Source organism: Kiloniella sp., assembly GCF_048270245.1.
Lineage (GTDB): Bacteria > Pseudomonadota > Alphaproteobacteria > Kiloniellales > Kiloniellaceae > Kiloniella.
The window spans coordinates 342,000-385,030 of record NZ_JBLWTH010000005.1 but is presented as its reverse complement, the minus strand read 5'-3'; the positions used below and the strand labels follow the sequence as shown (position 1 = coordinate 385,030).

Annotated in this window: 36 protein-coding genes (1 of these 36 only partly in view); 18 read left to right on the top strand and 18 right to left on the bottom strand. The window is 47.0% G+C overall.

Going from position 1 to position 43,031, the window contains the following annotated elements; translation table 11 throughout:
• From ACN0W5_RS14090 to ACN0W5_RS14080, 3 genes are all read left to right on the top strand, one after another.
• The coding region (locus tag ACN0W5_RS14090) for a DUF5801 repeats-in-toxin domain-containing protein (protein ID WP_417454731.1) at positions 1–6,102 on the top strand (6,102 nt) is incomplete at its 5' end.
• A 598-nt stretch (positions 6,103–6,700) separates the two neighbouring features.
• Positions 6,701–9,004: a di-heme-cytochrome C peroxidase gene (locus tag ACN0W5_RS14085; RefSeq protein WP_417454730.1), complete on the top strand. Its 2,304-nt coding sequence runs from the start codon at positions 6,701–6,703 to the stop codon at positions 9,002–9,004.
• Between the two features lie 128 nt (positions 9,005–9,132).
• Positions 9,133–10,494 (top strand): cytochrome P450, encoded by a 1,362-nt coding sequence (locus tag ACN0W5_RS14080; protein WP_417454729.1) that lies wholly within the window; start codon positions 9,133–9,135, stop codon positions 10,492–10,494.
• A 66-nt stretch (positions 10,495–10,560) separates the two neighbouring features.
• Here ACN0W5_RS14080 and ACN0W5_RS14075 read toward each other — a convergent pair whose 3' ends face one another.
• The 5 genes from ACN0W5_RS14075 to ACN0W5_RS14055 all read right to left on the bottom strand — a co-directional run bounded on the left by ACN0W5_RS14075 (position 10,561) and on the right by ACN0W5_RS14055 (position 15,828).
• Positions 10,561–10,806: a MoaD/ThiS family protein gene (locus ACN0W5_RS14075; RefSeq protein ID WP_085899558.1), complete on the bottom strand. Its 246-nt coding sequence runs from the start codon at positions 10,804–10,806 to the stop codon at positions 10,561–10,563.
• Between the two features lie 104 nt (positions 10,807–10,910).
• Positions 10,911–13,226, bottom strand: coding sequence for a xanthine dehydrogenase family protein molybdopterin-binding subunit (locus ACN0W5_RS14070; protein ID WP_417454728.1), 2,316 nt, complete (start codon positions 13,224–13,226; stop codon positions 10,911–10,913).
• A gap of 1 nt (position 13,227) precedes the next feature.
• Complete coding sequence (locus ACN0W5_RS14065) at positions 13,228–13,704, bottom strand: (2Fe-2S)-binding protein (RefSeq protein ID WP_417454727.1); 477 nt, start codon at positions 13,702–13,704, stop codon at positions 13,228–13,230.
• A 2-nt stretch (positions 13,705–13,706) separates the two neighbouring features.
• Complete coding sequence (locus ACN0W5_RS14060; protein ID WP_417454726.1) at positions 13,707–14,588, bottom strand: FAD binding domain-containing protein; 882 nt, start codon at positions 14,586–14,588, stop codon at positions 13,707–13,709.
• Between the two features lie 367 nt (positions 14,589–14,955).
• Complete coding sequence (locus ACN0W5_RS14055; protein WP_417454725.1) at positions 14,956–15,828, bottom strand: LysR family transcriptional regulator; 873 nt, start codon at positions 15,826–15,828, stop codon at positions 14,956–14,958.
• A 211-nt stretch (positions 15,829–16,039) separates the two neighbouring features.
• Here ACN0W5_RS14055 and ACN0W5_RS14050 point away from each other — a divergent pair, with 211 nt between their 5' ends.
• From ACN0W5_RS14050 to ACN0W5_RS14030, 5 genes are all read left to right on the top strand, one after another.
• On the top strand, positions 16,040–16,720 hold the full coding sequence (locus tag ACN0W5_RS14050; RefSeq protein ID WP_417454724.1) for a type 1 glutamine amidotransferase domain-containing protein: 681 nt from the start codon (positions 16,040–16,042) through the stop codon (positions 16,718–16,720).
• A gap of 130 nt (positions 16,721–16,850) precedes the next feature.
• Positions 16,851–17,927, top strand: a complete 1,077-nt coding sequence (locus ACN0W5_RS14045) for an NADH:flavin oxidoreductase (protein ID WP_417454723.1) — start codon at positions 16,851–16,853, stop codon at positions 17,925–17,927.
• A 338-nt stretch (positions 17,928–18,265) separates the two neighbouring features.
• Positions 18,266–19,078, top strand: coding sequence for a substrate-binding periplasmic protein (locus tag ACN0W5_RS14040; protein ID WP_417454722.1), 813 nt, complete (start codon positions 18,266–18,268; stop codon positions 19,076–19,078).
• A 104-nt stretch (positions 19,079–19,182) separates the two neighbouring features.
• Entirely contained in the window at positions 19,183–19,758 is a 576-nt protein-coding gene (locus ACN0W5_RS14035) for a Crp/Fnr family transcriptional regulator (RefSeq protein WP_417454721.1), read from the top strand.
• Between the two features lie 194 nt (positions 19,759–19,952).
• Positions 19,953–20,399, top strand: coding sequence for a methyltransferase family protein (locus tag ACN0W5_RS14030; RefSeq protein ID WP_417454720.1), 447 nt, complete (start codon positions 19,953–19,955; stop codon positions 20,397–20,399).
• A 15-nt stretch (positions 20,400–20,414) separates the two neighbouring features.
• Here ACN0W5_RS14030 and ACN0W5_RS14025 read toward each other — a convergent pair whose 3' ends face one another.
• On the bottom strand, positions 20,415–22,049 hold the full coding sequence (locus ACN0W5_RS14025) for a hypothetical protein (protein ID WP_417454719.1): 1,635 nt from the start codon (positions 22,047–22,049) through the stop codon (positions 20,415–20,417).
• A 389-nt stretch (positions 22,050–22,438) separates the two neighbouring features.
• On the bottom strand, positions 22,439–23,245 hold the full coding sequence (locus ACN0W5_RS14020; RefSeq protein ID WP_417454718.1) for a class II aldolase/adducin family protein: 807 nt from the start codon (positions 23,243–23,245) through the stop codon (positions 22,439–22,441).
• 237 nt (positions 23,246–23,482) lie between these two features.
• Between ACN0W5_RS14020 and ACN0W5_RS14015 the strand changes: the two genes are divergently transcribed.
• From ACN0W5_RS14015 to ACN0W5_RS14005, 3 genes are all read left to right on the top strand, one after another.
• The gene (locus ACN0W5_RS14015; protein WP_417454717.1) at positions 23,483–24,070 is read left to right on the top strand and encodes a hypothetical protein; all 588 of its coding nucleotides are present in this window, start codon (positions 23,483–23,485) and stop codon (positions 24,068–24,070) included.
• Positions 24,071–24,461: 391 nt separating this feature from the next.
• On the top strand, positions 24,462–25,754 hold the full coding sequence (locus ACN0W5_RS14010) for a hypothetical protein (RefSeq protein ID WP_417454716.1): 1,293 nt from the start codon (positions 24,462–24,464) through the stop codon (positions 25,752–25,754).
• Complete coding sequence (locus ACN0W5_RS14005; RefSeq protein WP_417454715.1) at positions 25,739–26,836, top strand: hypothetical protein; 1,098 nt, start codon at positions 25,739–25,741, stop codon at positions 26,834–26,836. The genes ACN0W5_RS14010 and ACN0W5_RS14005 overlap by 16 nt, the downstream gene beginning before the upstream one ends.
• A gap of 84 nt (positions 26,837–26,920) precedes the next feature.
• Here ACN0W5_RS14005 and ACN0W5_RS14000 read toward each other — a convergent pair whose 3' ends face one another.
• The 9 genes from ACN0W5_RS14000 to ACN0W5_RS13960 all read right to left on the bottom strand — a co-directional run bounded on the left by ACN0W5_RS14000 (position 26,921) and on the right by ACN0W5_RS13960 (position 35,281).
• Positions 26,921–27,277 carry a hypothetical protein gene (locus tag ACN0W5_RS14000; RefSeq protein ID WP_417454714.1) on the bottom strand — a complete coding sequence of 119 codons (357 nt, stop codon included), beginning with the start codon at positions 27,275–27,277 and terminating at the stop codon, positions 26,921–26,923.
• Positions 27,278–27,374: 97 nt separating this feature from the next.
• Positions 27,375–27,530 (bottom strand): hypothetical protein, encoded by a 156-nt coding sequence (locus ACN0W5_RS13995; protein WP_417454713.1) that lies wholly within the window; start codon positions 27,528–27,530, stop codon positions 27,375–27,377.
• Positions 27,531–27,886: 356 nt separating this feature from the next.
• Entirely contained in the window at positions 27,887–29,854 is a 1,968-nt protein-coding gene (locus ACN0W5_RS13990) for a methyl-accepting chemotaxis protein (protein WP_417454712.1), read from the bottom strand.
• Between the two features lie 192 nt (positions 29,855–30,046).
• The gene (locus ACN0W5_RS13985; protein WP_417454711.1) at positions 30,047–30,820 is read right to left on the bottom strand and encodes a substrate-binding periplasmic protein; all 774 of its coding nucleotides are present in this window, start codon (positions 30,818–30,820) and stop codon (positions 30,047–30,049) included.
• Positions 30,821–30,928: 108 nt separating this feature from the next.
• A complete protein-coding gene (locus ACN0W5_RS13980; RefSeq protein ID WP_417454710.1) occupies positions 30,929–31,492 on the bottom strand; it encodes a hypothetical protein in 564 nt (187 codons plus the stop codon).
• A gap of 664 nt (positions 31,493–32,156) precedes the next feature.
• Positions 32,157–33,260, bottom strand: a complete 1,104-nt coding sequence (locus ACN0W5_RS13975) for a hypothetical protein (RefSeq protein WP_417454709.1) — start codon at positions 33,258–33,260, stop codon at positions 32,157–32,159.
• 28 nt (positions 33,261–33,288) lie between these two features.
• Positions 33,289–33,762: a hypothetical protein gene (locus tag ACN0W5_RS13970; protein WP_417454708.1), complete on the bottom strand. Its 474-nt coding sequence runs from the start codon at positions 33,760–33,762 to the stop codon at positions 33,289–33,291.
• A 30-nt stretch (positions 33,763–33,792) separates the two neighbouring features.
• Positions 33,793–34,326, bottom strand: coding sequence for a hypothetical protein (locus ACN0W5_RS13965; protein WP_417454707.1), 534 nt, complete (start codon positions 34,324–34,326; stop codon positions 33,793–33,795).
• Between the two features lie 172 nt (positions 34,327–34,498).
• Entirely contained in the window at positions 34,499–35,281 is a 783-nt protein-coding gene (locus ACN0W5_RS13960; RefSeq protein ID WP_417454706.1) for an XRE family transcriptional regulator, read from the bottom strand.
• Positions 35,282–35,766: 485 nt separating this feature from the next.
• Here ACN0W5_RS13960 and ACN0W5_RS13955 point away from each other — a divergent pair, with 485 nt between their 5' ends.
• Positions 35,767–36,099: a hypothetical protein gene (locus tag ACN0W5_RS13955; protein ID WP_417454705.1), complete on the top strand. Its 333-nt coding sequence runs from the start codon at positions 35,767–35,769 to the stop codon at positions 36,097–36,099.
• A gap of 15 nt (positions 36,100–36,114) precedes the next feature.
• Positions 36,115–36,726: a hypothetical protein gene (locus tag ACN0W5_RS13950; RefSeq protein ID WP_417454704.1), complete on the top strand. Its 612-nt coding sequence runs from the start codon at positions 36,115–36,117 to the stop codon at positions 36,724–36,726.
• Between the two features lie 35 nt (positions 36,727–36,761).
• Here ACN0W5_RS13950 and ACN0W5_RS13945 read toward each other — a convergent pair whose 3' ends face one another.
• Positions 36,762–37,118, bottom strand: coding sequence for a Rap1a/Tai family immunity protein (locus tag ACN0W5_RS13945; protein WP_417454703.1), 357 nt, complete (start codon positions 37,116–37,118; stop codon positions 36,762–36,764).
• A gap of 24 nt (positions 37,119–37,142) precedes the next feature.
• Positions 37,143–37,523: a Rap1a/Tai family immunity protein gene (locus ACN0W5_RS13940; RefSeq protein WP_417454702.1), complete on the bottom strand. Its 381-nt coding sequence runs from the start codon at positions 37,521–37,523 to the stop codon at positions 37,143–37,145.
• Between the two features lie 113 nt (positions 37,524–37,636).
• Between ACN0W5_RS13940 and ACN0W5_RS13935 the strand changes: the two genes are divergently transcribed.
• From ACN0W5_RS13935 to ACN0W5_RS13915, 5 genes are all read left to right on the top strand, one after another.
• Complete coding sequence (locus ACN0W5_RS13935) at positions 37,637–38,791, top strand: hypothetical protein (RefSeq protein WP_417454701.1); 1,155 nt, start codon at positions 37,637–37,639, stop codon at positions 38,789–38,791.
• A gap of 52 nt (positions 38,792–38,843) precedes the next feature.
• Positions 38,844–39,203: a hypothetical protein gene (locus ACN0W5_RS13930; protein WP_417454700.1), complete on the top strand. Its 360-nt coding sequence runs from the start codon at positions 38,844–38,846 to the stop codon at positions 39,201–39,203.
• 109 nt (positions 39,204–39,312) lie between these two features.
• Entirely contained in the window at positions 39,313–39,852 is a 540-nt protein-coding gene (locus ACN0W5_RS13925; RefSeq protein WP_417454699.1) for a hypothetical protein, read from the top strand.
• Between the two features lie 262 nt (positions 39,853–40,114).
• Positions 40,115–41,083 (top strand): SEL1-like repeat protein, encoded by a 969-nt coding sequence (locus ACN0W5_RS13920; RefSeq protein ID WP_417454698.1) that lies wholly within the window; start codon positions 40,115–40,117, stop codon positions 41,081–41,083.
• Positions 41,084–41,198: 115 nt separating this feature from the next.
• On the top strand, positions 41,199–43,031 hold the 5' portion of the coding sequence (locus ACN0W5_RS13915) for a tetratricopeptide repeat protein (protein ID WP_417454697.1). It continues 2,106 nt past the right edge of the window; the window shows 1,833 of its 3,939 coding nt (coding positions 1–1,833); its start codon is at positions 41,199–41,201; its stop codon lies beyond the right edge, outside the window.

Here is a 43,031-nt window from a genome sequence, read left to right as displayed (position 1 = left end):
CCGGTACTGGAAGGCAATGACTTTGTTCTGACCTTTGACAGTAACGGTGACGGTAGCGCCGATAGTCGTATCGTTTTCCAGAATTTAGTTGAAGATGCTCAGGGTGCAGATGCACCTGTACTTGTTATTGGCGGTATCGAACTTTCCGCAGGACTTTTAATCGGTCAGGCACAGGCCCTTGTCGATGGCGAAACCCTTGAAACTGCGGCTGGTGCAGGCGCTGGCCCACAAGGCGGTGGCGGTAGTGTCTATAGTGATGATTTCGGTGAAACGCTTGGTGGCCTGAATGCACAGGGTACGCTTGAAGGTACGCTTGCCGAGTTGGCTGGGGCTGCTCTTGCTTCGGACAATCCAGATCCTGCCGAAGGTACTTTTAGCTTTACCTTTGCAACAACCGTTGTTGATGGCGCAGATGTAAACGGTGCTTTTGTAGGTGGCTTCGAAGACTGGCAGGCAAACCAGCATCTTGGGGATGAGACAGAATCTCCGATGCAAATCGCCTTTACCTTTACGCCTGCGGACAATGAGGTTGTTGATTCTATCGACATCACGTCTTTGCCAGTTGGTGTGACATTGTATGTTGGTGGTTTTGCTCCTGAAAATATCGTTTTCAGCAGTGTGCCAGGCGAAGAAGTCGGTATTTTACCGATCAATATTCTTGGATCAGACCTTGATGAAGTTTATCTGCAGGGCGATGAGCACAGTGATGCAGATATTCCGGTTACGATCACAGCAAATATTTCTGATCCTGACAGCGGCGAAACAGCATCTATTACAGCATCTGGCACAGCCATTATTGATGCGGCGGCTGATAAACCTGATGTGGATATTGTGGCCAAAGAAGGCACTGTCATTGAAAACGCTTTTTCTGATCTATCTGACTGGACGGTTCTAACGTCAGCTGGAAAGTTGGTTGAAGTCAATGGTGGCAATGATGCATTATTTGCATTTGGCGGGAACCCTGGAGATGTAAATGTTTCTGATATCGAAACGTCTCTGGGACTTGCTGATGGTACATTTGAAGATTTGCGTACCGTACAGAACGATAACGACGAAGGTTTCTTCGATGGCGTTGCAATGTCTGGTACATTCCAGGTTGCTGCGGGGCAAACCTTGACACTCGATTATGAGTTTTTGGTCAACGAAATTGGTGACAATTTTAATGATGCTCTGTTCATTGTGATCAATGGCACAGCCTATAAATTGAGTGATAATCTGGAAGCACCTAACGGTGCGGCCCAAAGCTTTGATGGCGAAAGCTGGGATGAAAGTTCTGGCGCGAAAAGCTTTACCCATACGTTTGATGAAACTGGTGATGCGACAATCAGCTTTGTTCTCTTTAACGAAGGCGATAGTATCAATGGAAGCTTTGATCCTGCTGTCATTCTGGACAATCTTTCCACCGAAGGAAAAATCATCAGTCAGGATGAAGAAACACCTGAATTGACGACGATACCCGTTTCTTTGACTTTTGATGATTTCGCGGATGGGTCAGAAACTCACGAGGTTAAACTCGAAGGTGTTCCGGCTGACTGGGTTCTTGATCTTGAAGAAACCTTTGGTGAAAACGCTGGTCTGGTCACTGTCACAACCGAAACATCCGGTGGTTTTGTGACCTATACATTCGATATCACAGACTATGTCGACAGACTGAACGGCATTGATCCGGTTACGGATACGCCAGATGGTGTTGTTGGCGATGGTAGCGTAACTATCGACTTTACTTTTGATCCTCTGGATTGGACGTCACAGCGTCTGAACGATGGTTCCGAGCACGAAGACGGTCCAGCTGAAATCACAGTGACTGCTACGGCAACTGAAACAGATCTAAGCGGTGATGAACTTACTGAGAAAAATGATGTGGCAACAACAGTGGACTCTGTTGTTGTTGATATTAAAGAAGATGTGCCCGAAGTACAGGACGCGACACTGGTTCACGATGAAAGCCCGTTCCCTCAGGGGGATGCGAATGATGTCTGGTGGATTGAAAGTTCTGCTGGTATCGCGATTGCATCAAGCGGTTTTAACTTCGGTGAAGTTGATTCTGTGCCGGGGTTACTTGGTTTTGCGCAGAGTGAAGTTGCAGTTAACTTCTTCTCTGATGGGCCAAACACAGGGGATGCTGCTACAGATTCAACCGTTGATGATAATAATGTTGGCGCAGAAAGTTTTGAGTTCCAGTCTTATGACGGAACCACAGCTAGCGTCTTGCAGACAACAGGGGGCGAAGCGATCTTCCTGCATACAGATCCAGCGAACACAAATATCGTTTGGGGTCTGACAGCTGATGGCGACGCGGTCTTTGCTGTTCATTTGGAACAGCCATCTGCGGGCGAAAGCAGCAGTCTGACAGCATCATTTGTTCAGTTCCAATCAGTTAAGAACCCTGATCCAGATTCACATGATGAAGTTACAGCGGCGCTTAACCTGCAAATTCGTGCGATTGATGACGAAGGCGATGCCAGCGAATACGCAAATCTGGCTGTGACTATTCAGGATGACGGCCCAAGCATTGGCTATATCCGTAACAACAATGATGATCTTGAAGAATCTGATCTGACACGAGGCGATCACAAAGATACTGTCTCTGGCCGCATTTTTGCTGATTTCGGTGTTGATGGTGGCAAGTTCACAGGTCTTGAGCTGAAATCTGTGACTGACCCAGATGGTACATGGGGTGATGCGGTTGCACCTGGCTTTGATGGTAACTTGACGTCAAATGGCGTGGCTGTTGTCTTTGGGCCTGCTGTTGTGATTGGTGGCAAGCTGACATTGATCGGTAAAGCGGGTGATGATGAAGTCATCAAGGTGACACTGGATGAAGATTCCGGATCATTCAAAGCAACGCTGCTTGGCCCAATTGATCACCCCGATCAGAATGGTGACCAACAGGTTGGATCTCGTGATCAGCTCAAACTAACCTTCACCGCGACAGTAACAGACGGTGATGGCGACACGGCATCGAAAGACTTCTCTGTCCGTGTGAAAGATGATGGTCCGGATGCGGACAATGAATATAGAACGCATAAAAGCTCTTGGGTTTCAGAACACGATATGTTGCACGGTGGTGCGGCTGTCGCGGGTACACTGGATGTTGATTTCGGTGCTGATGGTGGTGCGATCACAGGTGTTGAATTCATTCGTTGGTCAGATACGGAAGACAACAATCCCAATGGCACAACACTGACATCTGGTGGCGAGAACGTTACCTTTGGTCCTGCTGAAATGGTTGGTGGCCAGTTGGTTATGGTTGGTACTGTTCCTGATGGCAATGGCGGCACAGCACCTGTTGTTACCGTGACGATCAACCCGACATCAGGCGCGTACACTGTGGATGTGACCAAGGGCATTGATCATCCTGATCTAAGCCTGGAAGACGATGCGAATGACAAAGATCCGCTAAGCTTACAGTTCAAATATACGATCACTGACAATGATGGTGATACAGATACCGCAAACCTTGTTGTTGTTATCGAAGATGACGAAGCGGATGCGCATGATACCTATGCGTCTGAAGATATCAGTGAAGCAAACCTGCTGGACAACGACGATACAAATGATGTCGTGTCCGGTACGCTTGATATTGATCACAATGCGGATGGTATTGCCGTTGTTGATCTCTGGTTTGAAGGCTGGGAAGACAGCGAAGATGGCAACCCGGATGGGGCGGTTCTGAAATCAGGTGGTAAGGATGTTGATTTTGGTACCGTTGGTACTGATATTGATGGCAATCTTGTTCTTGTGGGAACAATCGACGGTGGCGCAACTGATGTCGTGACGCTCAAGGTTGATCCCGAGACGGGTGAATACACTGTTACCCTACACGGGCCAGTAGATCACCCTGACCGGTCAATAGACGGTAGCAACCCAACTGACCCACTGACGCTTGATTTCGGCTTTAAAGTTCGTGATGGCGACGGTGATGAAGACGAAGAAACTCTCAGCATCTATATCGAAGACAGTGAGCCTGTTGTTGACAGCAACCTGAACGCGTTGGTTCAGCTGGATGATGATGCCCTTGCGGGTGGTCATGCGGGTGGTACAGGTGATGTTGATCCTGATAGCGAAAACCTGACCGGAACCTTGAACTTTGCGGCGGGTGCCGATGGAGTTGAAAGTGTTCTGTTAACCGGGGCGGCTTTGCCATCCGGTGCAGGTTTTTCATCAGTCTTGTCCAACGATGGCACTGTTCTCACGGTCAGTCAGGTTATCAATGGTGTATCGACAGACGTTTTCCGTGTGAACCTGACCGACAAAACATCGGGTGCCTATACGGTCACACAGCTAGCGGCGGTTGCGCATACGGCTGGTCTGGACGAAAACAATACCGAATTCACTATTAACTATGAAGTGGTTGATGGGGATGGCGATAGTGCCTCTGGATCAATTTCAATCAATGTTGATGATGACAGCCCGCTTGCTGTTGATGATAATGGCTTAGTTACTGAATCTGGCACTCTTGACGTTACGGCGGCGAATGGTGTTCTTTCCAATGACGAGCAAGGTGCTGATGGTGCAGTTGTCTCTGGTGTTGCGGCGGGTACTGGCACGCCTGCGGCATTGGGTACTGCGATTGAAACCGATTACGGTTTCCTGACCATGAATGCCGATGGCTCCTACACCTACGAAGCTAAAGAAGGCACAATCAGCGACGATGTTGTTGATAGCTTTACCTATGAAATCAAGGATGCGGACGGTGATATCTCAACCGCAACCTTGAACATCACGGTTAAAGATGCCGTACCAACGGTGAACAATGTAAACAATGCACGTATTAAACTGGATGATGACGCCCTTGCGGGTGGTCACGCTGGTGGTACAGGCGATGTTGATCCTGATAGCGAAAACTTGACCGGTACACTGGACTTTGATGCTGGTGCTGATGGCCTTCAAAGTCTGGTTCTAAAAGATTTTGGAGTGGTCACTGGTCATGCTGATGGTCTTCAATTAATGCATCCAACGTCTGATACGCATTATATTCTTGGGCAAAAGATTGATGGTGTCGTAACGGAAATTTTGCGCTTTAACATTGTTGATATCACAACTGGGGCTTATACCGTTACACAAAGCAATCCGTTGCGGCATTCTGACGGGAATGATGAAAGTAATGCAGTGTTTCGTCTTCGGTATGAGGTAACGGATAATGATGGTGATGTTGTTGTTGGTACAATCTGGCTGGATCTGAACGATGACAGTCCGCTTGCTGTTGTTGACAGTGGCGATGTGGATGAGGGGCAAACCCTTACTGTCTTGGCCACTGCTGGTGTTCTTGTTAACGATCATCTTGGGGCTGATGGTGCGGTTGTAACCGGCGTTGTTGCCGGGGATGGCACACCTGTGGCATTGGGCGCACCGATTGAAACGGCCTATGGTACCCTGACGCTCAGCGAAGATGGTTCTTACTCCTACGCAGCAAAAGCAGATGTGACCGACACTGATCTGGTTGACAGCTTTACCTATGAGATTACCGATGCTGATGGTGATACCTCTACGGCGAAACTGGATATCAATGTAACGGCAGTGACAGCACCTCCGCCAGGTACGGATGAAAGCTTTGATTTTGTTCCGGGCACTTTGATTGATGGCGGCGATGGTTTTGATACCTTGGTAATGCCGGGCGCTGGTGCTGGTAATCAATCCATTTGGATTGATCCTGACGGGGCACAAAATGGTGTTAATGTTGATTTTCAGCCCAATAATGGTGCGGGCAATGGTTTGATCAGCAATATCGAAGTCATCGACCTGACCAATGGCAGCACTGGTTACGAAGACTTTGGTGTTTATTCACCGAATGCTTCCATGTCTTCGACGGGCATGTTGTCTGTTGATGATGTTATCGACATTACAGATGACAATAATATCCTATATATTATGGGCGATGGCGCAAAAGATGGTGTGAATCTCGAAGCCGGGAACAGTGTCCCCGGTGGTAATGGGGATACCGAGATTGCCTGGACCTCAACTGGGAATTCCATCACAGGTTCCGGTGGCACAATCGACGGCGTGACCTTCAAGGAGTATATCGGTGTTGGTGCTGGCGGTGAAGATGTTAAGCTCTATGTCGAAGACGAATTGACAGTAACAATCTTCGGTACTGGTTAACGCTGGCTAATCAATAGCTAAAAAGAACAGCCCCCGGATTGTACAATCCGGGGGCTGTTTTGTTATGTGGTTATAAAGCATCGGGTTTTGTCTCGGGTGCTCATTTTAGATGCTGATTTCTAACCGCTGCTCTGCACTGATATATGCGCTGTTAAATTATAGGGGGGAATATTTTTATGATCTCTAGATCATATTAAGGCTTTATGACCCCGAGATCATTAAGCTGAGGTCACGTATGTGCCTGTTGGCAAGAATACAATAATCCCATGCCATCAATTTTATAGTAATTCGTCAGACCTACCCACCCGCCAGCCTAGGTATCAAAACACTTCGCTGTCTTTGGGGATGGCTTGGAACCATCCGTCGCGGAAGTTAGCCCCCAATCTTACTGATATCATGGGAAACTGTGAGGCAGTGTTCTATCAAAAATCGCGATGATAGAGGCCCCTGAAAGAGTTTGAGGGTTTGAGGAAAGCGGCGTGAATATGGTTCAGCTTTTAAGTCTTTTGTATCTGTTTAAGTGTTATTACTTCCTTTTTTGACTATCATAGGTATAATTATCAAAAAAAGAATCAATTTATTGGTTCGGGAGAGCATTATGATTAGTCGACTGTTGTATTACATCGCATTGTTCATATCTCAAAAGCCGAAGTGGCTTGTTTTCGGGCTTCTTTTGGTCATTGTCGGGCTTCCTTTTATGGGAATTGTCGGGACTAAAATTTATCAAAATCTGGACAGGGATGAAAACCGGGGGGCTGTTGCTGTTAGTCAGGCGACGCTCGGCGAAAATTACACCACGCCCGAATATCTGGCTCAGGGATGGAAAAGACAGGATAGTCTCTGGTTTTATAATACAACACAGGGATCAGATCTTTTACCTTATGATTTCCTGTTGGCTTTAGAACAACCGGAGGGAAGCCCGCAGTTTGATTGCGAACGAAATGGAGAGGTCGGTCCTTGGTTTCTATGCGATGAAAATATCGATTATTTCCGTTATTTACCGCAAAAAGATACCCTTTTTAATCCAGATGCCCTGCCCGTTGGATTTGTTAAGGACGTATACCAAGATAGAGACTATGTTGGCTATACTTGTGCAGCTTGTCATACCGGGCAGGTGAATTATCAAGGGCGTGCACTGCGAATTGATGGCGGTCCAGCCATGGCAGATATGGTAGGTTTTTTAACCTCTCTCACAACGGCCTTGAAAGAAACTCAACGAAAACCCGATCAGGAAAATCCGAGGCTCGATCGATTTGTTGAGCGTGTATTGGCAATAGATAATGACTATGCGTCGCAAGACGAAGTAGAGGCGGATCTTGAAAAGTGGATCAATATCAGGTCGCTCTATAATGTTGTCAATCGCAGTACCTATAGAAAAGACCCTGATTCCCAAAGAACCCAAAAAGTTAACTATGGTTATGCCCGTCTGGATGCCTTTGGACGAATTTTTAATCGGGTTTTGCAGCACACAATTAATCATGAACAGGTAGAAACGGCGCTTAAACTTGTCACCGTTAAGCGAGATGGCGTTGAGCAGCGCATATTGACAGATGCCCAGGTTGATAAGGTCTTAGCTGATGTTCAGGGACAGACAATCCTGAACGATGATGAGTTTTGGAAAATCCTTACCAACCTGCAATCTGATCAGCCAGGATATCCCAATCTGGGTATTCGCGATTTGTTGAGGGTTCGGGATAAAATCTTTAATCCCGCCAATGCGCCGGTCAGTTATCCCTTTTTATGGGATATAACACGTGCTGACTATGTTCAGTGGAACGGATTGGCAAGTAATGCCGCTATTGGTCCGTTGGGGCGTAATGCGGGTGAAGTAACGGGTGTGTTCGCGACTCTCGACTGGCACGAGCAAACGGGGTTTTGGGCCGAGTTTTCCAAGTTTAGCCTGCCAGCCTTTATCAGTGGCCAAAGATCCAAAGGCAAAGTCATCAACTTTAAATCGTCGATTGATCTTTTTAATCTTCAGCGTCTTGAAAGTCACCTTGTTACACTGGAATCACCCAGATGGCCATTTTGTCGTTCAAAAGAAACGGGCGATTATTACCTGCCAACCGGCACAGTCGATAGTCCCGTTGATGAGCGGCAATGCGGGCAAGGTGATCGTAAGCTGGATCAAGAGAGTGTTTCCCGCGGTCGGGTGTTGTATGCTGGTAAATGCCAATCCTGTCACGAGGTTATTGTACGCGATAATTGGGACCGGAAGGTCGTGAGTAATATGGTTGGTATTAATCATCCGGAAACAACCGATGATGCCATGGCTGTAAATAGCACGAGCTATCTCGGAAATTCGGGCAACTTTAAAGACACTTATCAAGATGTCGGTATTGGCAAGGTTGTTGAGCGAGGCAGAGCCCCGGTTGCGCAAATATTGACAGCAGCGACCCGAGGTACAGTGACGACACCAGATCCGGATAAATGGTGGCCGAGGCGGTTTGTCGAATGGGTTTATGCGCTTGTCATGACATTATTCGATAACCCTGTGAAAGCAAGTCTTAAGGCTGGCGAGTATATTCCAGATACCACGGCACAACCCTATAACAGTTTGAAAGCCTATCGTGCACGACCTTTAAACGGTATTTGGGCAACAGCGCCATACTTGCACAACGGATCTGTGCCAAGCCTGTATGAATTACTTTTACCAAAATCGCTTCAAGACAAAGACGGTAATGACAGGGGCTGTAGTACAACCGCTGTTCGAACCAATTCCTTTATGGTCGGAGCACGTGAATTTGATCCCATAAACGTCGGCTTTTTGACCGAAGGGTATGAAGGTTTCAGGTTTGATACCTCTATCAGAGGCAATAGGAATATCGGTCATGAATATGGTGCATGCAAATTTTCCGAACAAGATCGTTGGGACCTGATTGAGTATTTAAAATCTCTATAAGGGAAATCCCGACGAGGTTTTTTTGAGAGACTAAAGTGCTGAAAAATTGAAGATACTGAAAGTTGACGGTGCAGAAATACTAAACGTCCCGTGATTATAAGGGAGATACCAGAAGGGGAGCGAGTTATATGGATACCGCTGGAAAAGATTATCTGAAAGAATACGACGCAGCACCGGAAGATAAAAAATATTCTTTGGTTCAGGGCTGGATGAGAACAGAGCCTTTGCCCTTTTTCAAGCAGCTTCGAAAAGAACGCCCCGTCCTGCAAACACCGGAATGTACGTTGGTCGCCAAGTTTACCGATGTGCGGGATATGTTGCAGATGCCCAAGATATTCACCGTTGATTTGTACAAGGTCAAAATGAGTGTGACCGGGCCGGATGATGGATACCTGATGGCGCACGATGACGATGCCTTGCACTATCGGGAAAAATCATTGATGCAGGGGCTGTTGAACAGGAATGACCTTCCCCGTGTACGGAAAATGATCACGGAATTTTCGCGGGAAATTCTGGATGATGCTGATGGCGGGATTGAACTGGTCAATGATTATTGTCGTATGGTTCCGGTTAAATTGGTACAGGAATACTTTGGTCTGGATGGTATTGACCGTGAAAAATTGATCCGCTGGTCCTATTGGAATCAATACGATGCGTTTAATAACCAACCCTTTGATATGCTATCTGATCAAGACCACAAGCGCATTGTTGACTATCATGACGAAGCGTCAAAAGAGCTGGTTGCCTATATTGCTTCCTTAATGTTGCGCAAGATTATTCGCGTTAAAATTATGGGCGTGTTTTACATGTTTCTTAATCCGGTCCAGAAATTGATTTACCGAATTTTGGGCATGGATGCGCCAGAACGTACAGATACGATGGTCATGCGGATGATACGGACGAAGTTCGCAAAGCAGGTTGATTTCCCGTTGACCCGCGTGGGAACCAACGCCGGGGGTTTGTTGATCGGGGCAATAGAAACAACATCGCAGGCCGTGGCACAGGTGGTTGAATATTTCATTGAACATCCTGCCATCTTGAAGCAGGCGAAAGATAAAGCACAGGGAAGTGATGTTACTGCTTTTGATGCGATGGTTTGGGAAGCGTTGCGCTTTCGGCCTATCCGCCCCGATATTTTCCGTCAGGCCGCCAGTGACTACACAATGGGCAAAGGCACCAACCACGAAACAGAGATCAAATCCGGAACAATCGTTCGTTTGTTGATACATTCAGCCATGTTTGACACCTATGCCTATGAGGACCCGGATAGCTTTAATCCCGATCGGAATTTTTATCACAATTTTGCGCTTGGGTACGGTCCGCACCAATGTTTGGGTAAATACGTTGGTATGGAAATGATCCCGGCAATGGTTCGCGAAGTTGTCTTGCAAAGTGATCTGGCCAGCGAGAGCAAAATCAGCTACATCAACCCGATTTTCCCCGATCGTGAAGGACCGTTTCCGGAAAACTATCCCGTTAATTGGTCTTGATCAGCAAAATAATAACATTGCTAGGATCGAAGAAGTAAAAACAAATAATCCTTCCTATACTTAGAGCTAGCCACCCGCCAGTCTTGGAATAAGAAAAACTTCACTGTCTTCGGGGATAGGCTGGAACCAGTCGTCGCGGTAGATGGTGCCGTTGATGGCGACGGCGATACCTTTTTCCAGTTCAGGTTTTAGGTCAGGGCACTGCTTTTCCACACCGTTCAGCAGCTGGCGGATATTTTTTGCTTCTATTTCAAGCGAAGAAATACCGCCAGCAGCCTGTTGGATTGTGCCAGAAAGGGTGACTTGAACCATATTATAAACCTAAATTTTAAAGCCTTTAGAGTGCCAAGCGGCCCTTTTGTCGATAAAGGCCGCTTGATCATTTTATGGCAAACGAGTGCGAGGGCCAATGGGCCCTATTCTGCAGCCACTTTGGCATCGTCGATGGCCTTGAGCACCCGTGGCGGTGACATGGGCAGCTCGGTCATGCGCACACCCGCAGCGGCAGAGACACCATTGGCAATGGCGGCCAGCGGCGGCACGATTCCGGTTTCACCAACACCGCGCACACCATAGGGGTGACCGGGGTTGGGAACTTCGACAATCACGGTGTCAATCATCGGCAGGTCGGATGCGACGGGCATACGATAATCAAGAAAGCCAGCGTTTTGCAGCTTGCCGTCTTCGCCATAGATATATTCTTCGTTGAGTGCCCAACCGATACCCTGTGCGGCACCGCCCTGGAACTGTCCCTCGACATAGTCCGGATGAATGGCTTTGCCCGCATCCTGAACCACCGTATAGCGGATGATATCCACCTTGCCAGTTTCGGGATCAACCTCTGTATCCACAATGTGGGTACCAAAGCTGACGCCCGCACCATCGGCATTGTATTCGTGATGCCCGGCAATGGGGCCGCCCGTTTTGCCAGCTGTGGCCGCGATTTCAGCGAGGGAAAGTGGTTCAAAGTCCCCGGCATTGGGGCCGGATGGTTTGGCACAACCGTCTTCCCAAGTCACAGCCTCGGCAGGAATATCCCAGATCATAGCGGCACGTTTGCACATTTCGGTAACGGCTTGTTGTGATGCCTTGATCACAGCCATACCGCTAGAGAAAGTCACGCGACTGCCTTCTGTTGTGTCATTGTACCCGAGGGCTGAGGTGTCGGCCACGATGGCTCGTACCTTGTCATAGGGAATGCCAAGCTCTTCGGCGGCCATGATGCACATGGAAGCACGAGATCCCCCGATATCGGGGGTGCCCACCGCGATGGTCACGGTGCCGTCGGCATTGATGTTCAGGTTGGAACAGGTCTCACCGCCAAAGTTGAACCAGAAACCACTGGCAACACCACGACCCTGATTAGGGCCTAGGGGGGCATTATAATGCGGGTGGGCTTTGGCTGCTTCGAGTGTTTCGACAAGGCCGCAAGACCCGAACTTTGGCCCGTAAGAGCTTTTGCTGCCTTCCTTGGCGGCGTTCTTTAGGCGTAGATCAATGGGGTCCATGCCAATGCGCGCGGCCAGTTCATCGACCACACTTTCGACTGCATAGACGGACATGGGGGCACCCGGGGCGCGGTATGCCGCGCCTTTCGGGCGGTTGGTAACCACGTCGTAGGCTTCTGTCTTGACGTTATCCAGCGCATAACAGGCAAAGGCAGACATAGCCCCGAAATCAGCCGGGGCACCCGCAAAGGCACCGCCCTGATAGCGGAATTCACCATATCCGGCTGTAATGCGGCCGTCTTTGGTGACGCCGATCTTGACGTTCATACTGGAACTTGCGGTTGGACCGGAAGCTTTGAATACTTCGTCCCGTGTCATAGCGATTTTCACCGGACGACCAGCTTTGCGAGACAGGGCGAGAGCAACGGGTTCAATAAAGACCGTTGTCTTGCCGCCAAAGCCACCGCCGATTTCAGAGGCCGTGACCCGCAGACGGGATACATCAATACCCAGCAACGATGCACAGACCTGACGGACGTGGAAGTGACCCTGAGTACAGCACCAAAGTTCGCTCATGCCATCTGCGCCGACGTTGGCGACACAGGCGTGTGGTTCGATATAGCCCTGATGAGTCGCCGCAGTTTTAAAGCTGCGTTCGATGATTTCGTCGGCTTGGGCAAAGCCCGCGTCGATATCGCCGTGACCAAATTCACTGCGGGCAACCACGTTAGATGGTTTTGTCGGTGCCGGGCTGATGCCGCGTGTGATGATGCTGTCATGCAGTACGGGCGCATCCGGTGACATGGCCGCGTCCACATCTGTGACATGGGGCAGGATGTCATAGTCAACCTTGATAAGCTTGAGCGCTTTGCGGGCCACAGCACGGCTGGTCGCGGCAACGGCTGCGACCGCATGACCTTCGTACAGGGCCTTTTCACGGGCCATGATGTTATAGAGAACATCGGCGTGATCATCGTTCGGGGCAAAGTCATCGCGGGTGACAACGGCTTTGACACCGGACAGTGCTTCGGCTTCTGAGCTGTCGATATTTTTAATGACGGCATGCGGGTGCGGACTGCGCAGGATCAGGCCCACCAACTGACCAGGCATGACCATATCGGCACCAAAGCGTGCTTTGCCCGTTACCTTGTCCATCCCATCCGGGCGGGCAGGGCGGCTGCCGACAACCTTGAAGGATGCTGCTTTTTCAGCATCATATTTTGATGTCGGGCTTTCGATTTCTTTCTTTACGGGTGCGTTATCTGCATCAGGATTACGAGCCATATCAATTGCCTCTCATTTCAGCGGCGGCGTCCATGACCGCGCGAATGATTTTGTCATAGCCTGTGCAGCGGCACAGGTTCCCGGCGAGCCAGTAACGAACTTCTGTCTCGGTCGGGTCGGGGTTCTTTTCCAAAAGGGCCTTTGCAGCAACAACAAAACCCGGTGTGCAAACGCCGCATTGCAAGGCAGCATTGTCCAAGATCTTTTGTTGAACAGGGTGCAGTTCGGTGCCTTTGGCAATCCCTTCGATCGTGCCGATCTCATGACCTTGCGCTTCTGCGCCGAGCATCAGACACGAACAGGTCAGGCGGCCATCAACAGTGACAGAACAGGCACCGCAATCGCCAGAAGCACAGCCTTCTTTAGAACCAGTCATCCCGAGCTTGTCGCGGAGAACATCTAGAAGAGTTTCTTCGACATCACAGACATATTCAACGGCATCGCCATTGATTGTGGTGGTAACATGAATACCGGACATTGTTATTTCTCTCCCCCGTTAGAGGCTCTTGCATTGGCTCTCTCAAGAGCAATCTTTGCGGCGCGGGTTGCCAGAACGCCAGCAACCTTAGTGCGGAATTCGATGGTCCCGCGTTTGTCGTTGATCGGCTTACAGGCGGCTGATGTCGCCGCGGCCATTTTTTCCAGCGCTGCATCATCAATTTTGCTGCCGATCAAGGCTTTGGCCGCGTCTTCGACCAATAATACCTTGATCGCAACCGCGCCGAGGCCAACGCGGGCATCGGTGCAAATACCATCATCATCCAGTTCCAGACTGACACCAACGCCCACAACGGCAATATCCATTTCTGTGCGCGGAATAAAGCGCAGATAGGCATCACCTGCACGTTTGGGGCGGGCTGGCAGGAAAACGCTTTCGACCAGCTCGCCTTTGGCCAAAGTGGATTTTCCGGGCGCAACGGGAATTTCTATGACGGGAACGTCACGACGACCATTGGGGCCGACAACGGTGGCGATTGCATTAGCGGCAACCATACCCGGGACACTATCCGCCGCGGGACCACAGTTACACAGGTTTCCGATCATGGTGGCGCGGCCCTGGACTTGTGTAGATCCGATAAGATCAGCACCTTCCATAACACCGGGCCAAAGCGCACAGAGGCCTTTGTGTTCGTTCATCTCTGCCGAGGAAACGGCCGCACCAATGCGATAGCCACCATTTTCTTCGGTAATAGAGGTCATGGTGGGGATGTTTTTCACATCGACAATCAGATCAGGCTCTACCATGCCTGAACGCATTTGTACCAAAAGGTCTGTGCCACCCGCCAAGACGCGGGCCAGCCCTTGTTCACCTGCCAATAAAGCAGCGGCGGCTTCTACGGTTTGAGGGGATTCATAACGCATGTGTATCTAGATCCATCTGTATCATCTCTGGTGTTTCATTCTTGGCTGACGTGTTGTGTTATTTTTATTGGGTTGTTTTATTGCCGCTGGCCAAATTCGGCGCAGGGTATCAACCTGTTTATTACTTCTCTTTACTTATTAGATAGGTTGCTTGTTTCATTCTTAAACATCAAGCAAACAATACGCACCCTATTTGTTCAAATAATTTGTCGGTTCGCAAAACTTTTTTTGAAATATTTTGTCACTTTGGAACCGGAAAAATGTGCGGCTTTGGAGAATTGAATTCTGAGAACTGAATTCTTACCGTTAAAAATAGAAAGAATTTTAACTCAGATCATTAAGTAAGACCTAGGAATATTGGGGCTTGTTAGGCAAGTTGTTCTGCCAGAAAATCAATCAGCATCCGAACCTTGAGACTGGACGCAGCGCCGCGTGGATAAACGGCGAAGAGATCAAGGGTTGGAATGGTATAATCAGGTAAGAGAATTTCCAAACTGCCCGCGGGGTGATCGTTGATGTCGTGTTCCGGCAACAGGCCCAAGCCGTGGCCCTTTAAGATAAACTCTAACCGTGCCCCCGCGTTGTTGGTGTGAACCGGGCCTTTAATTCTAACGGTATAACGTCGATCATCTCTTTTTAGTGTGATGAGACCGGAATGCCTGCTGTAGGTTACCCAGTCATGGGTGGCCAGATCTTCGGGTGTTTCTGGCTTTGGTCTGTTTATCAGATAGGCGGGTGCGGCGCAGATATGGCGCGCTGTACTACAGATTTTCTTAGACATCATGTCGGAATCATCCAAAGGACCGGAACGGATGGCAATATCGTACCCGCCCTGTATCAGATTGGTGATTTCATCTGTCAGTTCCACATCCAATTCAATGCCAGGATAAGTCAGGCGAAACTGGCTGAGAAGGGGGACAATGCGTTTAAGCCCAAAGTTGCTGGAACAGGTCAGCGAGATACGCCCCACGGGTTGATCACTCAGGCTCTGGATACGGCGGGTTGCTGCTTCGGCCTCTTCGCTGATTAGCTTACAAGTTTGATAATAGTCCTCTCCGGCGCTGGTCAGGCTCAGGCTGCGGGTACTGCGGTGTAACAGCCTTGCCCCAAGGCGTTCTTCGAGCAGCTTTATCTGGTGGCTAACCGCGGCGCGTCCAAGATCAAGCTTGCGTGCCGCGGCGGCAAAGCTGCCGCTTTCGACGACACGTGCAAAGGTTATCATACCGCGAAGGTCGTCCATTGATCTGGTCCTTTTTCATTACGGATTTATTCCTATGGGCTAAAGCGACTGTAAACGTGCCCCTATAAATCTTTCTGTACAAACATATTGTCTAATATAGTTAAACAATATGTTTGTTTCTAGATGTATTATCTTTTTTGATAAGACGAATTATCTTGTGTTCAAGCAAACAAAATTTTTTGGTTTTGGGCGATAAAAGAAAGACTTGAACATGAAAATACTGATGATTGTTACCTCACACGAAGATTTCGGCACCAGTGGCAGAAAGACAGGCCTTTGGTTGGAAGAATTTGCGGCACCCTATTATCGTTTCAAGGAAGCCGGGGCTGATATCACGGTGGCGTCCCCTGCGGGGGGACAACCGCCTGTTGATCCAGGAAGTTTAGGCGATGATTTCCAAAGTGATGATACCCGCCGTTTTAATGAAGATGGTGAAGCACAGAATCTTTTGGCAAATACAAAGCCATTGAGTTCCATTAAGGCAGATGGTTTTGATGCTGTGTTTTACCCCGGTGGTCACGGGCCGTTATACGATTTGACTGATGATGTGCATTCGTTGGCGTTGTTGCGTTCTTTCAATGCGGATGAGCGGCCAATTGGCACTGTGTGTCATGGTGTAACCGCCTTGATCAAAGCAACAGATACGAATAATACCCCGATTGTTGCCGGGCGCGAAATCACAGGCTTTACAGATAGCGAAGAAGCCGCCGTTGGTGCGACAGATATTGTCCCCTTTTCTGTAGAACAAGATCTTGTAAAAGCGGGTGCAGTGTTCCGTTCAGCGGATGATTGGGCTGATTTTTCTATTCGTGACGGTCACATTGTTACCGGGCAAAATCCGGGGTCTTCTGATTCCGCCGCGCGCTTGTTGCTTGATGTGCTAAAGGCCTAGGTCGTTAAGCTATTCAAATATCTGAAGGGGCAGGGTGTGGCGTAACAGATGTTCACCTGCCCCTTCAAGAATTTTGAAACAGCACTATATGTGATCCGTACTTAATGAAACATCCGATAAGAATTTGATTATGAACAAGCTATTTGAGCCTCTTTCCTTTTCCCGTGGTCCGGCAATGAAAAACCGATTTATGCTGGCGCCCCTGACCAATACGCAAAGCCACGCGGATGGAACGCTTTCCGATGAAGAGTTCCATTGGTTGACCATGCGGGCCAAGGGTGGCTTTGGCCTGACCATGACCTGTGCGGCGCATGTTCAGGCCATTGGGCAAGGGTTCCCCGGACAGTTGGGGGTGTTTTCTGATGATCATCTGCCGGGGCTAACCGGTTTGGCAAAGACCATCAAAGCCGAAGGTAGTTTGGCTATTATTCAGCTACACCACGCCGGAATGCGATCACCCGCTGATCTGATCGGGACCAGCCCTGTCTGTGCGTCAGATAATGTCGAGCATGGCGCACGTGCCTTGAGCACGGCCGAGGTTGAGCAGTTGATCGAAGACTTTATTGTCGCCGCTGAACGGTCTGAAAAAGCTGGCTTTGACGGGGTCGAAATCCATGGCGCACATGGTTATATTTTAGCCCAATTCCTAAGCCCAACAATCAATCAACGCGATGATCAGTTTGGTGGCAGCCTTGAAAACCGGATGCGGCCGATTCAGGAAATTATTACGGGCATTCGACAGCGTTGTGGGGCTGATTTTAATGTCAGCTTGCGTTTGTCACCTGAACGTTTTGATATGGATCTGGGCGAGGTTATTCAGGTCGCAAAAGATATCTTTGCGGCGGGGGAAATTGATTTTCTGGATATGTCCCTGTGGGATGTCCGCAAGGAACCCGAAGATGAAGCCTATAAGGGACGTCCGCTGATCTCGTACTTTACCGAGTTTGATCGCGGAACTGTAAAGCTGGGCGTTGCGGGTAAAATCATGACCCAAGCAGATGTCGAGTACTGTCTGGATGCGGGGGCAGATTTTGTTCTGATTGGTCGGGGCGCGATCTTGCACCATGACTTTCCCAAACAATTGGCAAAGAACGCTGACTTTATCCCTACGAAGTTACCTGTGAGCAAAGAACACCTTGAGCAAGAAGGCTTGAGCGAGAAATTCATTACCTATATGTCCCGCTGGGAAGGATTTGTTCAGGCCTAGAGTGTTTCTGGGTTCCTAAACCTGAACTCTGGATATCAGATCTAAAAATACAGACGCGGATAATAGGCTGTTTTATCCGCGTCTGTGATTCTGATCTTTAGTTATTTTTCAGATCTGGGATTGAATAAAACAGATATGATGGCTGCTGCTGTCGGTTAGATTGATAACCGATGTCATCGTATTTTTTTTGCAAGAGAACTAAGCTCACCAAAAGACCATTTTTGAAGAACTCTGCCCTTGAGTTTTGCCCAGAAAGCACCCTGAAACTAAAAACAGAGAAAAGAAATCAATTTCATGCTATAGTATGATGGCATGAAGAGAAAAGGGCTGAACATCGGATGGAAAGCACTTTAAAAAAATTGCGTAAAGGTGTGGGATTACTATCCACACTTTTAGTCATGACTGTTGCGACAGTTTCGTCGTTGTCGTTCTCTGCTCCTGCACAAGCGAGTGATGAAAAGGTCACTGTAACAGTCGGCGAATGGCCACCTTTTTTATCTCAGGAATTAAAGGGAAATGGCGTCGTTGCCGAGATGATCGTCGAGATTTTTGCTTCGCAAGGTATCACGGCAGAATTATCATTTTTACCGTGGGGCAGGGGCTATCACGAAGCGGCTCTAGGGCAATTCCAGGCCATGGGTGTCTGGATGCATAAGAGCGAACGTGAAAAGCAGTTCTTGTATAGTGACCCGATTCTCAAAGAACAGTTTGTTTTTTTTCATCGTAAAGACAAGCCATTCGATTGGGAGAATATGGCCGACCTAAAGCCCTATCGGCTTGGCGGCGGGATCAAATATAGTTATGGCCCCGAATTGGATGCCGCCTTGGCTGATGGTAGGGTGATTATGGACCGTGGCGCGAACGATAAAGTGAATTTTCAGAAGCTGTTAACAGATCGGGTTCAGATCTATCCCCAAGAAAAGTCAGTTGGTTATTACGCCCTGTCCCAAGATTTCTCGCCCGAGGAACGGTCGTTGATTACCCATCACCCAAAAGCGATATTGAATAATCTGAGCTATGTTCTGTTTCCAAAAGCTCTGGAAGGCAGCGCCGAGCTTGTGGCCCGATTTAACAAGGGTCTAAAAGAGTTCCGAGAAAGTGGCAAGTATGATCGTTACATGAAACGCCTGACGGATGACGAAACATCTTGATCTAAGTTTCCCGAGCTAAACTTCTTGATCTGAATTTTTTGCTGGACCTGTTTTAGTCTGCTTCTTGTCTTGTTTGATCTGGGATAAGACTTTACATCCTAGGTATGTCTCAATTCTTAGAACTAATTCAAAAACTGTCCCCTGTGTCATCTGCTGAATGGGCCGATGCAAAGTCGCTGTTTTCTTCCCGCTCTTTTGGCGCCGAGGAAATTATCTTTTCGGCTGGGGATAAACCCAAAGGCGTGTACTTTCTGATCCATGGCATCGGGCGTTATTATTATATTGATAGCGAAGGGCGAGAGAGAAATAAGTCGTTGGTCAAAGCGGGTGGGGCCTTTGCTAGTATTTCAACCGTGGTAAATGCAGAACAGAGCCCTTTTTATGCGCAGTCAATTACCCCCTGTAACACGGTGGTGATTGACTATGATGACTTGATCCGTCTTTCGGATGAAAACAAAAACTGGGCGACGTTTGTTCGCCGTGTTTATGAAAACCTTGCCCTAAAAAAAGAACGTCGTGAAGCTGATTTTTTAATGAAATCTGCACGTCAGAGATACGAAAGTTTTCTTGATGAATTTGGTCCCCAAAGCGATCTGATACCCCTGCGGCATGTTGCTATGTATCTGGGGATTACCGATGTCACCCTATCCCGTATTCGCCGTGGAATGGGTATGATCTGAAAAGCACTGTCTTTTAACTCCCCAATATCTAACTCACAGAGATTCAACTCTCATTTACGCCTGTGACTTAACATATGTTAAGGCACCAAGTGCTTGCCTTGATTACAAGATCCATCAATCCATTCGTATACGAAAACACTCATTTCTTGCCGGGGATATCCGGCGTGATGACCCTTTATTATCGGAGTGATGTTATGAAAAAACTGCTGCCACCCGTATTGTTTCTCATTTTTGTGATCCTTATGGCGGTGTTGTGTTGGCAACAGGGAAGCCCCCACACCGTTCCTGACGGTTATAGCCTTTTGGCAATTCCTTTTATCATCGGCGGTCTTGCGCTGGCTTTTTCTGGCAGTTGGCTGTTCAAGAAAAAACGCACCAATATTATGACCTTTGGTCAACCGGATCTATTGGTGACAGAGGGAGTCTTTAAATGGTCCAGAAACCCAATGTATCTCGGCTTTGTGATTGCGTTGCTTGCTTTTGCGGTTTTGCTTGGCGGTGCCTATAGCTCTTTCGCGCTTGCCCTACTGTTTGTTGTGGTTACTGACCGCTGGTATATCGCCTTTGAAGAAAAGGTCATGCGCAACAAATTCGGTGTAGAATACAAGGCGTACTGCGAAAAAGTCCGCCGCTGGATATAAAGGACGAGTGCTTCCTTACCTGCTTTCCAAACCATCCCAAGGCTGAGTGCTTTTTGGGGCTTTGTCTGTTTTGTTGCAAAGGACTTTTGGGCCTGCAAGCGGTTTTTCTGTTTTTTCGTCGTATACACAGGAGTGCCCGGGATCACCGACAGGAATGCTGATTCCCTCGGGCAGAATAAAGTTTACTGCTCGTCCTCCGGCAAGTTCGGCGGGGAAGTGTTCAAACTCTGATACAATTTTATATTTTTTGTAGGATATGCGTTCTATTTTTCCCTGTTCCATAAGCTGAATAAGTCCCGCATAGCCGGGTAAAATGAGGTACTTTTCTGCTGATTTTGAGGTGACGATAGAAGCATGATCGAGATTGGCAACCCCATCAGGTGTAAAGAAGCGTCCAAGACCAACAGTTTCAGGGTGAGCTTTTGACCCTTGTGGTAAATTTTTGGCCCAGATTTCTTCAATTTTCTTCTTTTTCCCATTTTCCATATAATATGGGGCGTCTTCTTTTTCTTCCTTTATAAGGTAGCGTTTTCCGGGCTCATAGGAATCTTCCGGGCTTTTGGAGGTCGCTAGAGAAGGGAGTACAAGCCTGTTTACCTTGTAGCCACCAACAACGTTAGTGGCATGTCTTCCAAACTTATCTTTTACGAACTGCTGTGCTTCTTTCGCACGATCTTCTTTGTGTTTGTCAAAGTAACGAATACATTTTTCTTCACTCACAAAAGTAATTTTTTCTTTAGGTATTCCAATTGCTCCTACCCCAGAGTCTGTTCTTTTTGCGGCGAGTACAAGGTGTGCAATACGGTGGGTCGCTCCTTTAATCTGCCAGATCATTGCGTCAAAACTAATGGCATAGATATATAAATTTCCTTCGCCAGGTTCTATTTCTATTGTACCCGTCGTTGTTTCTTGATGCTGTCCTGCAACGGAAACAGTTGAAATTGCGCTTCCTTTACGGGTCCCAATGACAAAGATATCATCGTGGCTGTCGGGGTCGGGAATGTCACAGGCGGCAACTCTGACCAGTTGTTTGTCTCTTTCTTTTTGTTGATACTGGCGCTTTTGTAAGAGTTTCTTAGTTTCGTTTAATAGCTTGAGTTCTTCTATATCGAGAATGGTATCTCTGTTGATGTCATAAAATTCAAAAGCATCGAGCCCCAAACCCAATAGTTCGTTTACGGTTAATTTTCCGTCTTTATTGGGGTCAAGTGTAAGAAGTGTGATTAGTTTTTTACTATTTCGAAGTGGACGAGCGAGAGCATTTTCTTGTGCGGCTTTTCGAGCTTCTTCTTGGTCAATAATACGATCTGCATTACTGTCCACGGACAGAATCGTATCGATTTCTTTTTTGATGATATTTTCAACTTTATGTTGAGGTTTATTTGATTTGTTTCTTACTCTTTCGTAGAGCCACTTTTTGAGTTCTTCTTCGGTGATTAATGTATCCTGATTAAGGTCATATTTTTTATATCTTCTCAGGATTTTTTCTACCCTTGTCATAATCTCATTTCTATCTATCTGGATAATCACGCTTTGATCGATATAGTGATTATCCTTCCCCTGCTTTCTTATAGGGTGAACGAGATCAGCAATATATTGTTCTTTGAAAGGCTTGCGGGGGAATGCCTTTACTAGAATATAAGAAGGCATTTTCTTTTCCAGTTCCCGCTCTTTTTCTGTGAGGGGTTGTTTCTTTTCATAACCTGCTGGTTTCAAGGGAGATGGTTGTCTTTCGGTAATAGAGAAAAAGTACAAGGTAATGCCGGTTATTAGGCCTAGTACTAATATCGACGTAAGAAATCTAGCAGTGAACATGAAAATATCTAATTACTGGAAATTGTTGAAAAATACGAAGCTTATTGTGAATGGATCGTAATTAGATTCTACTACTATTGCGTTAATTATGTTTTCAATTTTATCTAATTAAGGGCGTGATAATTAGCGCTAATTATGTGCATGTTATCTGAATTATATGCAATAAACTTTGAAAGACGAACAATCTGAGTAAGTTATTTTATGCTCTTGGATTTTCAGAATAATTACTCCTTATAAGACGGGTCTGTTTTGTCCAACATGGATTTCAGGTGGCCGAAGTGGGCGAAGGATGCGTCGCTGTAATCTTCCCAACTTTGGGCGGTTTTTTCGGCGATTTCGTCGCTCATAATGTTGAGGCCCTGTCCGGTGGAATAGGCGAGGACCAACGTTTTCGCCGCGCGTTCCAGAAAATAGAGATCTTCGAATGCTTCGGCGACCGTTTCGGCGGCAACGGAAACGCCGTGGTTGCCCATCATCATGATGGACTGGTTGCCAAAGGCGCGGGCGATGCGCTGTCCTTCTTCGGCTTCATCGGCGAGGCCGCCATAGTTCAGGTCGATAGATATGCGGTTAAAAAAGCGGGCGGTATTCTGATCAATGGGTTTGATGGCGGGGTCTTTCAGTGTCGCCAGCACGGTGGCGTAGGTTGGGTGACAGTGTAGCAGAACACGGGCATTGGGGGCCGCAGCATGCACGGCACCATGTATGCACCATGCTGTCGGGTCGGGGGCATCTGGTCCGTTCATAACATCGGTGTCATCGGCATCTAATAGCAAGAGATCACTGGCCCTGATGTCAGAAAAGTGTTTCCACTTGGGATTTAAAAGAAACTTTTTACCATCTGCAGATACAGCCGCAGAGAAATGATTACCCACGGACTCGTGCCAGTCAAAATGAACCGCCAAGCGAAAAGCGGCGGCAAGATCAACCCGAAGCGCCCATTCTTTTGCATCAGTTTCTGCGCGGGAAATGCCCTGTAAGTCAGAGATTCCGATGTGCTGATTTGTGGCCTGATTTATGGGCTGGGTCATCTTCGTTTCTCTTTTCAATATCTGATTATTCATGAGCCTGATCGGTCAGGCAGAATTGGTCAAGCTGTTTACATCTATCCGCGATCCTTTAATGCCCGCATCTTCGGGGATATTTTCTTATGACGTGTTAAGGGAGTGTTTGCTTCGGCGAGATAATACCTTTGCCTTGAGGGGCGGGGAAAGGCACACTATGGCCAGTGTTTATTCTCATCATTCAAGATTTTTCCAAGATTGTTCATGACAGCTTTATTTGAAATTTTTCTCAAGATCGGGGCGCGGGATTTCCTGCCCTTTTATCGCGATCTTAAATCCGCCGGGCATATTCGTTCCGCTGCGGTTTCCTATTATCTTTGGCGGTATTTGTTGTACAGCCTTTTGGCACTTGTTGTCGCGGGGGTAATCTTGTGGGTTATGGGGGCGGTTGTCTTTAGTCCGGCAAGTGGGTTTTCGTTTAATCCTGATCTGACAATTCCGGTGATTTTTGGAACTTTGATCGCGCTTTATATCTGGTGGACCCTGATCGAAATGGTTGGGGATATGGTGCATGTCTATAGCCGTGGGCAGGTGGCAAAAGCCAAGGTTATGGGGATAAAATCTCGGATGGGACGCGGGTTTTATGTCTTGTTGCGGTTTGAGCATCAGGGCGAAACGATAGAGACCAGTTTTGCCAAGCAGATCGGGCAAAAAAGCTATTGGGAAGCCTTTCCCCATGATCATCTGGACATAATTTATGCCGAAAACAAGCCAGAGCTTGTGATGCCTTATCAGGCTGATCGTTTTGAACAGCGGTGTCTGGATAAAACCCGCGATATACCGCAAGGGTAATTGGACTTATCGCCCTTGGATGGTTTTAGGGGGATGCCGTTCCGAATGATCTGGGAATTGGGTATGGTTTGGGCGGACAACCAGTTTGTGATTATAACAGGCCGATAGATTTGTTTGCGACCAAATTCACGATTGGGAAAAGAAAGATGAAAAAGGTCTCCCTTTTTATCTGAACGAGGTTAAGATACAGAACAAGAAGACTTATGTGTTCATCAGGTGGCACAAACAATAGACAGTGTGTGGGGGCAAAAGCCGATTAAACTGACTTTATCTATGGGGGTAGATAAATAAAGAGCCAGTCTTTGGATTAGCCAAGGAGGCAGGTTTTATAAGCCTGTCATCGGAAAGCTGTCGTGTTTGTGAAAAGTGTGCAAAACAGGCGGAGTAGAGGTTGCCAGAAGAAAAAGTCAGAGTTTTAAAAGAGGGCTTGCCGTCGTTACATGATATGGAAACAGATGATCTGGTCGATTATCTGCTTCGGGCGCGGAAAATCTTTGTTACCAGTCTTACGAAAAAAGATCCCCCCCTGGATGAACGGTCACTTTTGCTGGAGACAGTAAATTTTGACGAAGCAGTCAGACGTATTCTTTCTGAAAAATCATCTGCTGCTGCTGATACATCTTGTGAAGCCACAGATATCGTGGATGACAGACCTAAGGTCGAAGACGGCAGTACTGTTCATGGGATTTCTCATGAGCCGTCTCATGGGGCTTCGCGGGCGATTGGCCTTGATGAACCGGAAACGGTGCCTTCAGAAGATGCTCTTTCAGATGTTTCGGTGGACAGCTATTTGTCCGAGCGGGATCAAGAAGATGAAGATGTTTTACTGTTGGAAGAAAAACCTCTTTTTGCTGAGCAGCCTTTGTTAGAGAAGTTGACGAGACCACGCACATCTTCTTCCTCTTCTTCTGTTGCCCCGGGAGTATCTGGGACACCAAGAGAAGCAGGCAGCTTTGGAACGTCTAATAGAGAGGAAACATCCAGAACCAGACCGGGAAGTGCTGATATCGGCATGGAGCAGGGGGGAATTGATCTGGATGATTTTTCACCTATGGATGAGGGAGAGAGGCGTCGGAAGGATCGTCGAACAGAGAATCGGGTGGGGCAGGGAGCTAAAAGCCCCAAACGGGACGAGGATATCGATTTTAATGACGAAGACATAGGTTTGTCGCCCCGTGATCCGTCACCTTATGTGTGGGACAGCGATGTTGATGAAAGATCTGGCGGTGGGTTTCTAGGGTTCATTAGTGGCCTTATCGTACTGGCGGTTTACATTACCTTACCGGCCTTGGCGCTTGTCTCTCCCTTGTTGACGCCGGCAATGGCGTGGGCGGAATGGGTTAACCTTTCTATTCTGTCGGGCATTGTGGTGGTGGCTGTTTTGATCTGTGCCTTGTTCAGCCGTTATCGTTTCCGTTATGCCCTTTACGGGGGCATGGCCTTTGCCTTGTTGAGCTCTGGTGCTCATTATATTCCCCAAGTGCGAGATTTTGTCGAAAACGAAAAAATTGTCTTGCCCATGGCATCGCACTACCTGATCGAAGGATATTTTCAACTTGCCGAAGAAAGCCAGCTTCCCCTTAAAACAGGGGCGATTCAATTACAGCCAAATGAGTTGAATTACAGTCGCTTACAGCGGGTAAACCTCTTTGTGAAGGAGGTCGACGCATGGTTGGAAAATTGAAGTTTCTATTTATGATTTTGTCTTCTGCTAATTTGTTGCGTCGTCTTCTGATGCTTGGGGCCTTACTTGTTTTTGTCGGGGCGGTGGGGCCTGTTGCTCGTGCAGATGTGATTGGTCGGGGAGAGGGCGATCACCAGTTCCTTTCGTTCAATAAACTTTCCTTCACAAAAAAGGTGTGGGGGGACACAGCTCTACCTGAGCCGGGGGAGATTAAACAGAATACATTTTTACCAAATATTGATTACAGCTATCGTTGGCGGATTGAAAACGGCGGAGCACAGGCGATTACACAGGGGCAAGTGATCTGGAATATTCAGGCCAATACCTTTTTGCCACTGCCGCCCCATCCCGGCGGACGGGCGCGTTTAAGTGAACTTTCCGAAGAAAGCTGGTCACAATTGGCGCTTTACGATGTGAAGCTGAAACTTATCTTTCACGGGAAAGAAACCCCGGAAGAACGCTATGGAATCGTGCTCGACCTTGGTATTCCAAACAAACCCGGTGAGAAAAGCTGGAGCATTACAGTACCAAAACGGGTGAGTTGGGATAAGCTGTTGACCCGTTATCGGGGACCGGGATCAAACAATGGCGTCTATTTGTCTTCGGACGAGGCCAGAGCGATCGTTGGGCAGGCAGGGGAAGAGAAAGAGTTTGTGATCGAAAGTTCGTGGCTGGTTTCGGCAAGAATGAGTACGGTCGCTTTTTTTGACGATCTGTTGCAAAAGCGTGTGGACTGGCGGGCAGAGGTGATGGTGCACACGGTTGAAGCTCAGGTGAACTCGCTGGAACGTATCACCAGTTTGCCTGTAGAAAAGATCCGTCAGGCACTGGCCGTGACACGGGTTGAAATCAATCGGAATATCACGGCTGTTCCCGAAGCTCTTCGGCGTCTTTATAATAAGCTGAACAAGGGGGTTCCGGATCGTTACATCAGCCCGGTACGGCGGGATTATTACCATGCCGAACGCACGCGTATTTATGACGATGCTGCTGCAAAACTGGAACAGTTAAAGCCAGGTCAGACGATTGATGATTATCCCACGTGGTTTGATAGCAAAGTTCAGGAAATCGGCCTAGAGTAATGTGCAGAGATTTAAGGTAAAGCGAACACGGCAAAACGAGGTGGTTTCTGGCGGTGTGTATTTTCCGGCTGGGTATCTAAGTCGTTAATATCTAAGGTTTTTCATTCCCTCATTCTCGGCTTGGTCAATTGCCAAGAGGTCATCGGAAGATGGTTTTACAAACTGGTTTAAAATTTCTTTTGGGGTTTTCTGGTCTCTTAACAGTGCGGCTTCCAGATCTTCCGGTTTGATTGTCAAAGCACGTTTGAGGTTGGCCTTTTTCTGTGTGCCCGGTAGATAGATTGTTGTCGCGACGCGGATGTAGGCAGAAAAAGAAATACCTTGTAATAAGTCTTCGTCGGTTTCGACTATATAGTCACCAGCCGGGAGCTTTTCGTTGAAATTTTCAAGAAAAAAAGGCTTCTTGAACGTAACGGTTTTTTGTGTGGTTCGTGTTGGCATTGGTAGCCTCGTTATGAATAATCATTACGCACTCAACACTCTGTAGAGTGGCGAAAAAGGGCCCTATCTTCGACACTCATACAAGAGAATATAAATTCTATGCTTTGATTTCCGGACTTTTGCCCGAGGCAGATTTGTCCCCCGCATCAGCAACGTTGCCGGCCGCATTGTGCGTCGGTACTTCTTTTACTGTTTTTTCAGGCATTTTTTTTGTCGCATCATCTCGGGCGACGGAGAACTTATTGAAAGACATAATGGTTCACTTTCATTTAAGTAGAAAAAATATTCTACTTATAAATAGATATGGTGTTTTTATTTGAATTAACAATATAAAAATTCATAATTATTTGAGTTTTTGTTTTATTTTTATTTCATGTTTATTTTAAGCGTAATTATGTTTTAAGTAAATGTTTTGGGCGTGATTCATTGAAGGTTTGAGGGTTAATTCATGATTTATGACTAATTCAAGATTTGGAATCACCTCAAATTTTGGGGAGACAAATTTACTGGATACAAATAACAAAAGAACAGGTCAGCCCCAATTGGAACTGACCTGTCAGGAGCAAACTCCCTGTCAGAAGTAAGCTCATAGAGTTTGAAACGATTTAATCAGGCAGAGCGTATATTTCCGAGGAACGTCTGAATTGACGTGCTGAGAACGTTGGACTGGCTGGTGAGATCATCTGCTGTTGTTAGCATATTGCCCGCAGCGTGTTCCGTGTTCTGGGCGGTTTCAGACGTTTCTGTCAGATCCTGGCGCATGGACTGTGCAATGCTGGACGTTTCTTCTACTGACCTAGCAATTTCCGATGTTGCCGCAGCCTGTTCTTGTACTGCCGCAGCAATGGCTGAGGCAATCTCGTGAACACGCTGGATCGTCGTTGTAATACCTGTAATAGCCTCTGCGGCTTGCATGGATGCTGCCTGTACACCATTGATCTGTAGCGCAATTTCGTCCGTCGCTTTGGATGTTTGGTTCGACAGGTTTTTAACCTCGCTGGCCACAACGGCAAAGCCTTTGCCAGCTTCGCCGGCACGTGCGGCCTCAATCGTGGCATTCAACGCAAGCAGATTGGTCTGTTCCGCAATATCGGTAATCAGGCCGACAACTTCACCAATTTTCGTGGTTGATTCTGCCAGCTCTGACATAATGCCACGTGTATTATCAGCTTGTTGAACGGCTTCTTGCGTTACGTTGGTGGACTGTTCAACCTGTCGACCAATTTCTTTGATAGAGGCTGAAAGTTCTTCTGATGCTGTGGCGACCGTTTGTACGTTTTCTGTCGCACGGGTTGCGGACTGTGCAGATACATCACATTTGCCCTTCACCTCGCTGGCGGCCTGCCGCATCGACGGGGCCGTTTTCGACATGGTTTCGATAGCCTCATCAACTTGCGAGATAACACTGGTTACCTCCTGGTCAAAATTGGCAATCAAATCCCGCAGTGTTTCTGCTTTTCGTAGCTGTTCATCCTGTGCGGCTTGTTGTTCCTGATTAAGGCGCTCGTTCTCGATCAACTGATCCTTAAAGAAAAGAACAGCATTTGCCATTTTGCCCAGTTCATTGGTTGACTCTGTGTTTGGCACATCAATGTCGCGATTGCCATTTGTCAGTTCTTCCATGACTGTGGTCAAACCTTGAATTGGGCGGGATAAAAGCGTGCTGATCCACCAGCCAATAGCAAAAACAATAATCGCTGTGATCAAAATAACAGTAGCCATAACAAGGGTTGTTTGCTCTGCATTGGCAATGGTCTGTTCTTTGGCCATATCATAATCAGCTGTCGCGACTTTTTCCATTTTGTACAAGGCAGGAATACCTTCGGCATAGACAGTGCTAAGTGTCTTTTGATCTTTTTCTAGGGCCAATTTCAGATCAGCCAACTTGTTAAAGGCAGTTTGGTATTTACCCAATAGATCCGTGATTTCCGTGGCATCATTGGCGGCAATGCCCGATGCTTTCATTTCTGTTTTGAACTCACCGATACGATCCCCTATTCGGCCAATATATTTGGGATCAAGCCGCAAAAGAAAATCTTTTTCGTGACGGCGCATCATTAACATAAGGACTGTTAAGTCAGCATTATTGAGGGATTTTAAGCGCTCTTCAACGTTGTGTACGGCCCCGCGAAGTTCACCACGCAGACCTTCTTCTTCGTTTAAACCTATTTCTTTCAGGTCATGTACAACGGTTTTAAATTGTTTTTCATAGCTTGCGGACAGATTTTTCAGGTCATTGACATAACCTGTAAATTCAGGAGTGTTTGCTTCTATTTCCAGCTCACTTAGGTTTTTGTTTATGGCAATCATAATTTCTGCGTGCTGGCCGATATACTTTTCATCCAGACGCAACAGGAAGTCTTTTTCGCGACGACGGGCGTTCAGAAGTAATTTGTCCAGATCTTCTTCCAGCTCTAGAACATGTCGTGCTTTATCCTGATTTGAAATGTATCCGTTTTTAATTTGGTTACTGACCAGATAAACACTACCCACTGCGACGAAACCGACAAGGGCAAGAACACAGATTGCTAAAATTTGAAATCGTATGCCAAGGTTTGTAAAAAAACTTAGCTTCATGGTGTCTCCTTCATCCTGTTATTTTTTCAGGATGTATTCTGTTAATTAGTTATGAAAGGTATTGATTTCACTAGGTTTAATACAGGGTTTCAATACAGGTTCGCATACCATTGTATGCGTAGGATGTAAAAAAAGTATTAAAAAGATAAATTGCAATTTAAAATTGTGTTTGGGGGACGGGCGCCTTGTGAGTTAAAACTGGAATACAGTTCTGGTTTTATGTGCAGTGCCGTCCTGTTCAAATTTATCCAATGACGCCTGAATATCTTGAATAATACTTGGGTCGGTTTCGGGGTTGCAGGCCAACCACAGTCCAATTTCCCGCACTGCAAAGACTTCTTCTAAGTTAGATATATCTTGATGCTTTATAATTTGTTGGCCAGAAATACGCCCTGTTGCCCAAAGATCTATACGCCCCGTCTGCAATTTTCGGGCGTTGGTTTCGTCTTCGATAGGGATCAAATCAAGATAGGGGTGTTCTTTTTGTTGAAGATATTGAGTGAAGGCCCAGCCATCAATACCGCCCACCCGATAACGATAGGTGTCTTCTAGCGATGTTAACTGGATTTTTTTGTCCTTGGGGGCATAAAAAGACCAAGCATCTTTTGCAAGTGGTCCAATCCAGAGAAAATCGTCTTCGCGTTGTGCGGTGCGCCATGTTGAATAGATACAGACCGACGGGCGGTTTTCAGCAATGTGATAGGCCCGTTTCCACGGTAGCATTTCTATCTTCAGTTTTATGTTATTTTCATCGGCGGCAAGGCGGATTAATTCGGTCGCTAATCCGGTAATAGTTCCCTCGCTATTGACGGTGTTTAGAGGGGGGTATTCTTCGGTGACGAGATAAAGCGACCGGGCGGAATCTGTTCCATCATCCTGTGTATGTGCCGGAACTATAAAGAATAAATTTATAATGCAGCTACAGAGGAATAAGGAAATAAGAGGAGTGTTACCAAACTTAGTCATGCCCCGATTATATAAAGCACTTTGTTAATTTTGTCTTATTAAATCAAGGTTTAATGAAGATATAAAACTTACAAAATGTGTGGGTTTAGCAAGCTTATATGCCGTGAGTTAAAGGGCGTCGTTCGGTGGAACAACAAAGGTGCTGGCATAAGAATTAACAAAAGATCCAAATCCATGATCTGATAATGATCTGGAAGAGTTTTTCTTCTCTTTGCCTGAGCCTGAGCCTGAGCCTGAGCTTGATCTTGTCGTGGGTTTTGTCTCTGATGCTGTTTTGGGGGCTGAATAATTCACTGAAAGGTGAGGTGAACGAGGGAGCATCTTTCCCGTGGTCTCTTTTCTCTGGTGTAATTTTTCATATGCCCGGTCCTTTTCCGTTGTTGAGTTTTCGACATAATTACGGATCAAGCGACAAAGGGACGGATCAACGCAGGTTTCATAGGAACCTCGATGATCGTTGTCGTAGCCAAAAAGCTCAACTTCCCCAATCAAAAGAACGCTGTCTTCCTGGCCGACGGTTACCCGTGCATCAAACTCGGCAGCCACACGATGACCGCAAAGGTAGGGAAAGGTCAGTTCAAGCTTTGCGGAGGGGATATTCGGATTTGCCAAGGAGGTATCCGGATTTGAAGATAATGGACGGTCCAGAGAAGCACTATGAGACTGTGTCATTAACCAGAACCTTTTGATCATTAACGGGGAATAATTTTACCCGTAAACTCTATGGCTGTTCAAAGTATCTGGAGTTTAATTTTTGCTTTTACACTTTGCGTTAATAACTCTTAGGAATATCGAAGTTACCAAGACGTACACAGATAAAGAATATACGCTTTGTTGGGCCCAAAGACTTAATCCAAAAAAGCGATTGTTTGCCGGGGGGAGTACAAAAAAATGATTAAACAAAGAAACGGGCTGCAATGTCGATGGGGGAAACAAACTTGTGTGTAACGAAATTTGCTCCAAGAATTCATTGTCCGGAAAAACAAAGTCATAATTGAAAAGCAGCAAGGTGGTGGGAAAAATCACCAAACATGCCATTATAACCCTTGTAATAGAGATAGGGGTATTAGAGATACGGTTTCTTTTTTTCCAATAATTTGATCCCAGAAAAAGTGGAAATATACAAAAACCGATCAAAAAATATAGTGTTGCGTATAACGCCAGATAATCTAGGTCAAAGACAAAATAGTAGTCGCCATGGGGCCCGATATCTTCTGTGTAAAAGGCGATGTCGACATAAAGGTATGAAAATAAAATCACCCCCGGCACGCCCAGAAGCAATATAAAAATACCTGACAAAACTCTTAGCACGAGAGAATTTTTAAGCACGTTATTCCTAGTCAAAAATAGAGACGCCAGTTGATGTGAGGATGATTTTTTTTGTGAATAAAAATCGGTAAGCGCAATAAATAACAATTGACCCGATGATAGAAGTACCGAGTAAGACAGCTAAGGCTATAGGTGCGATACCGTACAGAATTTGGTCAAAATTGTTTTCAAACTCAAAAATAATTTTCGCGAATGGGACCTTGTACAGCTGTACGGAAAGGCCGGTAATAAAATTTGCGATGGCTATGACAAGAGTGCCACCGAAAAATGCTCTGCGTGGCTTGAATTTGGCGAGTGTTAAGAAGTGGGGCAGAAGAATAAAGCCAAAGAATAAACAGCCGGGCAGGAGCATTAATATTTCTATGCTTATATCTTTTTGAAAACTAAAGGACCGTCCATCGACAAAGTTCAGGACAGTGAGAATAATAAAGGGCAGTAACAGGGCTACGACGCCACAGATTATCGATGAATAGAGCCTCATCGACGTTGGTGAGAGCTGTGTGTTAAATCTTGTTGGTATGTAGTCAGGAGTATTTGAATAATTTAGTTCTTGGTTTCTATCGATTTCCTCTGATAGCGCCGGGCTAGAAGTCACCCTATTCAAGAATACCAATTTGTGCGCGATCCATCCCATGATCCCACCTGTTACCGCATAGGCTATGAGAGGGTATAAGACGGTTTCCCGTAAAAGGAGCAGGTTTAAAAAATCGAGAATTAAAACAAGGTTTTGAGAGAATAGTATGTAACGTAATGGTTCTATCTCGCCGGAAGTTACAAGATACGCAAATCCAGATAGAAAGAACCCGAGGGTTAAGGCAAAAGTACCGCCGAAAAATGCACGTAACGGTCTGTAAGGAGAACGTAAAACAAAGTGAGGGAGTATAACAAAGCCGATGATAAAATAGATAATAGTCGAGTAAAAATAGAGTGATATGTTTTGAACATCAGGGGTAACAATCTCAAGGGATCCATAGCTCAAATAACTGTAGCTATAGACAATTATTTGCCTGAAAAGTTCATGGATCAAACAAGTGATAACAGCTAGGGTTAAGCGAACCTTGTGTGACATCAAACAGTTCAAGACGGCTTGATAATTGAGTTGTTGGCGCATTGTTGTTGTCCCTTTTTTCGGGTTAGGCCTATTCAAAAACACTTGGTTCTATTTCCGGGGCGAACTTTTTTCTTTGGTTGGCGATTGCGCGTGAGAGACCTATGGCCGCGATGGAGCCGATGAGGCTATAGGGAACGGCAAAGACAGCGCCAAAAAACATGAAAAAAAATGTCGTTTTGACGTGTTGTATCAAATTTGCGTAGCTGAAGTTCCTGAAATTAGTAAACTGAAGATCGCTTTCGTAAAAAACACCAATCAGAAATCCGCTTATAAGGGCGGCACACAGGGTGGTTAACGAACCGGCCCCTATGGCGCGCAGGGTCTTGTATTCGGTGGGTTTTAAAATGGCGGCGGGAATGAAAAATCCGCTACAGAGGCCCCCCAGGAAAATCGGGGTTAGAAAAACAATGTCCGCGAAAATAATCGATAATGAAAGGGCGGCAACAATACCGAAATAAAAACCACTGCCAAGGCGTTCTGCGAAGGTGAATTTGGGGTTCATGTGAAATTGCTTTTGTTGCTTCAATAGGGATTATTTTGGAGATATGTGTTCTGGTTTGGATGAAGGAACTAATCTGCGGGAAAGGCGCGGTTTGTACGAAAGGGACTGCTCATGATCCGGTTTTGGAAATATCCATAAAGCTATAAGGGCAAAAAGGCCGCCGAGTGGCGAGATCATGGCGGATGAAATCAAAATGCCGGACAAGTGGAAAAATATTTTCGACAGATCAGAAGGCTCTGGCCCAAGGAACTGAAGTTTTTCATAGCTGCTGGTGAGCATAAAGGTAGTGTTGGCAACAAGCATTGTCAGGGCAAAACATAACATACCGCCCATAAAGGCCCGACGTTTGGCACCTTGTAGGTCATTCAAGAAACGAGGCAGGGCAAAGAACCCCACGGGAAAGGCAAACAGAAAAACCGAGAGTTGCCGGATACTTAGAATATCCCGAAACAAAAGCTGTGGATAAAAGCTATCGGCCCCCAGCCCCATGACCAGTAGGATAAAGAGATAGCTTATCGTCCCCCAATAGAGGCCGATGATCAGGTGGAAAATTTTGTAAGGCATATGTGGTTTTTAATCGGTTATATTGCGAGCAGTGTAGAAATATATTTTGTAATTTTTGTACTAATCGTTATGACTTTATTGAACGTCATGGTTGTCGTCCAGAAGAAAATGATGTGCGGTAGAGGGCGTGTTTTCTGGCATTAATGTTTGCTTTCTGGTAAAGGGTTTTTACCTACATCCGGCGACCGTACCAGACGACGCGGCCGATGATGTTTACCTCTTCGATGGTGCGTTTGTATTCGTTGTGGTTGGCGTTGTCTGAACTGATACGCAACAGGGGCGGGTCTGAATTGGGGATCAATTCCAGCCGTTTGACGACAACACCGAAACCATCCCAGAGGGCAAAGATACCCGGTGGGGTCGGGCGCTGGTCGTTGGTATCGATCATCACGCGATCACCAGATACCAGCGTTGGGGTCATGGAATCCCCTTGTACTTCTATGATACGTGCGGCGACGGGACTGACACTTAGTTCAGACCGCAGGTAATCCGTGGGCAGGAACCAGTTGCCCTTGACATCGTCGGCAATGGCAACGCCACCCTGTCCATCGTCACTATAGGATACCCCCGCTTCACCGCCGCCGCCCATGCCGCCCCGTACGGCAATTTCAGCCACAGGCTCACAGCCAGAGGCGGGGGCAAGAGGACGAGCTGGGGGGGGAGAAGTCGTTCGGGTAGGTTTACGCGTTAAAACATCGTCATCAAAGTGGTCTGTTCCATCAGTATCATCAGATTTGTTGATATCGATAGACTGGTGAGTGCTGCGGTTGGTGCTGAGCAATTCTTTTGGATCGCAGGACATGGCGATGGAAAGGCGTACCATCCAGACATCGGTTAAACGCCGATCGCCTTTTTCCAGTTTCATCACCTGTGCTTTGGTTGTACCAGCCTTGTCCGCAACCTGTTGCAGGGTCATGCCTTTTTCGGTGCGTATTTCCTTGATTCTGTTTTCCATATCATCAGCCTGACGATTTTATCCTATTGGTATTGTTCGATTTTTACCGCGCGCCCTATATACAAGGTACTAGGATCAAAAAGGATGTTTTTGATCAATCTTCTTTGTTGATGTCAATTCATAAGTATCCAAAATCATCAAAAATAAGTTTACAAAATGGATACATTTTTCTTGACTTCAGTTTCCACTATGGATACATTTGCGCCATCAAGTCAAGCAGAAACTGAATTTGTTGTCTTCTATCTTTTTGTATTCAGACCAATTAGTCGTTGATATTAATCTCTGAATAAACTGAGTTTTACGTTCGTTGTTTTTTGCCTCGCTTGAATATCGTTAAAATTGTTGTCACATAAGTTTCCAATAAGGAAACTTTACACATCAAAAAAAGAACAAAACATGAACAATATATGTGTTTTTTCATACTTTGCAATAAAAAGCGATCAGACATGGTCCCTTGTCGCAAAGGCGGTCGAACAGGGGGATGAATGACAAACCGGAATGATTGGCAGGATTTTTACCGTCAGAAAGTCAAGGAAATGGGGGGCTTGATACATCTAACGGAAGTCCTTCCCCCACGCATTAAAGAAGCAAGCCTGATACGAGGTGAGGGTAAAAGTACTTCAGAACCAAAACTAGAGAAACTTAATCCAAAAGGTCGTATCGCTCAAAATACAATTTCAAAAAAATCATCCATGGGGAAGAGCATGGCAAGAGGGAAAATAAAGGGTCGTACCAAAGGGCTTTATCTATGCCCAGAAAACGCCAAAACCCCACCAAAATTCGTAACAGCAAAGCTCCCAACAGGAAAATTTAAATAAGGGATAGATAATCAGATGAAATATACACCCGCCGAAGACCTACAACCCGATTTTTCTATCGGATTTTCACCAGCTCAATCTGGGGGACAAATAAAACACCTCGCGGAAAAGCCAAAACCTGAAGGTCCGCCCGTCGAACAAGTCAGATCCGAGGCGAAAATTCAGCTAACGCCAACGCCCTTTGCTGTTTTCAAGGCACTTGCCGATGCCCCGGGGCAGGAGCTGCCCTATACCGAGTTGAAAACAAACAGCGGCATGGCAAAGGTGAATTCCTTTCCCAAGCATATACAGGAGCTGGTGGCAAAGGGGGTGATCCAATGTCTTGGCCCGCATCGTGATCGCTATGTGATTTTAAAGGTTGATCCCATACGTGTTGAAAAGGTCAACCGCTATGCCCGCAAGACCAGCCAGCATTCCCGCCCCGATAGTCAAGGTGGTAGCCAAAGCACAGCTAAAGAACGCAAATGTCTTTCCTGTCAGAAGACCTTCAAAAGCGAATGGGTCGGCATGCGTATTTGCGGTGATTGTAAACTGACCCCGGCTTGGCAGGACCCGGATAACCCCTACACCCCCGAAGGCGACACAGACGGTTCCGGCCTGTCTGACCTAACCACGGGGCTTTATTGATGCACAATAATTTTCAGGCGGAAATTATGCTGAAACTAGCAGTCATTTTCCTTAATCAAAACCTTGCGGATCAGAGCGGGAGCACTTTGAGGCCATTCTTCAGGATGGGCCTTCAGATATGCCATGACCTGATCGATAAAATAGATGGTTGGGTCGCCATAGGTACAAAAGTCGACGCGTTCTTTGAGGCTATCGTGAATAGCCATTATATAGCCACTGCAATAAAGGCCACCATATTCGGCTTGGGGTGTTTCAGCAGGTGGACTGCACTGGGCGTAAAGGCCTCCACCAGTATTGGGGCGGGGGAATGGTGTTGTGTCGTCGATAGTTCCAAGGGTTGTACCAGAAGCCAATATGCTAGACGCGGTTATAATGGAAATTATAAAATTCATCTCAGGTGTTTTTCTAACTTATGGTTACGGGCAAGGGAACTTGGCTTTGATCGCAGCATCCACGGCAATGCGAGCGCTCTTTTTCTTCAACTCTGGATGCTTTTCGAAATATTCTACAACAGCTTTCATAGATATTTTTGGGGGGGTAGGCGGAAGACAGATAGAGCCTTTTTCACTGAGATCATCTTCGGCTGCCATAATGTAGGCGGCGCAGTAAACAGCCATATTTCCGTCAACAGTATTGCCGGGCATTCCCCAAAGTTCACCCTCCAGATAAACCCGATCAATTGCTTTTATACCTCTTTCGCAAAGGTCGTAAATAAAACGGCCCTGGGTTGGAAACGCGTTCGACTGTCCTGCAACGAGAAATATCATAATAAACGCAGTAATAAGTTTTTTGAACACGATCTCTCCCTTATTGCGTGTGTCCGAAGACTGAGCAAGATAGCTGATTCTGTCAAGTTTCGAGTGGCTGTATTAATGCTCGGTGTCTGGACGACAAAGAAGGAGGCTTATCCATGAGCAAACTTCCGTGGTTCAAGTTTTTTCCGACTGATTGGCGGGCCGATGTGGGCTTGAAGCTTTGTTCCCTTGCGGCGCGGGGGCTGTGGCTTGAGATGATTTGTATCATGCACGAGGCCGGGGGATATTTAGAGATCAATGGCAGCAACGTTACGACGTCGGCCCTTGCATCATTGTCTGGATCATCACCTCAGGAAGTCACCGTGTTACTTGGTGAGCTGGAAGAGGCGGGGGTATTCAGCCGGGATCGCAAAGGACGATTGTATTCACGACGGATGCTGCGCGATCTGAAAAAATCCTCTGTTGCCCGAAGTAACGGGCGCAAAGGTGGCAACCCATCCCTTGTTGCGGGTGGAGTGCTGGCCGAGGACGACACCGCTTTCGTTTATGAGCCAAGTCCTTCTTCTAAAAGGAAAAAAATGGCAAAGCTTAAGCCAGATTTGAGGGCAGGGCATAAGGCTGCGGATATTAGAGGGGATAAAGCCAACCATAAGACAGGTGATAAACCCCAGAGTCCAGAAGCCAGAGACCAGACTCTCCCCTTAACTCCCAAGGGAGTTAAGTCCCCTCATGATCAGGATTTGGATCGGGGAAAGCAATCCCGGAAAGAGCAATCAGGGCAAAACAGGCGAGCCTGTCGCCTTGATACGGATTGGGTGCCGGATGGGCGAGATCATGATTTTGCCCGCACCCGTGGACTAGAGGAAGAAGATATTGCCACAGAAGCCCTTAAATTCAGGAACTATTGGACCAGCCTTGGCGGGCGCAGGGCCTGTAAAATCGACTGGCATCGGACATGGCAAAACTGGATCTTGCGTATCCAGACCGGCGATAGATCGGCCAATAACAACCCAGCCAATAACAACCCAGCCAGTAACAGTGTCACCAGCAACAGTCTCACCAATAACAATATCGCCGGTAACAATATCTCCGGCAACAACACGACTGGCCGCAACCCGACTGGCAAAAGCTATTCGTCGGGGGCAACGGGTGGCAGACAACGATCAGGCGGTTTTAACCTCGGTGAAATCGGTGCTCGGGTCCTCGGTCGGGCTGAAATACAAGACGATATTTCCCAAGGGCGGGGGCAGTCAGAGCAGGTTAGAGGATGTAATCTTTCCCAAGTCGATGACGCGGGAACAACAGAGTGAAGTCGTCCGTATTCTGTCGTTGTCTTTAGCCCCTTTGTCGCGAGTAGAGATCATGCGCGAGCTGCTCAAGCTCAAGGTTAAAACCAGCAGCCGGAATATGGACGAAGCTTCACTTGAACTACAGCTAGAAGTCTATGCGGATGAACTAGCGCGGTTTCCGGCGGACTGTGTGTTGCAGGCGTTAAAGGGAGCAGGGCGGCAAAAGTGGTGGCCGGATTGGGGCGCGCTGGAAAGCATGCTGACGCCGTTACAGGAATTGAGACAACGGCTGTTAAGGGACTTGAAGGCACGGGATAACCTGATCCACCGGCGACATGGTCGGGAAAGGCTAAACAGCGAAGGGCCAGAAGCGTTGAGCTTCTTCCTGAAGGATTTAGAGCCGCAACATGAAAGTGGGATCAGGGGTGAATAACCTGAAGAAAGGCGAGGGAAACCCGAAAGAAAAATTAGGTTGAATTACGTCTGTTAAAAACATTGAAGAAACAAAAGTCAAAGGGACGATTTTGGATATGGGAAGATCTATGAAAACGGCAAAATCTGGAAGATCAACGGCTCATAACGCTATTGAAGAAAGAGTCAGCCAATCTAAACAGGGCCAAAATAATTGCATTCAGGCAAGCACAGATGCAACACATACAGGCGCTGGAACGGAAAGCCATAGCGGCGAAGCCTCAAGTTTGTTGGAACAGCTATATGATCGAGGTGTTCTTGGTTCCAAGGACAGTCGAGATCGCCGGGCAGAGCGTCGCCGGGACAATGGTTTCTGGCTTATGGAACTTTACGAATTTCTCTACCATTCCGAAGGGGTTGCCCGTTATGAGCCCTTTTCTGGTGGGGCCAAGGGCTATGGCGCAGAAATGAGCGACGAAGAAGCGGAATTGAGGTCGCTTTACCATCGTTACCTGCGCGGCTTACCCGCTGTGGTTACGCAATCCTTACGTTTCTTATGCAAAGACCAACAGATGCCAAGGGTCCAGACTGTCCCGCTTGCTGAGTGTCTAGACCAATTGGATCATTGGCGCGCCAAAGAACGCAAAACCAATGAGCGAGGGGAGAGGTAGGGGAATGAACAAAGAAGACAGGGAAGCAGGTAAATTATCTCTATATCCTTGGTTGCAAAACTAGCCGTCGTCACGCTATTATTCGCAATCTGGGGAGAGTCTAATCGCTTATTATGTCATGGTTTTACCTCTTTGGTTCTGTTCTTGTTCCTGTTGGTTCTGTGTGCTTGCAAGTTAGGCGCGTTCACTCGTTAAGTGTTCTCGTAAGCCAAGTGTGTCCGCAACATTGTTTGCAATTTGGCAAATATCTAAAGAGGCTCAAATGAAACGTTTTGTAATTGTTGTCGCGGGCCTTGTTGCTCTTGCTGCGGGGCTTGGTCCAGTCCTTCATGTCTATTGGTCTGATCATTGGGGGCCGGATTTTAACGAGGCTGCACTGGCATATGACATCGGTGATTATGAAACCGCGATGGATAATTACCTGCCGTTTGCCGAAGACGGAACCGGGAAAAACAACCTTATTGCCATGTTTAATGTCGCCCTGATGTACGAAAAGGGGCAGGGGGTTGCGCAAGATAATGATACCGCTGAAATGTGGTTTATGCGTGCTGCCGAACTGGGCCATGTCGAAAGCCAAAACAGGCTTGGGCATGCCTATGAAAACGGCGATTGGGGAACCAAGGATTTTGACTGGGCGCTGTTGTGGTATGGCATGGCGGCAGATCAGGATGATGTTTCGGCACAGGCCAGTCTGGCCCGGATGTATTTAAACAGCTTGCAGAGCGATGCCCCGAACCCGGATCACTTGCCCAAGGCGGTGATCTGGTTGCAACGGGCTGTTGATGGTCACGACGCAAGGAGTGAAGCAGCCTTGGCATACCTTTATGAAACGGGCAATGGTGTGCCCCTTAACCCGGAAAGAGCTTTCAAGCTTTACAGGCGCGCCGCAAAACAGAGTATTCCCTTTGCCCAGAACAAGTTAGCCAATATCTATTATGCTGGTGAACTGGTCCCAAGGGATTACACCTTGGCCCGCAGATACTTTACCTTTGCTGCCGAGCAACAGGAAACCGCCGCCCAAATCAGTTTGGCGCAAATGTATGCGTGGGGCGAAGGGACGCCCCGGGATTTAGTGAAGGCCTATATGTGGTTGTCTGTTGCCGATGCGCTGGGCAATCCCGCAGCAAAGGCACGGCTGATGAATGTTGAGCAGCAAATGACACCTGATCAAATCTCAACCGGTGATGACCTATCCCGAAAATGTCAGGGGAAAACCCTGATGCGGTGTTGATTGTGACGCTTTGTTGCTGATGTTTTGTTGTTTGGGGGCAAACGGATGTCGGATGCCCTTGGTTTGATTGGTAAGTTTATTTGTCGTTCTTTCTTTTTTGTTCCATAGGTTTCTCATGATCCGTTTTTTGCTTTTGCCTCTGTTTATTGCGCTTGTCGGGTTGGGTGTTTTTGCGCTGGTTACTGAAAATCCGGATGGCTTTGAAGCTTATGAACAGGGGGATTATATTGTCGCCCGCGAGGCCCTGATCCCCGTTGCTGAAGATGGAAATGACGAAGCACAGTACATTCTGGGCCAAATTTATGAACAGGGGCTGGGTGTTCCAAAAGATCCGGATATGGCCTTGAAATGGTACCGACTTGCCGCGGATCAGGGACATAGACAGTCCCTGGTGAAGCTGTCCGAGATTATTAACCAGAAGCTCGGTCAAGGGTCTGATAGTACGGCCAAGGATACGTCAAACACCACAGACAAGAACGGCAATGATCTAGGTGACAATCTACCTGTTGTCGAAATGGATGCGGATAAATCACCAGAGACAGGAACATCAAAGACTGATGTTGACCAACAGGGTGGAGAAAACAACCAACCAGATCTAAACCCAGAAAAAGCAACCGAAACGATAACAGAAACAGACCCAGATAAGGAAGCTACCGGCGGCGTTTTGGAAATGCTGGTGTCCCTGTTTGATGATAAGAACAAGGAAGAAGAACGAAGCCCAGATGAACAAAAATCTGAGCCGTCATCCGATACGCAACAAGTTACCAATCAGCAATCGCTTTCTGAAAATGATCTGAAAACAGGCCCTAAAAAAGAGCCCCCCCCCGAAGTGATAAGCGGTGAAATGGCCGGATCTTTGGTTGATGGGACGCTGGCTTTCAAGAATGAACTTTATGAGCAGGCTCTCAAAATCCTTCTGCCCCATGCGATTAAGGGAAATGCCGAAGCCCAGTATTTGGTCGGGGAAATCTATCGCAAAGCTCTGGGTGTTGAAGGTGATGAGAAAAAGGGGCTGGCATGGATTAGAAAAGCAGCCGAACAAGGCCATGCCGAGGCGCAGTATTTGCTTGGGTTTGTAATCGAAAACAGTTTTGGTATTGAGTATGAAAAAAATAAAAGCATCTACTGGTATCGAAAAGCTACCGATCAAGGACACCCGAAAGCGAGGTCCCGACTGACTTTTTCGCTGTTTGGGGGGGCGTTTTTCGACGGTTATGGTTCCCTTGTCGATGATGCCATAGGACACAAGGTATTTGAGGTTGAAAAATTTCTGCGAATAACTGAAATGGAGGAAAATTTCAACAATGCTGATCATTTGGCACAATTAGGTGATAGCAATGGTTTGGTTCGTCTTGGTTATGCCTATTTGAAAGGAGAGGATAGGCCACAAGATATTGCGTTGGCGATAGAATACCTTGAAAAAGGTGCCCGGGATAATACCGATAAGGCTATTGCAATGCATCGTTTGGGAGAGCTTTACAGTAAAGGGAAATCTGTACCACAAGATTTTGACAAGGCTGTTTTCTGGTACAAAAAGGCTTTTGATCTTGGCGTTGATTATGCCGGTCACGATCTGGGGGAATTGTATCTTAACAGAACAGATATTCCTGATAATCAAGATCAAGCTTTCAAGTGGTTTAAAAAATCTGCTAAGGCGGGATTTCATCGTGCTCAGTTCAAACTTGCCGAATATTACTACAAGGATGATGAAAACAAAGATCTGAAAGCTGCTTTTAAATGGGCCTATCTTGCTGCAGAGCAAGAAAATGGTGAAGCTCAATATTTATTGGCAAAGCTCTATGAAGACGGGGACGGTATCCCGAAAGATACTTCACAAGCTGTTAGATGGTTCCGACATGCCGTTGATAACAAAAATGATTTGGCGAAGGTTGCTCTATTCCAAATTATGGAAACGTTTCCCGATTTGATTATGGATCCTTTGGCCTCT

What these genes read in the sequence shown, in the direction of transcription:
- ACN0W5_RS14085 (WP_417454730.1), top strand. Translation starts at nt 6,701, where the DNA reads ATGATTAGTCGACTGTTGTATTACATCGCATTGTTCATATCTCAAAAG.
- ACN0W5_RS14080 (WP_417454729.1), top strand. Translation starts at nt 9,133, where the DNA reads ATGGATACCGCTGGAAAAGATTATCTGAAAGAATACGACGCAGCACCG.
- ACN0W5_RS14075 (WP_085899558.1), bottom strand. Translation starts at nt 10,806, where the DNA reads ATGGTTCAAGTCACCCTTTCTGGCACAATCCAACAGGCTGCTGGCGGT.
- ACN0W5_RS14070 (WP_417454728.1), bottom strand. Translation starts at nt 13,226, where the DNA reads ATGGCTCGTAATCCTGATGCAGATAACGCACCCGTAAAGAAAGAAATC.
- ACN0W5_RS14065 (WP_417454727.1), bottom strand. Translation starts at nt 13,704, where the DNA reads ATGTCCGGTATTCATGTTACCACCACAATCAATGGCGATGCCGTTGAA.
- ACN0W5_RS14060 (WP_417454726.1), bottom strand. Translation starts at nt 14,588, where the DNA reads ATGCGTTATGAATCCCCTCAAACCGTAGAAGCCGCCGCTGCTTTATTG.
- ACN0W5_RS14055 (WP_417454725.1), bottom strand. Translation starts at nt 15,828, where the DNA reads ATGGACGACCTTCGCGGTATGATAACCTTTGCACGTGTCGTCGAAAGC.
- ACN0W5_RS14050 (WP_417454724.1), top strand. Translation starts at nt 16,040, where the DNA reads ATGAAAATACTGATGATTGTTACCTCACACGAAGATTTCGGCACCAGT.
- ACN0W5_RS14045 (WP_417454723.1), top strand. Translation starts at nt 16,851, where the DNA reads ATGAACAAGCTATTTGAGCCTCTTTCCTTTTCCCGTGGTCCGGCAATG.
- ACN0W5_RS14040 (WP_417454722.1), top strand. Translation starts at nt 18,266, where the DNA reads ATGGAAAGCACTTTAAAAAAATTGCGTAAAGGTGTGGGATTACTATCC.
- ACN0W5_RS14035 (WP_417454721.1), top strand. Translation starts at nt 19,183, where the DNA reads ATGTCTCAATTCTTAGAACTAATTCAAAAACTGTCCCCTGTGTCATCT.
- ACN0W5_RS14030 (WP_417454720.1), top strand. Translation starts at nt 19,953, where the DNA reads ATGAAAAAACTGCTGCCACCCGTATTGTTTCTCATTTTTGTGATCCTT.
- ACN0W5_RS14025 (WP_417454719.1), bottom strand. Translation starts at nt 22,049, where the DNA reads ATGCCTTCTTATATTCTAGTAAAGGCATTCCCCCGCAAGCCTTTCAAA.
- ACN0W5_RS14020 (WP_417454718.1), bottom strand. Translation starts at nt 23,245, where the DNA reads ATGACCCAGCCCATAAATCAGGCCACAAATCAGCACATCGGAATCTCT.
- ACN0W5_RS14015 (WP_417454717.1), top strand. Translation starts at nt 23,483, where the DNA reads ATGACAGCTTTATTTGAAATTTTTCTCAAGATCGGGGCGCGGGATTTC.
- ACN0W5_RS14005 (WP_417454715.1), top strand. Translation starts at nt 25,739, where the DNA reads ATGGTTGGAAAATTGAAGTTTCTATTTATGATTTTGTCTTCTGCTAAT.
- ACN0W5_RS14000 (WP_417454714.1), bottom strand. Translation starts at nt 27,277, where the DNA reads ATGCCAACACGAACCACACAAAAAACCGTTACGTTCAAGAAGCCTTTT.
- ACN0W5_RS13995 (WP_417454713.1), bottom strand. Translation starts at nt 27,530, where the DNA reads ATGTCTTTCAATAAGTTCTCCGTCGCCCGAGATGATGCGACAAAAAAA.
- ACN0W5_RS13990 (WP_417454712.1), bottom strand. Translation starts at nt 29,854, where the DNA reads ATGAAGCTAAGTTTTTTTACAAACCTTGGCATACGATTTCAAATTTTA.
- ACN0W5_RS13985 (WP_417454711.1), bottom strand. Translation starts at nt 30,820, where the DNA reads ATGACTAAGTTTGGTAACACTCCTCTTATTTCCTTATTCCTCTGTAGC.
- ACN0W5_RS13980 (WP_417454710.1), bottom strand. Translation starts at nt 31,492, where the DNA reads ATGACACAGTCTCATAGTGCTTCTCTGGACCGTCCATTATCTTCAAAT.
- ACN0W5_RS13975 (WP_417454709.1), bottom strand. Translation starts at nt 33,260, where the DNA reads ATGCGCCAACAACTCAATTATCAAGCCGTCTTGAACTGTTTGATGTCA.
- ACN0W5_RS13970 (WP_417454708.1), bottom strand. Translation starts at nt 33,762, where the DNA reads ATGAACCCCAAATTCACCTTCGCAGAACGCCTTGGCAGTGGTTTTTAT.
- ACN0W5_RS13965 (WP_417454707.1), bottom strand. Translation starts at nt 34,326, where the DNA reads ATGCCTTACAAAATTTTCCACCTGATCATCGGCCTCTATTGGGGGACG.
- ACN0W5_RS13960 (WP_417454706.1), bottom strand. Translation starts at nt 35,281, where the DNA reads ATGGAAAACAGAATCAAGGAAATACGCACCGAAAAAGGCATGACCCTG.
- ACN0W5_RS13955 (WP_417454705.1), top strand. Translation starts at nt 35,767, where the DNA reads ATGACAAACCGGAATGATTGGCAGGATTTTTACCGTCAGAAAGTCAAG.
- ACN0W5_RS13950 (WP_417454704.1), top strand. Translation starts at nt 36,115, where the DNA reads ATGAAATATACACCCGCCGAAGACCTACAACCCGATTTTTCTATCGGA.
- ACN0W5_RS13945 (WP_417454703.1), bottom strand. Translation starts at nt 37,118, where the DNA reads ATGAATTTTATAATTTCCATTATAACCGCGTCTAGCATATTGGCTTCT.
- ACN0W5_RS13935 (WP_417454701.1), top strand. Translation starts at nt 37,637, where the DNA reads ATGAGCAAACTTCCGTGGTTCAAGTTTTTTCCGACTGATTGGCGGGCC.
- ACN0W5_RS13930 (WP_417454700.1), top strand. Translation starts at nt 38,844, where the DNA reads ATGCGCGAGCTGCTCAAGCTCAAGGTTAAAACCAGCAGCCGGAATATG.
- ACN0W5_RS13925 (WP_417454699.1), top strand. Translation starts at nt 39,313, where the DNA reads ATGAAAACGGCAAAATCTGGAAGATCAACGGCTCATAACGCTATTGAA.
- ACN0W5_RS13920 (WP_417454698.1), top strand. Translation starts at nt 40,115, where the DNA reads ATGAAACGTTTTGTAATTGTTGTCGCGGGCCTTGTTGCTCTTGCTGCG.